The 57,671-nt window shown below is 61.0% G+C and carries 49 protein-coding genes, 2 tRNA genes and 2 pseudogenes (1 of these 53 running past the window's edge); 16 read left to right on the top strand and 37 right to left on the bottom strand.

Annotation, left to right across the window (positions count from 1 at the left end; genetic code table 11):
- From K349_RS0110820 to K349_RS0110765, 12 genes are all read right to left on the bottom strand, one after another.
- Nucleotides 1-222, bottom strand: partial view of a murein hydrolase activator EnvC family protein gene (locus K349_RS0110820; protein WP_029165809.1) — the beginning only. The gene continues 1,089 nt to the left of window position 1, outside the view; the window shows 222 of its 1,311 coding nt (coding positions 1-222); it begins with the start codon at nucleotides 220-222; its stop codon lies off the left edge, out of view.
- Between the two features lie 51 nt (nucleotides 223-273).
- Complete coding sequence (locus K349_RS0110815; RefSeq protein ID WP_029165808.1) at nucleotides 274-1,158, bottom strand: cell division protein FtsX; 885 nt, start codon at nucleotides 1,156-1,158, stop codon at nucleotides 274-276.
- On the bottom strand, nucleotides 1,145-1,840 hold the full coding sequence (locus tag K349_RS0110810; protein WP_029165807.1) for a cell division ATP-binding protein FtsE: 696 nt from the start codon (nucleotides 1,838-1,840) through the stop codon (nucleotides 1,145-1,147). Before K349_RS0110810 ends, K349_RS0110815 begins: the two co-directional genes overlap by 14 nt.
- Complete coding sequence (locus K349_RS0110805) at nucleotides 1,840-2,814, bottom strand: transketolase family protein (protein ID WP_029165806.1); 975 nt, start codon at nucleotides 2,812-2,814, stop codon at nucleotides 1,840-1,842. The genes K349_RS0110810 and K349_RS0110805 overlap by 1 nt, the downstream gene beginning before the upstream one ends.
- On the bottom strand, nucleotides 2,811-3,839 hold the full coding sequence (locus K349_RS0110800; protein WP_029165805.1) for a thiamine pyrophosphate-dependent enzyme: 1,029 nt from the start codon (nucleotides 3,837-3,839) through the stop codon (nucleotides 2,811-2,813). The genes K349_RS0110805 and K349_RS0110800 overlap by 4 nt, the downstream gene beginning before the upstream one ends.
- The gene (gene csaB, locus K349_RS17080; RefSeq protein ID WP_169731346.1) at nucleotides 3,823-4,884 is read right to left on the bottom strand and encodes a polysaccharide pyruvyl transferase CsaB; all 1,062 of its coding nucleotides are present in this window, start codon (nucleotides 4,882-4,884) and stop codon (nucleotides 3,823-3,825) included. Before csaB ends, K349_RS0110800 begins: the two co-directional genes overlap by 17 nt.
- A gap of 23 nt (nucleotides 4,885-4,907) precedes the next feature.
- The gene (locus K349_RS17075) at nucleotides 4,908-6,887 is read right to left on the bottom strand and encodes a DUF5693 family protein (RefSeq protein ID WP_029165803.1); all 1,980 of its coding nucleotides are present in this window, start codon (nucleotides 6,885-6,887) and stop codon (nucleotides 4,908-4,910) included.
- Nucleotides 6,884-7,510, bottom strand: a complete 627-nt coding sequence (locus K349_RS0110785; RefSeq protein ID WP_211240364.1) for a Maf family protein — start codon at nucleotides 7,508-7,510, stop codon at nucleotides 6,884-6,886. Before K349_RS0110785 ends, K349_RS17075 begins: the two co-directional genes overlap by 4 nt.
- On the bottom strand, nucleotides 7,495-7,734 hold the full coding sequence (locus tag K349_RS0110780; protein WP_029165801.1) for a hypothetical protein: 240 nt from the start codon (nucleotides 7,732-7,734) through the stop codon (nucleotides 7,495-7,497). The genes K349_RS0110785 and K349_RS0110780 overlap by 16 nt, the downstream gene beginning before the upstream one ends.
- A gap of 6 nt (nucleotides 7,735-7,740) precedes the next feature.
- Complete coding sequence (locus K349_RS0110775; protein WP_034265679.1) at nucleotides 7,741-8,574, bottom strand: undecaprenyl-diphosphate phosphatase; 834 nt, start codon at nucleotides 8,572-8,574, stop codon at nucleotides 7,741-7,743.
- A complete protein-coding gene (locus tag K349_RS0110770) occupies nucleotides 8,574-10,196 on the bottom strand; it encodes a Na/Pi cotransporter family protein (RefSeq protein ID WP_029165799.1) in 1,623 nt (540 codons plus the stop codon). Before K349_RS0110770 ends, K349_RS0110775 begins: the two co-directional genes overlap by 1 nt.
- A gap of 68 nt (nucleotides 10,197-10,264) precedes the next feature.
- Nucleotides 10,265-11,977 (bottom strand): ribonuclease J, encoded by a 1,713-nt coding sequence (locus K349_RS0110765; protein WP_029165798.1) that lies wholly within the window; start codon nucleotides 11,975-11,977, stop codon nucleotides 10,265-10,267.
- 637 nt (nucleotides 11,978-12,614) lie between these two features.
- On the opposite strand from K349_RS0110765, the gene K349_RS0110760 reads away from it, so the two are divergent.
- Both K349_RS0110760 and K349_RS19205 read left to right on the top strand, forming a co-directional pair.
- Nucleotides 12,615-13,073 (top strand): helix-turn-helix domain-containing protein, encoded by a 459-nt coding sequence (locus K349_RS0110760; protein WP_029165797.1) that lies wholly within the window; start codon nucleotides 12,615-12,617, stop codon nucleotides 13,071-13,073.
- Between the two features lie 98 nt (nucleotides 13,074-13,171).
- Nucleotides 13,172-13,639 (top strand): hypothetical protein, encoded by a 468-nt coding sequence (locus tag K349_RS19205; protein ID WP_157367374.1) that lies wholly within the window; start codon nucleotides 13,172-13,174, stop codon nucleotides 13,637-13,639.
- Between the two features lie 408 nt (nucleotides 13,640-14,047).
- Here K349_RS19205 and K349_RS0110750 read toward each other — a convergent pair.
- The 6 genes from K349_RS0110750 to K349_RS0110720 all read right to left on the bottom strand — a co-directional run bounded on the left by K349_RS0110750 (nucleotide 14,048) and on the right by K349_RS0110720 (nucleotide 18,305).
- Nucleotides 14,048-14,123, bottom strand: a tRNA-Glu gene (locus K349_RS0110750).
- A gap of 11 nt (nucleotides 14,124-14,134) precedes the next feature.
- Nucleotides 14,135-14,209: transfer RNA gene (locus K349_RS0110745), tRNA-Gln, on the bottom strand.
- Nucleotides 14,210-14,598: 389 nt separating this feature from the next.
- The gene (locus tag K349_RS0110740) at nucleotides 14,599-15,681 is read right to left on the bottom strand and encodes a hypothetical protein (RefSeq protein WP_029165795.1); all 1,083 of its coding nucleotides are present in this window, start codon (nucleotides 15,679-15,681) and stop codon (nucleotides 14,599-14,601) included.
- A gap of 211 nt (nucleotides 15,682-15,892) precedes the next feature.
- A complete protein-coding gene (locus K349_RS0110730; RefSeq protein WP_211240363.1) occupies nucleotides 15,893-16,921 on the bottom strand; it encodes a Nif3-like dinuclear metal center hexameric protein in 1,029 nt (342 codons plus the stop codon).
- Between the two features lie 131 nt (nucleotides 16,922-17,052).
- The gene (locus K349_RS0110725) at nucleotides 17,053-17,412 is read right to left on the bottom strand and encodes a Na-translocating system protein MpsC family protein (protein WP_029165792.1); all 360 of its coding nucleotides are present in this window, start codon (nucleotides 17,410-17,412) and stop codon (nucleotides 17,053-17,055) included.
- A 71-nt stretch (nucleotides 17,413-17,483) separates the two neighbouring features.
- Nucleotides 17,484-18,305 (bottom strand): FadR/GntR family transcriptional regulator, encoded by an 822-nt coding sequence (locus K349_RS0110720; protein ID WP_169731345.1) that lies wholly within the window; start codon nucleotides 18,303-18,305, stop codon nucleotides 17,484-17,486.
- Between the two features lie 334 nt (nucleotides 18,306-18,639).
- Here K349_RS0110720 and K349_RS0110715 point away from each other — a divergent pair, with 334 nt between their 5' ends.
- From K349_RS0110715 to K349_RS0110695, 5 genes are all read left to right on the top strand, one after another.
- Entirely contained in the window at nucleotides 18,640-19,965 is a 1,326-nt protein-coding gene (locus tag K349_RS0110715; protein WP_029165790.1) for an FAD-dependent oxidoreductase, read from the top strand.
- Between the two features lie 244 nt (nucleotides 19,966-20,209).
- Nucleotides 20,210-21,445, top strand: coding sequence for a CobW family GTP-binding protein (locus tag K349_RS0110710; RefSeq protein WP_029165789.1), 1,236 nt, complete (start codon nucleotides 20,210-20,212; stop codon nucleotides 21,443-21,445).
- Nucleotides 21,435-23,543 (top strand): ASKHA domain-containing protein, encoded by a 2,109-nt coding sequence (locus tag K349_RS0110705; RefSeq protein WP_029165788.1) that lies wholly within the window; start codon nucleotides 21,435-21,437, stop codon nucleotides 23,541-23,543. The genes K349_RS0110710 and K349_RS0110705 overlap by 11 nt, the downstream gene beginning before the upstream one ends.
- Nucleotides 23,544-23,630: 87 nt before the next feature.
- Nucleotides 23,631-24,554 (top strand): hypothetical protein, encoded by a 924-nt coding sequence (locus K349_RS0110700; RefSeq protein ID WP_029165787.1) that lies wholly within the window; start codon nucleotides 23,631-23,633, stop codon nucleotides 24,552-24,554.
- On the top strand, nucleotides 24,551-25,945 hold the full coding sequence (locus tag K349_RS0110695; RefSeq protein ID WP_084460361.1) for a uroporphyrinogen decarboxylase family protein: 1,395 nt from the start codon (nucleotides 24,551-24,553) through the stop codon (nucleotides 25,943-25,945). Before K349_RS0110700 ends, K349_RS0110695 begins: the two co-directional genes overlap by 4 nt.
- Nucleotides 25,946-25,970: 25 nt before the next feature.
- On the opposite strand, the gene K349_RS0110690 is transcribed toward K349_RS0110695, so the two are convergent.
- The 5 genes from K349_RS0110690 to deoC all read right to left on the bottom strand — a co-directional run bounded on the left by K349_RS0110690 (nucleotide 25,971) and on the right by deoC (nucleotide 32,157).
- Nucleotides 25,971-26,918, bottom strand: a complete 948-nt coding sequence (locus tag K349_RS0110690) for an ABC transporter permease (RefSeq protein ID WP_029165785.1) — start codon at nucleotides 26,916-26,918, stop codon at nucleotides 25,971-25,973.
- Entirely contained in the window at nucleotides 26,908-28,170 is a 1,263-nt protein-coding gene (locus K349_RS0110685) for an ABC transporter permease (RefSeq protein ID WP_029165784.1), read from the bottom strand. The genes K349_RS0110690 and K349_RS0110685 overlap by 11 nt, the downstream gene beginning before the upstream one ends.
- Nucleotides 28,171-28,317: 147 nt before the next feature.
- The gene (locus K349_RS0110675) at nucleotides 28,318-29,934 is read right to left on the bottom strand and encodes an ABC transporter ATP-binding protein (RefSeq protein WP_029165783.1); all 1,617 of its coding nucleotides are present in this window, start codon (nucleotides 29,932-29,934) and stop codon (nucleotides 28,318-28,320) included.
- Between the two features lie 127 nt (nucleotides 29,935-30,061).
- Nucleotides 30,062-31,129 (bottom strand): BMP family lipoprotein, encoded by a 1,068-nt coding sequence (locus K349_RS0110670; protein WP_084460359.1) that lies wholly within the window; start codon nucleotides 31,127-31,129, stop codon nucleotides 30,062-30,064.
- Nucleotides 31,130-31,452: 323 nt separating this feature from the next.
- On the bottom strand, nucleotides 31,453-32,157 hold the full coding sequence (gene deoC / locus K349_RS0110665) for a deoxyribose-phosphate aldolase (RefSeq protein ID WP_029165781.1): 705 nt from the start codon (nucleotides 32,155-32,157) through the stop codon (nucleotides 31,453-31,455).
- A 308-nt stretch (nucleotides 32,158-32,465) separates the two neighbouring features.
- Between deoC and K349_RS0110655 the strand changes: the two genes are divergently transcribed.
- A complete protein-coding gene (locus K349_RS0110655) occupies nucleotides 32,466-33,269 on the top strand; it encodes a tetratricopeptide repeat protein (RefSeq protein ID WP_169731344.1) in 804 nt (267 codons plus the stop codon).
- Between the two features lie 42 nt (nucleotides 33,270-33,311).
- Complete coding sequence (gene ybaK / locus K349_RS0110650; RefSeq protein WP_029165778.1) at nucleotides 33,312-33,830, top strand: Cys-tRNA(Pro) deacylase; 519 nt, start codon at nucleotides 33,312-33,314, stop codon at nucleotides 33,828-33,830.
- A 25-nt stretch (nucleotides 33,831-33,855) separates the two neighbouring features.
- On the opposite strand, the gene K349_RS18125 is transcribed toward ybaK, so the two are convergent.
- From K349_RS18125 to K349_RS0110630, 4 genes are all read right to left on the bottom strand, one after another.
- Nucleotides 33,856-34,785: an ROK family protein gene (locus K349_RS18125; RefSeq protein WP_051464351.1), complete on the bottom strand. Its 930-nt coding sequence runs from the start codon at nucleotides 34,783-34,785 to the stop codon at nucleotides 33,856-33,858.
- Nucleotides 34,786-35,025: 240 nt separating this feature from the next.
- Nucleotides 35,026-36,672 (bottom strand): hydroxylamine reductase, encoded by a 1,647-nt coding sequence (gene hcp, locus K349_RS0110640; protein ID WP_029165776.1) that lies wholly within the window; start codon nucleotides 36,670-36,672, stop codon nucleotides 35,026-35,028.
- Nucleotides 36,673-36,705: 33 nt separating this feature from the next.
- Nucleotides 36,706-37,581, bottom strand: coding sequence for an ATP-binding protein (locus tag K349_RS0110635; protein WP_029165775.1), 876 nt, complete (start codon nucleotides 37,579-37,581; stop codon nucleotides 36,706-36,708).
- 3 nt (nucleotides 37,582-37,584) lie between these two features.
- The gene (locus K349_RS0110630; protein WP_029165774.1) at nucleotides 37,585-37,992 is read right to left on the bottom strand and encodes an RrF2 family transcriptional regulator; all 408 of its coding nucleotides are present in this window, start codon (nucleotides 37,990-37,992) and stop codon (nucleotides 37,585-37,587) included.
- Nucleotides 37,993-38,191: 199 nt separating this feature from the next.
- Here K349_RS0110630 and K349_RS19200 point away from each other — a divergent pair, with 199 nt between their 5' ends.
- The gene (locus K349_RS19200) at nucleotides 38,192-38,362 is read left to right on the top strand and encodes a hypothetical protein (protein ID WP_157367373.1); all 171 of its coding nucleotides are present in this window, start codon (nucleotides 38,192-38,194) and stop codon (nucleotides 38,360-38,362) included.
- Nucleotides 38,363-38,485: 123 nt separating this feature from the next.
- Here the strand turns inward: K349_RS19200 and K349_RS0110620 are convergent, their stop codons facing one another.
- From K349_RS0110620 to K349_RS0110605, 4 genes are all read right to left on the bottom strand, one after another.
- Complete coding sequence (locus K349_RS0110620; RefSeq protein WP_157367372.1) at nucleotides 38,486-39,613, bottom strand: hypothetical protein; 1,128 nt, start codon at nucleotides 39,611-39,613, stop codon at nucleotides 38,486-38,488.
- 138 nt (nucleotides 39,614-39,751) lie between these two features.
- The gene (gene hypD / locus K349_RS0110615; RefSeq protein ID WP_029165772.1) at nucleotides 39,752-42,112 is read right to left on the bottom strand and encodes a trans-4-hydroxy-L-proline dehydratase; all 2,361 of its coding nucleotides are present in this window, start codon (nucleotides 42,110-42,112) and stop codon (nucleotides 39,752-39,754) included.
- 5 nt (nucleotides 42,113-42,117) lie between these two features.
- Nucleotides 42,118-43,035, bottom strand: a complete 918-nt coding sequence (locus tag K349_RS0110610; protein ID WP_029165771.1) for a glycyl-radical enzyme activating protein — start codon at nucleotides 43,033-43,035, stop codon at nucleotides 42,118-42,120.
- 3 nt (nucleotides 43,036-43,038) lie between these two features.
- Nucleotides 43,039-43,740: a GntR family transcriptional regulator gene (locus K349_RS0110605; RefSeq protein ID WP_029165770.1), complete on the bottom strand. Its 702-nt coding sequence runs from the start codon at nucleotides 43,738-43,740 to the stop codon at nucleotides 43,039-43,041.
- Between the two features lie 1,003 nt (nucleotides 43,741-44,743).
- Here K349_RS0110605 and K349_RS0110595 point away from each other — a divergent pair.
- From K349_RS0110595 to K349_RS0110580, 4 genes are all read left to right on the top strand, one after another.
- The gene (locus K349_RS0110595) at nucleotides 44,744-45,250 is read left to right on the top strand and encodes a helix-turn-helix domain-containing protein (RefSeq protein ID WP_029165768.1); all 507 of its coding nucleotides are present in this window, start codon (nucleotides 44,744-44,746) and stop codon (nucleotides 45,248-45,250) included.
- A gap of 190 nt (nucleotides 45,251-45,440) precedes the next feature.
- Nucleotides 45,441-46,700 carry a hypothetical protein gene (locus tag K349_RS0110590; protein ID WP_029165767.1) on the top strand — a complete coding sequence of 420 codons (1,260 nt, stop codon included), beginning with the start codon at nucleotides 45,441-45,443 and terminating at the stop codon, nucleotides 46,698-46,700.
- 331 nt (nucleotides 46,701-47,031) lie between these two features.
- Nucleotides 47,032-48,075, top strand: coding sequence for an AI-2E family transporter (locus K349_RS0110585; RefSeq protein WP_029165766.1), 1,044 nt, complete (start codon nucleotides 47,032-47,034; stop codon nucleotides 48,073-48,075).
- A gap of 30 nt (nucleotides 48,076-48,105) precedes the next feature.
- Nucleotides 48,106-49,539 (top strand): B12-binding domain-containing radical SAM protein, encoded by a 1,434-nt coding sequence (locus K349_RS0110580; RefSeq protein WP_029165765.1) that lies wholly within the window; start codon nucleotides 48,106-48,108, stop codon nucleotides 49,537-49,539.
- Between the two features lie 70 nt (nucleotides 49,540-49,609).
- On the opposite strand, the gene K349_RS0110575 is transcribed toward K349_RS0110580, so the two are convergent.
- From K349_RS0110575 to K349_RS0110560, 4 genes are read right to left on the bottom strand one after another with little or no spacing between them, the layout of a single operon-like run.
- Nucleotides 49,610-50,371 (bottom strand): acyltransferase, encoded by a 762-nt coding sequence (locus K349_RS0110575; RefSeq protein ID WP_029165764.1) that lies wholly within the window; start codon nucleotides 50,369-50,371, stop codon nucleotides 49,610-49,612.
- Between the two features lie 26 nt (nucleotides 50,372-50,397).
- Nucleotides 50,398-52,380, bottom strand: coding sequence for an asparagine synthase (glutamine-hydrolyzing) (gene asnB / locus K349_RS0110570; RefSeq protein WP_029165763.1), 1,983 nt, complete (start codon nucleotides 52,378-52,380; stop codon nucleotides 50,398-50,400).
- Nucleotides 52,381-52,396: 16 nt separating this feature from the next.
- Nucleotides 52,397-53,482: a glycosyltransferase family protein gene (locus K349_RS0110565; protein ID WP_029165762.1), complete on the bottom strand. Its 1,086-nt coding sequence runs from the start codon at nucleotides 53,480-53,482 to the stop codon at nucleotides 52,397-52,399.
- Complete coding sequence (locus K349_RS0110560; protein ID WP_034265675.1) at nucleotides 53,482-54,345, bottom strand: NAD-dependent epimerase/dehydratase family protein; 864 nt, start codon at nucleotides 54,343-54,345, stop codon at nucleotides 53,482-53,484. Before K349_RS0110560 ends, K349_RS0110565 begins: the two co-directional genes overlap by 1 nt.
- A gap of 531 nt (nucleotides 54,346-54,876) precedes the next feature.
- Here K349_RS0110560 and K349_RS17065 point away from each other — a divergent pair.
- A complete protein-coding gene (locus K349_RS17065; protein ID WP_034265673.1) occupies nucleotides 54,877-55,155 on the top strand; it encodes a transposase in 279 nt (92 codons plus the stop codon).
- Nucleotides 55,156-55,273: 118 nt separating this feature from the next.
- On the opposite strand, the pseudogene K349_RS17060 reads toward K349_RS17065, so the two are convergent.
- Nucleotides 55,274-56,259: pseudogene (locus tag K349_RS17060) on the bottom strand (IS5 family transposase).
- Nucleotides 56,260-56,375: 116 nt separating this feature from the next.
- On the opposite strand from K349_RS17060, the pseudogene K349_RS18830 reads away from it, so the two are divergent.
- Nucleotides 56,376-56,873: pseudogene (locus tag K349_RS18830) on the top strand (IS3 family transposase); the annotation flags it as partial.
- 306 nt (nucleotides 56,874-57,179) lie between these two features.
- Here K349_RS18830 and K349_RS17055 read toward each other — a convergent pair.
- A partial coding sequence (locus K349_RS17055) for an MATE family efflux transporter (protein WP_034265669.1) occupies nucleotides 57,180-57,671 on the bottom strand: 492 nt, incomplete at its 5' end.

Raw genomic sequence — 57,671 nt, 5'->3', positions numbered from 1 at the left:
GCGCTTCTCCTCAACGCCGATGCGCCGTTCCAGTTCGGCGAGGGACTCCGTCTCGGCAAAGCAAAAATTTCCAGGCAGGGACAGACAGAGAAGCAGAAACGCCAGGAAAGCCACCACACAACGGATGCCGCAGGCCGTCTCTCCGGGACCGCGCAAATTTCCCGCGAAACATCTCTGGGGGTTCGTCGTCCTTCCATCGGAAGGGATCAGGGGTTTCCGCACGCCCTCACCATCCTCCCGCCTCGAATCTTCATCTCCGCCGCTCCTACTCTACTACATCGGCCGAAGCGCCCGGCGGATGAAGCGCTCCACGGCCATCCAACTGCTGATCCATCCCACCGTGATACCTCCTCCGAGGAGGATGAGTCCCAGCCGGAGGAGCATGGAGGAGTCCCGAAAGAGCTGCACGAAGGGAAGCGTGGCCTCTACTCCCTGCACGAGGGCCTCGTAGCCTCCTCCGATGAGGAGCGACGCGCCGAGAGCTCCCCCCATGCCGAGGAGCATGCCCTGGAGGACGAAGGGCAGCGCCACGAAGGTGGGAGTGGCCCCCACGAGGAGCATGACCCCGATCTCGTCCCGCCTGGAGTAGATGGAGATGCGGATGGTGTTGAAGAGCACCAGGGCGCTTGCCGTGACGGCAATGACGAGGACGAACATGGAGAATCGCGTGGCAAATCGGGAGACCCGGGCAAGCTTGTCCGCCAGACCTCCCGCGTAGATCACGTCATCCACTTCGGGCATGGCGAGGAGTTCCCGAGCCACGGAAGGTGCCGCGACCGCCCGGACGAGCCCGATCTCCAGGCTTGGCGGAAGGGGATTCTCCCCCAGGATGGTAAGGGCCTGGGCATGTCCCTTGAGACGTGCCTTGAGTCGCTCCATGGCTTCCGCCGTGGTGACCCACCGGACAGAGGCGACTCCGGGAATCTTGTGGGCCTTGTCGGCCACGGTCTGGAGCTGCGCCTCGCTCTTGACATAGGCCTGCACGAGGAGTTCGCTCTCCACTCTCGCCACGAGATAGCGGGTGTTCAGCATGAACAGTGCGCTGCTGCCGACGAGAAAGAACACCGCCACGGCGGTGAAGAGCGTGAGCAGCGAGAGTCCCCAGTGACGGAAGAGCAGTCTGTTCGTGTCGCGAAGAATGTACCTAAAAGTCCCCATCCAGCTCGTACCTCCCCCGCTTCTCATCCCGGACCACCCGTCCCATGTGCAGTTCCAACACCCGCTGTCGGTAGGCATCGACAAGAAACTGGTTGTGCGTCGCCATGAGGACCGTCGTTCCCGAGGCATTGATGGAGAGCAGGAGTCGCATGATCTCTTCCGCGGTGTGCGTATCGAGGTTTCCCGTGGGCTCGTCCGCCACGAGAAGGCTCGGAGCGTTCACGACAGCCCTTGCAATGGCGATGCGCTGCTGTTCGCCCCCGGAGAGCTGCGGAGGACGAAGGAAACGGCGGCGCCACATGCCGACTCGCTCCAGCACCTCTCCCGTCCGTTCCTTCACCTCTGCGGGAGGAACGCCGATCACATCGAGCACGAAGGCCACGTTTTCCATGGCTGTGAGATGCGGCAGGAGCTTGAAGTCCTGGAAGACCACCCCCAGATCCCGCCGGTAGAGGGCCAGATCGAAGGCGCTCATCTTCCTGAGGTTATATTCCCCCACCGCGATCTGTCCTTTGGTGGGCATGACTTCCCGCGTGATGAGACGAAGGAGTGTCGTCTTTCCCGATCCCGTCTGTCCCACAAGGTAGAGGAACTCCCCCTTCGGGACCGTGAGATACACGCCATCCAGGGCCAGAATGTCGGGCTCGTACAGTTTCGTCACTCCCGAAATGCGAACATCCATCAGCTTCTCCTCCGCAGAGCCCACACCTGCGCCGCGGCACCGACGATCTGCTGATGGGTCAATGCGTAATATTCGTGCAACTCCCGAGCGCTTCCGCTCTGGCCGAAAACATCGTCCATCCCGACCCGGCGGAGCGGAACGGGGTATTTCTCGCAGAGCACCTCCGCCACGGCGCTGGCGAGGCCTCCGTGTCGGCTGTGCTCCTCCGCGACCACACAGGCTCCGGTGCGACGCACCGAGGCGAGGAGGATCTGTTCGGGAAGGGGCTTGACGCTGTAGCACTCCACCACTTCCGCCTGGACTCCCTGCTTGGCGAGCACCTCCGCCGCTTCGAGAGCCTCGAAGACCATCATACCACAGCAACAGACCGTCACATCCGTCCCCTCTCGGAGAAGCCGTCCGCCCCCGATCGGGAGAGGACGGGAGGAACGGTGTTCCTCCCGGTCCGTCACGTTCCGGGAGGAAACGTCGCACCGCAGGTAGACGGGGCCGGGCATGCGGAGCGCCTCTGCGAGCAGATCTCCGAAGAGGCGCTCGTCCGAGGGAACAAGAACGGTCATGCCGGGAATGCTTCTCGCGAGGGCAAGGTCCTCCACCAGTTGGAAGACCGCGCCGCACTCCCCCCGAAAAAGCCCCGGCGCCGTTCCGAGAAGCACCACCGGCAGGAACGGAACGGCCAGGGCGTTGCGGATCTGATCGTAGGCCCGGGAGAGGAGCAGGGGCATGCCAGGTCCCAGAAGAACCCGAAACCCCTCCAGGGCGAAGCCCGCAGCGGCGAGCACCACCGTCGCCTCCGAGGCGTCCAGAGAAACGTAGGCCTCGGGATGGGCTTCCGCGAAGGCCGCAAGAGTACCGTTCCAGGGGGAGAGCAGCGGAAACGTTCCGTCCACAACAAGCAGACGCTCCACCTGCTCCGCGAGCCCGTCGAGGAGGCCTCCGGGATCTTCCGGGCCTTTCATTTCGGGATACTTCACAAAAATTCCTCCTTCCCGGAGGAGTTGAAAATGTCCCTGCGGAACGACGCATCTTCCGGGGCGCTCTCCTCCGGCGAGGCAGGGGTACCTCCGCCGCCTCTTCTCTCCAGCTCCCGCAGGGCACTGTCGAGACGGGGGCGAGAGAAGAACGGACGCTCCTCCGAAGCGGCATTCCGGTTTTCTTCGGTGGAGACGCCCTTCCCGTAACGGGTCCGGAGAAACAGCACTCCCGGAACGCCGCAGGGTTCGCCTTGTTCGGAAGAAACGGCCGTCCCGTCTTTTCGTTCCGGAGCGGAAAGCGCCGCAAATCCCTCTTCAAGAGAGGCGAAGTCGTGCCCGTCTCCGACAGTTGCTTTCCAGCCCAGGTCGCGAAAACGCGACGCAAACCGCTCCATCTCTTCATCCCTGCACGTTTCGGTCTTTCCGTTCCAGCCGGGGGAGTTCACGAGCACCCGGAAACCACCCAGAGCATCGTCTCTGACGGCGACGCGGGCCGCATCCCAAACACATCCTTCCCGCAGCTCCTCCAGATTCATGCAGCAGAACACCGCCGGCACACACGAAGCGGTCTCCTCTCCGGACATCCCGGAGGCGGAAAAAGCGCCACCGCGCCGCCGCTTCCCGAGGGCCATGACCATGCCGAGGGCGATTCCCAACCCTTGGCCGGGAGGACCGCCGGGGGCGTCCACCCCGGGAGTCCTTCCCGGGGAAGGCATTCCCTGGAGCACTGCTCCCAGGCGGGAGAAACTCCACAGTTCGTCCCGGGAGAAAAATCCCTTTGCCGCAAGCACCGCGTAGAGAGCGGGCCCGCCGAGACCATCGCTCAGGACGAACCGGTCTCGAAGTGGATTTCCGGGATCCGCCGGAAACGTGCGGAGCACCTTCCAATAGAGGTACACCAGAATGTCCACAAGAGAGAGGGCCAAAGCAGACCGCTCGCTTCTCGCAAGGGAAACCATGCGCACCACATCCTTGCGGATCTCCAGGGCCGTTTCCTCCAGGAAATGTCTACATCTGTCGTCCATCGCCGGACCCCACCCCCAACAGGTTCCACGCTTCTTCAAGGCGTTCCGCCACTTCCTCGGCTCCGCTCTTTGTACCACAACGGCAGGGCTCTGGAAACGGTATTTTTCCTTCCCCGTACCAGCAGGCCATGTCCCGGCTCCGGGCAAAGGCCTCCACCTTGGGGTCGTAGGGGATGGCCGTGACGGCCCGGCAGAACATGACCGAAAGCATCACGAAATGCAGGCGCATCCCCACGGCAAAACGCCCGGCGCACCAGGCTCCGGAGGCGTCGCCCAGGGAGCGCACCCGCAGGATGTGGCGACAGGGAAGGATCCCCTGGGTCGTGAAGGAGGTGAGCAGTTCCTCGTCTTCCCTGGCGAGGGCCACACCCACCACGGGAAGCGAATAGGCCCGGGCCAGTTCGGCGCAGGCCAAAGCAGCGCGCAGGGGAAGTTCGTCCTTCCAGGGACGGAGATTCACCAGAAGGGCCTCCTCGCCAGGACATTTCTGCACGTCGAGAGAAAGCACCGGATCGGGAACGAGCGTTCCATCGAGGTTCCACGCACGGAGCAACTCCAGGGAGGGCTCGTCCCGAACGCCTCGGTAGACGCAGAGACGGAGCGCGTTTTCAGTCAGTCTCGCCGCGGCGGACCTCCTGAAGGGACCGACGGACTGCCCGAATGCCCACGGGCGGCACCCCGCCCGTGCGGCCAGGCGCACCACCGCCCAGTAATAGAGACAGGAGCGCAAGCTCGTGGCATCCTGAAACAGCCCCCCACCACCCAAAAGAAGGGTCTCACTCTCCCGGAAGGTCTTCCACAGGGAGGCGAAACTCCAGCGCCGCGCACAGGCCACACCGAACTCTTCCGTGCTCCGGGAGGGATCCGCGGAGAGAAGCACCATCCGCTCCCGGGGGATGCCGAGAAGCTCCAGACGACGGATCAACGCCGCCGCGAGCAGCTCGTCTCCGAGATTTCCGAAGCCATAGTAGCCCGCCAGAGCCACGTCGAACCGACGGCGCGGCCTCGTCTCCTTCCGCGAAGCGTGCTCCCCACCGTCCATCATGGAACTCTGTTTCTCCGGCGTGGTCACTCGAAGAAGGCCCCTCGGGCGTGCCGCCATAGGGGGAAGGCAACCCAGCGGAACAGCGCCGCCAGAACCGCGCCGAGGAGAAGTCCTGCCCAGAGACCGTTCCCCACCCGCAGAAGAGTGAAGAAGATCGGCGTGTGGAAATGGCAGAAACTGTTCAGCGCCGAGGAGAAAGCGAACACCGAGGCAAGACGCAGCGCCTCGCGGTAGTCGGGCCAGATATCCATGCGCCGCACCACGTACCAGAGAACCAGCGCGGGATAACCGATAAAGAGTTCCTTGTTCCTGGGACGGGCCACCAGAAGTCGCTCCAGGGTGTCCCGGAGCGTCACTTCCCAGCCGGGAACGAGGTTCACGTTGTCGCTCCGGAGAGCCAGAAACGCAGCGCCCAGGAGCATAACGCCGATGAGCGCCAGCTCGCCCCACCGGGAGGGGCGCCTCAGGACCTCTCCCAGTGACTCCGGATGCTCGCGCCGCTTCAGATCGTGAAAGAGAATCAGCGCGGGCGGAAGCAGCAGGGTGGCCTTGACCCCCGAGAAGGTGAGGAGGCGGAGCATGTAGAGCGGAACGCCGTAGAAGGCCGCGATGGACAGCCCTCCCGAGACGAGCACGAAGACAGCCTGGACGATCCCCAGATGAGGCTTCCGCCAGCCGTCCAGCGCGAAGAGGGTGGCATCGGTAACCACTGCGACGGCACAGAGTGCGCCGAGCATTTTCGTCAGAAGGGGCACCTTCCACGCCGCCGCGCCGAGGCCGAAGGCGAGCAGGAGAAGCACCACGAAGCCGAAGGGGCTGAGCACGCTCTCCTCGGAGCGGCGCAGGCGCCAGAGATAGTTCATGCCGCAGAAGACAAGGAGAAGCGCGCAGGCGACGGCGGCGAGGAGGGACTGTCCCCACCGGCCGTAGGTGACGGGCCACCCCGTCTCGTATCCGCCGTTCCTGAGCCCCTCGCCGATGCAGCGCACATCGTCCTCGAACTTGAGGAAGCGCTCCCCCGATTCGAGGAGATAGGGACGCAGCAGGAGAAGGCGCACCGACCGCTCCTTCGCGGCACGGAGCATGCGCTCCACCATGACGCCCCGGGACACGCGCTTGCTCAGCACCTCGTCCTGGGTAACGCTGTGCAGCGGCAGGAGATCCGGAAAGACATGCCAGTCCAGCGCCGCACCACCGAGCTGCCGGGAAAACTCCACCTGGGCGGCGGCGAGTTCTTTCTCCTTCAGCAGCGCCGCCAGAGGCAGCAGGTCCGGATAGCCCGCGACGACGGCCCCCGAAGGAGCGATGCAGCGGATCTGGGCGTTCGCCTCCACCACGCCCCGGACTAGGGCGGCCACGTGCTCGGCAAGAACACCCGGCGCCATGGCGGGACGATAGACCACCGGCACGGCCAGGCGGCGTGTTCTTGCGAGCCCCTCCAGGTCGGGGAGAACCCCCGCGGCGAAGAGATCCGCGAAGGACTGGGGCAGCACGAGGATGTGCCCCGCCGCGTTCCGCACCGAGACGAGCTCCGGGAACTTCAGGCGGGCGAACTGTTCGGCCTCCTCGGCCAGATCCTCCTCGCCCGAAGGAATCCAGAGCGTTCCCCTGTCGGAGGGCAGGGATTCCAGAGAAACCGGAGCGGGCACCTCGGCACCCCCCGGCGCCGCGTCCTCAGAAAGCCCTGAAGCAAGTGCCGCTTTACGGACTTCGAGTGGAAGCTGGGCCAGAGGGCCGTACCAAAGAGGAAGCGGCCCCTGGGCGAGTTCCTCGCCGGTGAACTCTCCCACGAGAAATCCCGTGAACCCCACCACCTGGAGCCGGGACAGCGCCGCTTCAAAGGGGAGGTGCTGTTCGAGGCTCATGGCCTTCACGTCGCGATATTCCGCGAGAATGCCCACTTTCCGGCGCCCCATCTCCGCGCTCCACCGGGGAATGAGCCCCTGGAAGGCGAGGGAGAAGGCCAGACCGACGGCGAGAAAGAAGAGTATGCGTCGATTCACGGCATTGCCTCCATTCTCCATTGCTGGGACAGGTTCCATCCGCACTCGTCAAGAAGGACACTGAGGCGATGGAGCGGAAGACCCACCACATTGAAATAACATCCCGAAATGCGCTCCACGAGCAACGCGCCATGTCCCTGGATCGCATAGGCGCCGGCCTTGTCGTCCCCTTCGCCGGTGGCCGCGTAGGCATCCACCGCCGCGTCATCCAGGGGGCGGAAAGTCACCTGCGTGGACTCCAAAGCGGAACGTTCGCACTCCTCTCCGACGAGCGTGATGGCGGTGAGGACCGTGTGCTCCCTTCCCGAAAGCGTCCGCAGCATACGCCGTGCGTCGTCCCGATCCCGAGGCTTGCCGAGCACCGCCTCTCCGAGCACAACCACCGTGTCGGCCCCGAGAAACACCACCCCGGCACACTCCCCTTCCCGACGCATTCGGTCGGCCACGTCCCTCGCCTTGGCCGACGCCAGCCGGAGCGCCATGGCTCCCGGCGTCTCACCATTCCGGGGCGTCTCATCCACCTCGGCGACCCGAACCTCGAAGCTCCAGCCGAGTTCCCCGAGCAACGCCCTCCGGCGGGGGCTCGCCGAGGCCAGCACCAATTTTCTCACCGGACCAGCCACAATCCAACCACCCCTCCCAGAAGCGTTCCCAGATTGATCTGAAGAAAAAACTTGAACCCGAAGACGGCAAAGATCAGATCCACCGTCTCCACATGCAGCCCCGGAGCGGCAAGAGTTCGGAAATACGGGGCCAGGAGGGGAATCCGTTGACAGAAGATTCCGAGCACCGTTCCGAGAATGGCCGTCAGAAGCAACAGGCCCCAGGTACGCCGCGTCGCCGCCATGGCACTTCACAGCCTCCCCGTGAGAGAAAGCACCATCGCACCGCTTCCGAGAAGCGCGCAGTAGAGCGCGAACCAGCGAAGTCGCCCCTCCAGAACCACCCGCCGGAGCACCACGAGCGCCGCGTAGCCCGAGAGGAAGGCCACGAGAACTCCCGGCAGCCACCCCTCGGGAAGATCCGCCAGGAAAGCCGTCATTCCGCCCAGATCGCGCACCTGCAGCAGTGCCGCTCCGGCGATGGCCGGCAGAGAAAGCAGAAAGGAGAAGCGGAACGCCTCCTCCCGGGAGAGCCCCAGAGCCTGCCCCGCCACGATGGTGGAACCCGATCTGGAAATTCCCGGCACGGCGGCCAGCCCCTGCACGAGCCCGACCCAAAGCCCGACACCGACGGAGGTCCTCCGGGTCGTCGCGCCCCCAGGGCCGGTCTCCCCGGAGGGCCTCCGCCCCGTGCCAAATTCCAGGAGCGACGCAGTGACCAGAAGGGCGCACCCCACGGCAAGGGGTGAGGCGAAAAGACGCTCCACCGTGCTTTTGAGGGGAAGCGCCACGGCCACCGTGACCAGCGTTCCCGCAAGCACCGCCCATCCATAGTGCCAGCCGGGACGCTCCCGCCGGGGCGGAGAGAACCACCCTCCAAACCAGTCCGCCGCAACGACGCAAAGCTCTCTCCGAAAGAAGAGGAGCGTCGCCGCCATGGTCGCCACGTGCAGCAGCAGATCGAAGGCGAGCGAAGGCTCCCGCCAGCCGAGGGCGGCCTGGGCGAGCACCAGGTGGGCGGAGCTGCTCACGGGAAGGAATTCCGTCATACCCTGGAGCAGACCAAGAAGGATCTCGTGCCACATCAGGACGCAGCCTCCTTCTGGCGGATCTTCGCCATGTCGAGGGAGATGAAAGCCAGGTTGTGGGCGTGATCGCCGATGCGCTCCAGATTGCTCAGGATGTCGATGAAGACCACTCCCGCGTCGGGAGAACAGGCCCCTTCGTTGAGGCGCTGGATGTGGCGTTTCCGCAGGCGCTTTTCCATGGCGTCGATTTCGGGCTCCAGAGCCTGGGCCGCCTTGGCAAGGCGTGGGTCCTCGTCGGCGATGGCTTCGAGACTCGCCTCGAAGGCACGGATCGCCGTGTCGATCATCTCTTGGAACTCCTGGATTCCCATCGCGGAGAACTTAACACCGTGCTCGATCTTGTACTCGAAGAGCTCGATGAGATTCTCCGCGTGGTCTCCCACGCGCTCCACATCCCCCACGCCGTTCACGTAGGAGGAAAGCAGCATGGAGAGATCCTCCGGAAGAGTCCGCCAGACGCCTGCGGCGTAACGGGCGATCTCGCGGTTGAGTTCGTTCACGACCTTCTCCGTCTGGTACACCTCCTGAACCATCTGGACGTTTTCCTCCAGGAAGGCCCGCCGTACATTCATGAGCATCTCCTTGGCGAGATGTCCCATGCGGACCAGCTCCTTGCGCACCGCGTCAACCGCCGCCGCGGGCGAGGCATCGATGAGCTTGGGGTCCAGATAGCGGGGCCCCATGTCGAGAACGCTGTCGTCCCCGGGGATGAGGCGCTGCACGAGGCGTACGAAGGGCGAGACGAAGGGAAGAAAGAGACAGGTGTTGAGAGAATTGAAAAGGGTGTGGGCGTTGGCAATCTCCCGGCTCGGATCGGCGGAGGTGAGAAGAACCAGGTGTTTGAAGGGTGTCAGGAACACGAGGAAGACCATCACGCCGATGAGATTGAACAGCACATGGGCCGCCGCAGCCTGTTTGGCCGCCCGTTTGGACCCCAGAGAGGCAAGGACGGCGGTGATGGTGGTCCCGATGTTGTCCCCCAGCAGAATGGGAATCGCCGCGTCCAGGCCGAGCAGGCCCTGGGAGGTCATGGCGATGGTCAGTCCCACCGTGGCCGAACTGGATTGGACAACCATCGTGAGAAGCGTTCCCGCGAGGACCCCCAGAACGGGGTGGTGGCTGAAGGTGAGAAAAAAATCCTTTCTGTCCCGGAGAAAGGACATGGCCGCCTCCATGTTCTGCATGCCCAGAAAGAGCAGGCCGAACCCCACCATGCCGTTCCCCGCGTAGCGCTGATGCTTGGTGCGTCCGAAAACCGCGAGGATCATGCCGATTCCCACGATGGGCAGCGCGAAGTCCTTGATCTTGAAGGCGATGAGCTGGGCGGTCACCGTGGTGCCGATGTTGGCCCCCATGATAACCCCCACGGCCTGTTTGAGCGTCATGAGTCCCGCGTGGACGAAGCTCACGGTCATCACCGTGGTGCCGCTGCTGCTCTGAATGAGCACCGTCACGAGGGTCCCCACGATGACCCCCCGGACGGGCGTACTCGTCAGCGAGGCGATGAGACGCCTCAACCGATCTCCCGCAAGATCCTGAAGAGATTCCCCCATGAGCTTGATGCCGAAGAGAAAAAGCCCCACTCCTCCGAGAATCTGGAACCAGCCTGCCGTCGTCACGGAATTCCCTCCAGATCTGAAAAACCTCTACGTGCGCGCCCGGGCGCGGGCGCGCACGGCGGGCACGCCTATTCCTCCAGAACGGTCACGAGAGGAACCACCACCGGTGCGGAGCGGGCATAGCCCTTCATGACGCCCCGCACGCGAGACCGGATGCCCTGGGCGACGTCTTCGAGAGAGCGTTCCTTCTTCTTCGCCGCAGCCTCCGTCGCGGCGAGAACCGCCCCCTCGATCTGCCGGTACAGCTCCCGGGCATCCCTGAAATGGACGCATCCCTGGCTCTCCACGGTGGGGCCGGCCTTGACGCGGAAGGCCCGATCCACTACCAGGGAGACCGCGAGCACTCCCTCCTCGGCAAGTTCCCGGCGTTCCTTGAGGAGACTTCCCTCCATCTCCCCCAGCGCAATGCCGTCCACGAGAATCGACCCGGAGGGAACGGAATCCCGGACCTGGGCCTTGTCCGGAGCAATACGGAGGACCTCTCCCACATGGAGGACGAACACGTTCTTGCCGAGGACACCCATCTCCTCCGCGAGTTGGGCGTGACGCACCTGGTGCCGGAACTCGCCGTGCACGGGCACGAAGTACTTGGGACGCACCATGCTGAGCACGAGCTTCAGCTCCTCCCGCGCGGCATGTCCCGAGACATGGACTTCCTTGTCCTGTTCGTAGATCACCTCGCAGCCGCAGGCGAAAAGACGGTTAATAGTGCTGCTCACCAGCTTTTCGTTGCCTGGAATGGGCGTGGCGTTCACCACCACGAGGTCCTTCGCGCCCAGGTTGAGAAAACGGTGTTCCCCCTTGCTCATGAGCACCAGGCCCGAGAAGGGCTCGCCCTGGCTTCCCGTGGTGAGCACCGCCACACGGTTCGCGGGATGGCTGTCCACCTCCTGGAGCGGCAGGAACACCTCGTCCGGAGCCGTGATGTATCCCAGTTTCCGGGCCAGTTCCACGTTGTTGATCATGCTCCGCCCCAGCAGTGCAATGCGCCTGTTGAAGCGGATCGCCGTGTCGATTGACTGCTGCACCCGGTGCAGATTGCTCGCGAAGGAAGCCATGATGATCCGCCGCGTCTTGTGGAGCCGGAAGATATTGTCCAGGGTCTTCCCCACGACCCGCTCCGACGGCGTGAATCCGGCGCGCTCCACGTTCGTCGAGTCCGAGAGCAGGAGGAGCACACCCTTTTTACCCAGTTCCGCAAAGGCGTTGTAGTCGGTGAGCCTTCCGTCGATGGGGGTGGGGTCCAGTTTGAAATCTCCCGTGTGCACCACCGTTCCCAGGGGCGTCTCCACCGCGAGTCCCACGCCGTCGGGAATGGAATGACACACGGAGATGAAACGCACGGTGAAACATCCCAGCGCGAGTTCATCCTCGGCCCTCACCTCACGAAGATCCGCGTCGAAAGCGGGCAGTGCCTCCTCCAGCTTGTGCTCCACCATGCCCAGGGTCAGTTTCGTCCCGTACACGGGACACTCCAACTTGGGAAGCACGAAGGGAAGCGCCCCGATGTGGTCCTCGTGGCCGTGGGTGAGAATGAGTCCCCGAATGCGGTGCTTGTTGTTCTCCAGATACGTGATGTCGGGAATCACGAAATCGATGCCCAGCATCTCCTCGTCGGGGAACTTGAGTCCCGCATCGATGACGAGCAGATCCTCCCCGTACTCCAGGACATGCATGTTCTTGCCGATCTCCCCGAGACCCCCCAGAGCGAAATAGCGCAGTTCCTCTCCCGCGGCGGATTTTCTTCGAGGCCGTCGCCGCCTCGTGCGTGCATTACCCATAGACCCTCCTGTATTCCCGGTGTGTTCGTCCTGCGGTTCTCGAAAAAAACACCGCTCTCGTCCGTTTCTCTACGTTCCGAAGGGCGATGCGGCTCCGGCAAGGGAGCCCTGCTCCGCCCCGATCGTTCCTCGTCGTTTTCTCTTCCGTGCCGGGCACCATCCGTAACGCGGGATGCCCCCGACGGTTGACTCGGACACACCAAAAGGGGAGGGTGACCCCAGGTCACCCTCTCCACATTGTGTCCCGACGAAGTGATTGTACCACAGAAGCCTCTTCCAAAAAGCCCGAAACCGTCCGGTCCGGATTTCTCCGCCGAAACACCGCACCGGCGCGGTGAAATGCCGCATTCCCCCGGATGCCGCACCTTTTCGAGAAACACCTTTCGGGCGTCGTTCGTCGTTCAACTGTATGTTTCCCGAAGATGGAACACGACCACCTCGCCTCACCAGCTCTGTCCTGGCATGATTCATGAGTACAAATGCTCCTCATTGGCCCCTTCATGTGATATTATTCTCTTGCTTGTAGGCAACAGCGATTTTATAAATCAAAATTTTATATATTTTAAATTTATTTCCAATGTAAACTTTCTCCCAGGAGGAAATCACGCACGAGAGTCTTTTGGAGGTGATGCCACAGATGTCGGTTGAGAAGAGACTGAAAGAGCTTCGGATCGCGAACGATCTCTCTCAAAAGGAAATGGCCGAGATACTCGGGGTCTCCTTGAGCGGGTATCAGAATTACGAGCACGGAGGAAGGGATATTCCCACTTCCGTTCTCGCTCGTGCAATGAAAAAGTTCGGGGTTGATGCAAACTGGCTTTTCGGGGAAGTCCCGAGGGAACAGGGGGGAAAGGGAACGGGCGAAACCGCCACGCCCACAGAACAATCTCTTTCCGCAATGGATTTCGAGACGTTCATTCGGTGGGTTGCGGCGACGCATCCGGACATAGTGCTTCACCTTCGCAGCATTCTACAGAACCGCGACAAGCTGACCGAAAGGGACAAACGCTTCCTCATGGACAGCATCGCCATCGCGGTGGGAAGAACGGACGACACGATCAGAGAACGCATGAATTTTGCCGAAAGGAGTGTTTGAACAACAAATATTGTGGCCGGAAGAGGAGATCGAACTGGAAAAGGCCGCGAGGGTTTCAAGGGATTTGGGGCTTTAGCCAATAAAAGGAGAGTGCGTCCATGTCAAAAAAAATAAAAAGCAAAAGATTATTCCAAACAAATCTTCAAAGCATTGCAACGTCTTTCTGCGAAACAATACCCTCAATAATTTATTTATTAAAAATTAAAGAAGTGAGGAATTTATTTTATATATTTGTCGTGGTATCTGTTTATTTTTTAGCGCTTATTTCATTAGAACACGAGAGCACATTGATATTTGCCATAAATTATTTCAGAGAACCAGAAAATTTATATTTGTTTATTGCACATGGCATGTTATTTACATCCTTTTTTGCTAGTATTCATGCTACAATGACTCAAAAAAACAATATTGATGGACACACATTTCATCAAATAGCTTCAATTATTTTACTCGTATTTTATAATATTTTTACTACTGAACAAATTCCAGTTATTGGTAAATTTATTGTAATATTTGGTATTATTTATTCAATAATATATATGAATATATCTGCATCACGGAAATAATTGGCAAGCTTTAATGCTTTATTGGGAAGACCTTCCAAGAAGCCTACGCGAGAGTGCCGGAATGAGTCTTACCAAAGCGCTTGCCTACGCCCGCGTTTCCACCACGAAACAGAAACTCCGGGGGCTCAGCATTCCAAGGAAGGACAAACGTTATTCCCGGGTGTTGTCCAAACCCATTCTTCGGGGAATGGTAGACAACGCCAAGAAGGGCTTCTTCAGAAGGACAGGGAAGAGGCGGCGGAGTTCATTCAAGGACTCGTGCGGGAATCGGAACCGGAAGCGCTGTGTCGGTTCCTGAAGCGCCTTGACTTCCAGATACGAATAAAGCCGGACAAGTCTGTGACGATCACAGCTAATCCGGCTTATCTCGTTTCTGAAACGGTTTCTCGGTTCGCAGCAAGGAAAATTTGGCAGTCCCTAGGGGATTCGAACCCCTGTTACCGGGCTGAGAACCCGGCGTCCTAGGCCTCTAGACGAAGGGACCGTTTGCCGTGCTGGCTGGGGAACGTGGACTCGAACCACGACTGCCTGATCCAGAGTCAGGTGTCCTGCCAATTAGACGATTCCCCACCATTCCCCCCTGTGCGGAACGCCTCCGAAGAGACAGCGCCGCACTACGCGAGGCATTCTAGCAGGGATTTCGGGATGTCGCAAGGGGGCGATATAAATTTTCAAAAGTCGGAAAAGTCAGACTATCTATAAACCTCCCTGCGGCGCATCGAACGGGTCGCGCTCTCCCGAAAAGCTGCATCTTTCGAACAAGTCCGGACGCAACGTGACGCTTCCAGCGCGGTGAATTCGTTTTTCCCGGTGCTCTTGCGGAAAAACAACAAGCACAATAACGTGGATCGCCGTAACGGTCCCATGCCTTTTCATCAGACGAACGCCCCAAAACACACCAGCGCACCCCGAAAAGACCGGAGCGCGCTGGTGAGGCCGGAGGAACGAGGACTCCGTTCTTACACCAACAGCGGTGTGAGCAGCGACGCCACAGCCCCCGCGGTGATAACGCGCATGACCGCACCGAGGACGGCGGCCCCCATGGCCTCTTTCTCGGTGAGGTCCGTGCACTCGGACCAGATGGTGGGAATCTGGCCGAAGATGACCGAGAAGGGGAAACCCGAGGCGCTCAGCACGAAAGAGCCGATGACGAGATTCGGAGGGAGCGTGGCCGCCACGTCCTTGAGCTGGGCCATGGCCAGCGTGGGCGATGCGAGAAGAGCCACGGTCCCCGTGGCGGGGTCGATGTTGAGGAAGGTGAGCATCGCCGTGAGCCCCTTTTCGATGTACGCCCAGGCTCCCACGAAATCGAGGGCGCCGATGAGCGCAAAGACCGCCGCCGCCGCGGGAATGATGAGGAGGAAGAGCAGCGACGCCCCCTCCTTCGCCGCGCCGAAAATGGTCTGCAGAGGATCCGTCGTGGGGGTGAACCGGGGCAGGTCGTCGAAGGGGACAGATTTGGTGTTCCGCCAGAGGGTGAGCCGCAGGAGCCAGGGGACCACCACGAGAGGAGCGAAGACCGCGATGAGCACCACGAGATAGGCCTTGACACCCACGGCCGTGAGCGCGACGAGCCCGAACATGAACGTGGAAAAAGACTGTTGAGATTGAACCATGGTGGCGATGGCGATCTTCTGCTCGTCCTTCGTCGCGCCGGCCTTGACGAGGATGGGTCCGGCGATGCGTCCCGCCGCGTTGATGTCACCCAGGATGTTGTACACCGAGGGAATGATCACCGCGCCGTTGACGCCGAGAATCTTTGCCAGGGGAACGAAAATATGCATGAGTGCGTCGGTGAAGCCGCAACGTTCGAGAATGCGCCCCATCATCACGCTGCAGAGAATTGCCGTCCCCACGCTTCCCGTGAGGTAGACCTTCACCACGATGGGCATGGTCTTGTCCACCATGGCGTTGAAGAGCCCCGCAATGCTCTTGGGGTTGACCACCAGGAGCACCAGGGAGATGCCCACGAGGGCGAGCCCCAGTATCTCGATGCCGCCCAGGTTTTTCTTGCTTCGGATCTCCTCCTGCATGTCGGTCATGCTCCTTTCCTTCCGCGCTGCGCCCTCTCCGCGAAGCGTTCCTTCTCCGTCCGCCGACGCGGCGGTATCGAGATGTCCGCGAAGCTTTCGCCGTCTTTTCGGCGTCTCTCTTCCGCTCCGCCTCCGACGTGTCGCACGCTCTTCCTCTCACCCCCCGAAACCGTTCCCTCGCAGAGGGGCATTCCGCCCACCCCCGTCTACCGCCGGCACGTCAGCGCCCCGGCGCGGCGTTCCGTCTTTCCAGATGCTCCCGGGCCATGCGCTCTCCATAGCGCCGCATTTCCTCCGAGCCGAATCCGAACACGGGAATGCTGGTGGTCCGCTCCCGGAAGATGCGGATGTCCAGGTCGGGGAGCAGATCCTGCAGCGCCACCGCCAGGGGAAGTCCGTTTTCGTAGATCTCCATGGCGTGGGTATTGCCGCACACCACGTTCAGTCCCAGCTCCCTCGCCACGGCGAGCAGGGGGCTTCCGGGAAGAATCCGGCTGATGGAGGCGATCACCGTGTTGACCTCGGGGTGTTCCTCCCGGGCCTTCTGGAGGTGTTCCGGCGAAAATCCCGTGTGGGGAAAAATGTGGAGAACCTTTCCGAGGGACGTCTCGGGAGTTCCGAGGAGAATCTGTCCTTTCGCGCAGGAACAAACGTCCCCCATGTCGTCGCAGTGCCGGAGGGTTCGTTCGTAGTCGGCGAGTTCGCAGTAGAGGTTCACCCCCATGAGATGGTCCAGGCGCTGCACCACATCGCCGAGAGTCCGCACCTCCGGCAACGGATCCCCCACGAAAAGCACGTTGCCCGGCACGCCGCCGTAGGCGATCTCCGTCCGGAAGGGGCGATGCCCGTGGAGCCAGGGAATCCCCGGATGCAGCCCGTGAAAGACCTCGTGCACCTCGATGAGGGAGAGGCCGTAGAGGTCGAAATAGTTCCGGATGGTCACGCCCCCCGCGTTGGCGCCGTCCGCGACGGGATGGTGCGCCACGAGACAGTCCGCGTTCGTGGCGGCAGCCAGCTCGATGGCGTTCTCCGTGAGCGTCATGAGCACCGCCACCCTCCGCACTGGCCGGTCCGGGCTTCCCCAGACCAGGCCTGGCAACTCCGTCACCGCCTTGCCTGGAATGTCCGACGTCTTGGTCACCACGAAATGGTTGTTTCCGGACAGGTCCTCCGCGCCGCGCACGAGACGGCCCCCCGTGATGACCTGAAGCGCGTCGAGGACATCCCGCACGATTCTGCACCGCTCCACAATGAAACACCTCCCCGATTTCGGCAGACAAAAAAAAGACCGCAGGACCGCTGCCGGAAGGGTTTCCCCCCCGACGGCGGGCCAGCGGTCGTCAGGCTATCCTCGTCGGATCTCCCTCTGCCTGCTGCCCCTTACAACGACACGATCACATCCAGAACGGGCTCCGCAAAGACGATGAGCATGCACGCCAGTTCGAGATCCGGATCGTAGTCCTTCAGAACGGCGGTGACGCGGATCTTCAGATCCTTTTCCACGGCGGAACGGATACGACTTTTGTACTCGTCGAGCAGTGCGTTGTCGATGAGTTTCGTCGCCCCGCGGTCCTTGACGAAGAGCGTGGCCAGCGCCTTCACCCTCTGGTTGCTCGCCAGCACGAGCACCTTGTCGTCGATGACATGTACCTTCTGCCAGCGGAGTCCCAGGCCGAACATCTCCTGGTTCACCGCATTGTTGATGCGCATGATCTCTTGTTTGAACTCACCGGGCTGCATACGATGCCCCCTGTAACTCCTCAGAAAGAGTTGTGCAAACCACAACAACACTCATCAATGATGATGATACTTTACGAAATGGTCTCTTCTTTGTCAAGAGTGCAAACCGGTTGAATTTTCTCGACATCGCCCTCGTGCTCCGAAAAAGCACCCCGGTCTTCGTCGCCTCTTTCCTCCGCAAGGGCCTCCACCGCGCCGATGATGTAGCCGAGGTGGCGCAGCAGCGCCTTCTCCGCCTCATCCGGGTCCCGGCGGGCGATGGCCTCGGCAATGGCCCGATGGCCGTTCTCCTGGAGCAGCGCGTCCCGTCGTTTCCGAAAGGACATGGTCATGGCGAGGAGATCCTTGTCTCGGAAGATCAGGTCCAGCGCCGCAGCGAGCACGCGATTTCCTCCGGCCCTTGCGATGGCCTGGTGGAATTTCCGGTCCACCACCGCCACATGCTCTCTCGACACATGCTGTGACGTGTCGAGGATGGCCGCGAAGGTGGCGATTTCCTCCATCTCCTGCTCTTTCGCCCGTTCCGCCGCGAGGCGGCAGGTCTCCCGCTCGATGGCACGCCTCGCCACGAGCACTTCGATGATCTTCTCCGGCGCATCGCAGGAAAGCTCGTCCAGAAAGCGCCTCGCCGCCACCTCGCGCCCCTCCCGTTGCTGTCGCTCCTGCACCAGGAGCCTTCCACGCTCGGAAAGAACGCGCCCCTTGTTGCTCTCCTGCTCCAGAAAGCCCTCTCCCTCCAGTTCGGCCAGAAGACGCCCCGCCGAGGCGGGACTCATGGACACTCCTTCCGCGGCAAGGCGCTCCGCAAAGGCCGCCGCGCCGATGGGACGTCGGTGCGCGGCGATCACGGAAAGGCCGAGTTCCCGGAGAGAATTTCTTTCCAAACCTCTCACGACCCTCTCCTCCTCTTCCGGACAGGCTTCCACCATCCCCGGCGTCGAAGCTGCACCCGGTCCGGAGTCTTTTTCCGCAGGCATGCCTGCGAGCGACGGGGAATACGTTTTTTCGGACATTTTTCACGGTTTGTCACGATCCATTGTAGCCTCCACTCCTCAAACTTGACAAGATTTGCGTTTTATATGAAGATCTACACAAATCAAAATTGATGAGTGAGTTCCTCGCCAACGCCGCCCGAAAAGACGAACCGATGCGGCAACGTCCGCAGCCCCAAACAGCCCGGTCGACGCGAGAGGGACACAACACTCCACGAAAGGGGATTCGCACATCATGAAAACAGGTCGCATCGTCGTCGTCGGTGGAGGCTGGGGTGGCTGTGCCGCCGCCTTGGCAGCGGCAAGAGCGGGAGCGGAGGTAACCCTCTGCGAGCGCACGGACATGCTCCTCGGAACGGGTCTGGTGGGGGGGATCTTCCGCAACAACGGACGCTTCACCGCCGCGGAGGAGATGACCGCCCTGGGAAGCGATGTCTTCCTCCTCATGGATGCCTGCGCACGCCACACGAACGTGGCGTTCCCCGGACACGCCCACGCAAGTCTCTACGACGTGTACCGCATGGAACCGGAGATACGGAGAGCGCTGGAGAAGGCCGGCGTGAACGTGCGCTGCCGCGCCTCCGTGTCGGACATCCGCATGGAGGAAACGTCCGGCGACGGAAGCGCCGCCCCCCGGAAACATATCTCCGCCGTGCGCCTGCGGAGCGGCGAATCCATCGAAGGAGATGCCTTCGTGGACGCCACGGGGACCTCCGCCACGCCCGCCAACTGCAACCGCTACGGCAGCGGCTGCGCCATGTGCATTCTGCGGTGCCACACCTTCCTCCCCCGGGTAAGCCTCACCACCAAAGCAGGCGTGGAGGAGTGGGACGGTTGCCGGGAAGACGGCACACCCGGGGCGATGAGCGGCTCCTGCAAACTGATGAAGGATTCCCTCGCTCCGGAGATCCGGAAGGAGCTGGAGGAACGGGGCGTCTGCATCGTTCCCATTCCCGCCTCTCCGGACACACGCGAGAAAAAACTCTCCCTCAAGGCCTGCCAGCAGTACGCTCTGAAGGAATTCGCGGAGAACGTGGTCCTGCTTGACACGGGTCCCGCCAAGCTCATGAGCCCCTACTACCCCCTCGACCTGCTCCGGACAATTCCCGGGTTCGAAAACGCCCGTTTCGAGGACCCCATCGCGGGAGGACAGGGAAACTCCATGCGCTACTTCGGCTTCGCCCGCTGCACCGTCGCCATGCAGGCCCGGGGACAGGTGGACAATCTCTTCTGCGCGGGGGAGCGCGGAGGCGCCATGGTGGGACACACCGAGGCAGTGGTGACGGGAGAACTGGCGGGACACAACAGCGTCCGCAGAGCCCTAGACATGCCGCTTCTCACGTTCCCCACCTCCCTTACCGTAGGAGACTACATCGAATCCGTAACGGCCATGATGGAGACCGAGGAGGGACGGCGAACGAAATTCACCTTCTCCGGCTCGGTCTACTTCGAGCGTATGCGGCGCCTGGGCCTGTACTGTACGGACCCGGAGGCGATCCGGCGCCGGGTGGTATCCTCCTCGTTCGCGGGAGTGCTGGCGCAACCTCTGCTGCCGCGCTAGGCGCATTCCGGCGGAGGTCTATCGGGAGCTGGCTCCACCTCCGTTGCGTTTGGCTTGACAATCCAAGGCCGGAAAAACCGGAGGCGGTTTTTAGAGTGCACAAAAAAAAGTCCCTTTGGCGCTATGATGGTGTTCGGAAACGCCGTTTCGGGAACGCGGTCCGGAGGTACCGCCGCGTTCCCGTCATCCCGCCGCGCAGGATCGGCCCGGCGGAAACCGCACAGAACATGCGGGAGGAATGGCCATGTCCGCACCATGCAGCGTTTTTCTCCTCACGGGATTTCTCGGTAGCGGCAAGACTACGGTGCTGCGGCACCTCCTTGAGACCCTTCCCGGAAAAACCGAAAGGGAGGGGCCTCTGCGCTGCGGCGTGCTCGTCAACGAATTCGGCAAAGTGAGCATCGACGGCCCTCTGCTCCGGAAGGGACGAGCGCAGGTCCCCCTCTGGGAGATCAATCGGGGGTCCATCTTCTGCTACTGCGCCAAGGGGGATTTCTTGCGCACGCTGCTCACGGACGTGCGACACAGCGCACCGACCCTTCTCCTGGTCGAGGCCAGCGGTGTCGCGGACCCCACCGACCTAGAGCGGGACTTCGCCCGGCCCATCCTCTCCCCTCTCTACCGGCTGGTGCGGAACATTTGTGTCGTGGACGCCCCTCGCTTCGAGGAGACGCAGGACCTGTTCCCCCTGGTGAGCAAACAGGTCCTGACCGCACATCTTTTGCTGGTCAACAAATGCGACCTCCTCTCCCCAAACGAACGGGAGCGCCTGGGGCAACGTCTTCGGAAACTTAATCCCGCGGCGGCGCTCCGCTTCACCAGCTTCGCCGCGGCGACGCCCGGCTGCGACCTCGTTTCCTGGGACGACCTCTTCCCCGCTGCCGATGAGGCTCCGCACGCCACCGGAAAGCGCCTGCCCTTCCGGGACGAGCCGAAAAACGGCGGAGAGAACGACAACGCGCTTCCGCCCCTTCCCTCGGAGGAGGAACTCGAAATCCTTCTCGACCGCATTCTCCAAGACCCGGAGGGCTCCCTTGGCCCCTCGGAGTTCTTCTCCCAAACCGTGTACTGGAAAAGCGACGAGAGCGGCGACAACGACGCCGCCGAACCGGAGGGATCCGTCCGCTCCGGAAAGGACCTCTTCGAAAAAGAGCACTCCGGCAGCGATGCGCCGGACGCAGAACAGAAAACACCGCTCCCCGAGGGACCCGGAAAACTCCCGCTGCGTTTCGAGCGGCTTCTCCGGTCCCTGCCCGCCGACCTGGTGCGGGGAAAGGGGTTTCTCCGGGATTCGGCGGGACGCCTTCTCCATTACGACCAGACCGGAAGCACCTGGAGCGTGAAACCCTATGACGGCCCCCTTCCTCCGGGGCTGGGGGAGCGAAACTGTGCCGTCTTCATCCGCCGCCGGAGGGACCACCGGGAAATTCCCCGGCTCTTCGCCGACGTCGGCCTGGAGGTGACGGATCATGTGCTCTGACGACGCGAGCACGGGAGCAAAGACTGGACGAAGCGAAGGAGAGGGACGGATCGCACGTCTGGAGATTCGCCTGACCGGGGAAACCTTTGTCGCGGAGGTGGCCGTACCGCAACTTCTCGGGAATGCCCTCGCCTGTGCGGGCTTTTCCCTCGAAATGCCCTGCGGCGGGCAGGGGCGGTGCGGCAAATGCCGGGTTCGTGCGGCGGGCGCCCTTTCGCCCCTGGAGACCGCTTCCGCCGCGTCTCTCGGAGAGGACTCCGGCATCCCCGCCATTGTCGCATCCCCTTCCGTCGAAGAAGCGAATTCCGGTGAGACGCCCTCCCCGGTCCCCCGGATCGCGCACACCCTCGGCGAAACCGCCGCATACCCAGACCCTCCGGTCACACACACCCTCGGCGAAACAGAGCCCCCGGGCTCTTCAGACGCCCCGGGCGAACTCCGGCTCGCCTGCCGAACCGTGATGGAGGGGGACTGCACGGTCTTTCTTCACGCAGAGGAAAGCACCGGGCATCTTTCCGGACATCCCGCCCGCCTGTGCAGCGCCATCGCGGAACGGAACAAAAACTCCCCGGACCTTCTTCCCCTTCCCGAAGGACTTCTCGCGGAGTGCGCCACCACGGCGCTTTCCCTCTCCTGGAAGGCGACGGAACAGGAGGAGGACGTCCGTGCGGCGCTTGCCCGCACGCTCGCCAATGCGGGATTTTCCCTCTCCGACGCAGAGCGCCGCAGCGCGCTCCAGAACGCCCTGCGGGCCTGGGCACCCGGAAAAGATCTCGCCGTCTCGGTCCATCGCCGCCGGGGACGGACCTGGCTCACCTCCGGCGGTGAGGAGCTCTGCGGCGCCGCCTGCGACCTGGGGACCACCACCGTGGCGTGCCGCCTCTTTCGCCTTCGGGACGGAGCGCTTCTGGCCACCCGGTCCGGAAGAAACCTCCAGAGCCACTTCGGCGGCGACGTCATCGCCCGCATCGCCGCCGCGACGGCGCACGACCCGGACGACCCCGGAAAAGACACCCCTTTTTCCCGGCTCCAGCGCCTCGCCGCGGAAACGCTGGAGACCCTCCTGCTTCAGGCCGCCCGGGACGCGGGAATCGCTCCCTCCGCAGTGAGCGAGATCGTCTGCTGCGGCAATTCCGCCATGCATGCTCTGCTCTACGGTTACCGACCGGTCTTTCTCTCGCGTCTTCCCTTTCTTCCGGCGGAGAAAATCTCCTCCGAACTGCCCGGAGCGGACCTCGGACTCCACGCCTTCGGCCGGGCGTCGGTGCGCTTTCTGCCCCTCGTCGGCGGCTTCGTGGGGGGCGACACGACGGGGCTGCTCCTGGCGACCCGAACCCTCCTGCCTCCGAAAAGACGGCGACTCCTCCTGGACCTCGGCACGAACGGGGAGATCGTCCTCCAGTGGGAAGAGCGCCTCCTCGCCTGCTCCACCGCGGCGGGGCCGGCCTTCGAGGGTGGCAACATCTCCTGCGGCATGCCCGCCACGGAAGGCGCCGTCATCGGGGTGGAACGCACCGACGAGGGATGGTGCTGTACCGTCGCGGGCGGCGGAGCACCTGCGGGACTCTGCGGCTCGGGACTTCTCGATGCCCTGGCGGTGCTCCGGGGCTGGAATCTGGTCGCGCCGGACGGACGTCTCGTTTCCCCCGGTGAGGCTTCCCCCCAGTTTCGCCCTCTTCTCTCCGGGGACACAGGCGGAAACAACCGGGGCATCGAGCTGGCGAAGGGAGTGCGGCTCACCCAAAAGGACATCCGGGAGTTTCAGCTCGCCAAGGGCGCTGTCCGGGCCGGAGCGGAGCTGCTCCTGGAAAAAGTGGGGGGCGCATGGAGCGACCTGGAGGAGTGCATCGCTGCGGGAGCCTTCGGCAGCTCCCTGAAGCCCGAATCCCTGGTCGCCACGGGACTCCTTCCTCCCGAGACGGCGGAGCGCATCACGCCCCTCGGCGGCGGCGCGGGGGAGGGGTGCCGCCTGGTCCTCCTCGGCGGAGATCCTCTTTGGAACGAGGCGTGCCGCCTCGCCGCGGCGACGGACCACGTGGACCTGGGGGGACATCCCCGCTTCCAGGATACCTTCGTGCGCTTTCTCCCCCTCGCCTGAATTCCGCTGCGATACCGCGGCGAGGGACTGCGACCCGTTCGTTTTTTGGAGAAGTCCTCACCTCTTTTCGGGAAAGGAGGCGTTTTCATGCCGGTTCTGCGGCACATTCCCCTGACCTTCACCGCCGAGGCGATCCTCCGCATCGCCGGGGGAGCGCGCAACGCATCACGCGGCGCATCGTTCTCAGGAGCCGGAGAGCCCTCTTCCGGAAGCCTCCGACGGTTCTCTCCGGAGCGACAGGAGAAGTTCCGCCCGCTCGCGGAGGAGATGCGCGCCCTCGCTCTCACCTGCGCCGCTCCTGCCGCAGCCTGGGAGCGCTACGCCCTGGAGGACGTGGCAAACGACACGGGAACGGTGACGCTCTGTGCGCGCCCCCTTGCGGACCTCCGCGACGACAAAAGCGATGCCGCTCCTCCGAAATGCGGAGAACCTCCCTTTCCGGAACGGACGGAAGAATCTGCGGACAACGACGGGGCACCCCGCCTCTCCCTCGTTCTCGGGGAGAGCGCCACCTATCTTGACGGAGCGGCCTATGTCTTCGCCGCCGTCACCACCATCGGGCCGGAACTGGAGAGGCGGCTCGCCGCCTTCCAGGCCGAGGGCGATCTCCTCCGGGCCTACTTTCTCGACGCCGCGGGAGTGCTCGCCCTGGAGAGCGTCGCCGCAGCGCTGCGGCGCCTCGCCAAGGACCGCGCCGCCGGAGAGGGCCGCACTCTCTCTCCAACCATCCTCCCTGGCTCGGCGCCGGGGTGGTCCGTGGAAGGACAAGAGGCGCTGCTCCGTCTCGCGGGGGGCGACCGCCTGGGCATCACCATTACCGAGGGAGCCATGCTCCGCCCCCTCATGTCGGGGTCGTTCCTCCTCGGCGTGGGGGACTTCGCGGGCAAAAAACATCCCGCCACGCTCTGCCGGAGATGCGCACGCTACGAAACCTGCCTTTGGCGCCAGGTGGAGGGTGAAACATCCGAACCGGAGGAACCCTGTGACAACACCAGAGAGGAGAAGACATGATGACGACGGGAAAAGAACTCGTGTTGCGGGCATTGCACTTCGAACCGGTGGAACGCACCCCCTGGGTCCCTTTCACGGGGGTCCATTCGGCTCGGCTTCTCGAACAGGACGCGACGACCTATCTTCAAGACGCCTCCTCCATCGTTCGGGGAGTGACCCTTGCGGCGGAGCGCACCCTCGCCGACGGCGTCTGCTCCGTCTTCGATCTCCAGGTGGAGGCGGAAGTGCTGGGATGCCGCCTCAAGTGGTCTCCGAACAATCCTCCCGCCGTGGCCTCCCACATCCTGGAGGAGGGGAAGGCCCTGGCGGACCTGCCCGCCCTCGCCAAGGACCAGGGACGTATTCCCCTGTGTCTTGAGGCAACCCGGGAACTCGTCCGCACCATCGGAGACCAGCTCGCGGTCTTCTCCCTTCTCTGCGGTCCCTTCACGCTGGCGCTCCATCTGGCGGGACAGTCCTTTCTCACGGATCTCATCGAAAACCCCGAGTACGCCCAGGAAGTCCTCCGCTTCTGCAGCGACACATCCTGCCGCCTCGCAGCGTGGTATCTCGAGACGGGATCACCCGTGGTGGCCATCGTGGACCCCATGACGAGCCAGATCTCTCCCCGCCACTTCCGGAAGTTCGTCGCCCCCTGCCTGGAGCCGGTTATCGCCACCATCCGGGAGAAAGGCGGCATCGCCTCGCTCTTCTGTTGCGGCGACGCGACAAAGAACATCGAACTCATGATGCAGTGCGGTCCCCATGCCGTCGCCTTCGATGAACAGGTTGACCTGGCGCTGGTGCGGAACCTGGCGAAAAAGCACCACGTGAGCTTCGAGGGAAACATGCCCCTCACCACGACGCTGCTCTTCGGCTCGCCCCTCGAATGCGCCCGGGATGCGGCGACGCGGCTCGACATCGGCGGCAAGGAAGGCTACATTCTCTCCCCCGGCTGCGACCTTCCCTTTCACACGCCCCTGTACAATCTGGAGGCGGTGGGACGGTTCGTCCGCTTCGGCGAACTCCCCCAGGAAACGGCGGGATTCGTCTCCCTCGAACAGGCCCTGAGCGCCGCGGACGAGAGCGGAGAGGAGCTACAGCCGGTGGAGATCGTCCCCGGAAGAGTTTTCATCGAGATCGTCACCCTCGATTCCGAGGGGTGCGCTCCCTGCCAGTACATGTGCGAGGCCGTGCGGAGCGTGGAAAAACACTACGGAAAGCGGCTTCTCTGGCGGGAGACGCTCATCAAGAGCCTCGCGGGAATCCGCCGCACCCAGAAACTGGGGGTCTCCACCCTCCCCACGCTGCTCATCAACAACGAAATCGTCTTCGACAACCTCGTTCCCACCCGGGAGGAACTGATCCGGGAGATCGACCGCCGTCTTTCGGGACCACAGGAAGAGCGCTGAACGAATCCGGCTGCGCACCCCCGCCTCAGGCGGCGTCCTTCTCGTAGGGAATGCCATCCGCGGCGGGGGCTACCGCCTTGCCCACAAACCCCACGAGGATCGCAAGGGTGAGGATGAAGGGAATCATGGCCAGGAGCTGGGAGGGGACGGGCAAGAGACGCTGCATGTCCGCCCGTCCCATGAAGACTACCAGTCCCTGGGCCGCGCCGAAGAGCAGACACGCCGCCGCCGCTCCCTGGGGTTTCCATTTGCCGAAGATCATCGCCGCCAACGCGATGAATCCCTGTCCGCAGATGAGGGTGGCGCTGAAGCGGGAGACCACGGCGACGCTCATGGCGGCCCCGCCGAATCCCGCCAGCACGCCGCCGGAGACGACCGCGAGGTACTTGAGGCGGTCCACGTCGATACCCAGGGTGTCCGCCGCCCTCGGATGCTCCCCCACGGCGCGGAGCCGCAGCCCAAGACGGGTGCGATAGAGCACGAACCAGAGCACTCCCGCCAGGAAAAATCCCACGTAGACCGTGGCATACTGATTGAGGACCATGTCCCAGAAGCCGTTCTGGGGAAAAACGCCGTTCAGCGGGCGTGAAATCTTGGCGTCCAGCGGAAGGGCAAGCGTCTGGGTGGCCCCGTCGAAGAGAAGCCGCGAGCAGAACAAGGAGATGCCGGGGCCGATGAAGTTCAGAGCGATGCCCGAGACCACCTGGTTCGCCTTGAAGGTCACACAGGCCACGGCATGAAGCAGGGCCAAAAGTCCCCCCGCGACCCCCGCGGCGACGAAACCCAGCCACGCGTCCTGAAGGAAATAGCCCACCGCGGCCCCCACGAAGGCACCGAAGGTCATCATCCCCTCCAGGCCGATGTTCACCACCCCCGCGTTTTCCGAGACGGTGCCCCCGAGCGCCGCGTAGAGAAGCGGCGTGGCGTACATGAGGGTCGTTCCCAGGATGAAGGCGACGCTCTCAAGAAACATGCCCGCGTTCCTCCTCTCCGGTGCTCGTCGTCTCCGCTTCTGTCGCCCCCACGTCTGTCGTCGCCTCCGAGATCGCGTCGTCCGTGCTTTCTTTTCGTTCCTTTTCCTGGCCGCCGGAAGCGCTCCCTCCTTCGCCGCCTTTCCTCCGCCTCCACCGCTCCGCGAGGAGAGGAGCGAGCCGCGGCATGGCCACGAAGAAGACAATGGCCCCCATGACGATGTTCACCACTTCCGTCGGAGCGCGCAGAGCGAACTGCAGTTTCGAGCCGCCGTACTTGAGAGCCCCGAAGAGCAACCCGCTGAGGACGCACCCCAGAGGCGTGTTGTTGCCGATGAGCGCCACGGCGATGCCGTCGAAGCCGAAGCCCTCCATGGCGGCGAGTTCCGCCGCCTGCCTCGTCCATCCCAGGACGTGAAACGCCCCGGCGGCACCCGCAAGGGCTCCCGCAATCGCCATGGAGCGGACGACGTTCCGTTTCACGTCGATTCCGCCGTACTCCGCGCAGGCGGGGTTAAATCCAACAGCGCGCAGTTCGTATCCGAGGACCGTCCGATTCAGGATCCACCAACACAGAAAGGCCAGCCCAAGGGCCAGAAAAATGCCCGCGTTGAAGGGCGTTCGGAGCACATCGCTCCAGAGGGGATTTGCCGCCCGCCAGGCAAGCCCTGCCTCGCCGGTCTTCCAGAGGGGGAAAAACTCGATGCGGGCCGAGTCCCGGACGAACTCCGTGGCGGTGGCGGCGGCACGGGTGATCCCCGGGCGCGTGACCATAAAGTTGTTGGAGTAAAGAGCGATCCAGTTGAGCATGATCGTGCCGATCACCTCGTTCACGCCCCAGCGGGCCTTGAGGAATCCCGCGAGGGCGCCCCAGAGCGCCGCCGCGGTCATTCCGGCCACGGCGGCGACAACGGCGTGCACCAGCGGCGGCAGCTCCACAAAGGCCCCCGTGAGCGCCGCCGCCAGGGCACCGAGGATGAACTGCCCCTCCGCCCCGATGTTGAAAAGCCCTGTGCGGAAGGCGAAGGCCACGGAGAGCCCCGTGAGAATCAGCGGCGTCGCGTAGATGACCGTGTAGGCCATGTAGCTCGGCCTCGAAAAGATTCCCTTGAGGACCACCGAAAAGGCCCGGAAGGGATCGTACCCCGCGGCGGCGAGAAAGAGCCCTCCCACGACAAATCCCATCATCACCGAGAGCAGCGTCACCACCAGCGGCGACACCCGACGGCGCTCCTTTCCCGGGGACGTCACCATGCGCATCGCACCTCCCCTCGCACGAGCATGCCACGCCACTCCGCTTCGGCGCCGGCAATTGCCGGGAGAAGCGACGGTCGCCGTTTCGAAGCGGCCTCCGGAACACCCTCTCGCACAGCCGAACCTTTCAGGCCATACCGGGAGGATTCAGGACGCGCACGCATCCGCATTCCTCCCGCCCGCCATGAGGAGCCCCAGGGTGCTCTCCTCCGCCTCGTCCCGGTCCAGCACTCCCGTGATGCGCCCTCCGCAGATCACGGCAATGCGGTCCGCCAGAGCGAGGATCTCCTCCAGCTCCAGAGAGACCAAAAGCACCGCCTTTCCCCGGTCCCGTTGCGCCGTAAGCACGCGGTGCACGTATTCGATGGCTCCCACGTCGAGCCCCCGGGTCGGCTGGGCAGCGATGAGCAGCTCCGGATCGGACGACACTTCCCGGGCGATGATCACCTTCTGCTGGTTCCCCCCGGAGAGCGCTTTCGCCGGGTGCTCCGCCGCAGGAGGCCGCACGTCGAAACGCCGGATCAACTCCTCCGCGAAGGCCCGAATGGCTTTTCGGTCCAGAATGCCCCGCTTCGAGAAAGGTTTCCGGCGCACCCGTTCGAGCACCAGGTTCTCCGCCACGGAGAAGTCCGCCACGAGCCCACGGCGCTGCCGGTCCTCCGGAATCGTGGCGATCCCCCTGTCCAGGATCTCCCGGGGAGAACGGTTCGTGATCTCCTCCCCCCGGAAGAACACTCCTCCCGACTCGACGCGCCGCAATCCCGTCAGGGCCTCCACCAGCTCGCTCTGGCCGTTGCCGTCCACGCCGGCGAGCCCGAGGATCTCCCCGGCCCGCACCTCCAGGGAGAGCCCTTTCAGGCGCGGAAGTCCCCGGTTGCACCGCACCCGAAGATCCTTCACGGCAAGGACGATCTCCCCGGGCCGGAACGGTCCCTTCGCCACCGCGAAGCTCACAGGACGCCCCACCATCTTCTCCGCCAGATCACCCTCCGACACGGCGGCCACCTCCACCGTATCGATCCGCTTGCCTCTGCGGATGATGGTGCAGCGGTCCGCCATGGCCTTGATCTCCCGGAGCTTGTGGGTAATCAACAGCACCGACCGTCCCTCGGCGGTGAGATTGCGCAGGATCTCCCCGAGAAAGAGCACCTCCTGGGGCGTGAGCACCGCCGTGGGCTCGTCGAGGATCAGAAGTTCCGCGCCCCGGTAGAGCGCCTTCAGAATCTCCACGCGCTGCTGCATCCCCACGGAGATGTCCGCGATCTTCGCCTCCGGGTCCACCTCCAGACCGTATTGCTCCGAGAGGCGGCGCACCTCCTCCCGGGCCCGCCGCATGTCCAGAATGCCCAGACATCCCTTCGCCGGCTCCCTTCCGAGCACGATGTTCTCCGCCACCGAAAAGGGATTCACGAGCATGAAGTGCTGGTGTACCATGCCGATCCCCCTGGAGATGGCCACGTTCGGATCGGTCATGCGGACCAGCTCGCCCCGGATGCGGATCTCTCCGGACGTGGGCTGGTACAGGCCGTAGAGCTGATTCACGAGGGTGGTCTTGCCCGCACCGTTCTCCCCCAGAAGAGCATGCACCTCTCCGCGGCGCACCGCAAGATCGATGGCGTCGTTGGCGGTGAAGGATCCGAAGCGTTTGGTGATGCGCCGCATCTCCACCATCTCCGCCGCGGTCCCACCATGCGCCGGGCCAGGCCCGCCGGACGTGCGTCCCATTCTCTCCCTCAGATCCGCTCCCCTTCCGGAACCGGCCACGAGGCAACCTCCTTCGACATGCGGCACACCGCACACATCCGTTTCTCCTGTCGCAAAAGGGCGGCCTGTGCAGGGCCGCCCTTTTGCGACGAAAGGAAGAAAAGACGCTTCTTCCGAGGTGTGCTTCCTACTTCACTTCGAAGGTCGCGAAGGTCTCCTTGGAGAAAGGCACCACGATCTCTCCGGCGATGATGCGCGCCTTGAGTGCCTCCACATCGGCCAGAAGCGCCGCGTCCACGTGCTTCGACGTGGTGGGGGCGATGTCCACGCCGCCCTCGGCGAGACCGTAGGAGATGGTGCTTCCTCCCTGCCATTTCCCCTCGACGAGATCCTTCGCCACGTTGAAGATCGCGTTGTCCACCCGCTTCATGGCGCTGGTGAGCACATTGTCCGGCGCGAGATAGTTCTGGTCGCGGTCCACGCCGATGGCCCACTTGCCCTGTTCTCTCGCCGCCTCGATGACGCCGTCACCCGCGCCGCCGGCGGCATGAAACACGATGTCCGCCCCCTGCTGATACATGCTGTTGGCGATGCTCTTGCCCTTCGCCGCGTCGGTGAAGGACTCCGCGTACTGACCGAGTACCTCCACGTTTTTGTTCGCCTGCATCACCCCGGCCCGGTAGCCGTATTCGAAGCCCCAAATCACCGGGAAGGACATGCCTCCCACAAAGCCGACCTTGCCGGTCTTCGTCATCTTACCAGCGATGTACCCCACCAGGAAGGACGCCTGCTCCGCCTTGAAAACCACACCGACGAGGTTCTTCGGCGTCTCGTCCCAGGCGAAGTCGATGATGGCGTACTTCTGGTCGGGATTCTGCTTCGCCGCGTCCAGCACCACGTCGGCCATCTTGAAGCCGATTCCCCAGATCAGATCCGTTCCCGCGTCGAGGAGTGTCTCCAGGTTCGGCCCGTAGTCCGCGTCCTGCTTCGATTCGATGTAGGCGACCTTCACGTCCAACTCCTTCTCCGCCCGCTGCAATCCCTCCCAGGCGGACTGGTTGAACGACTGGTCGTTCACGCCCCCCACGTCGGTGATCATGGCGATGGAGACTTCCGCCGAGGCGACTCCCGGCGCGAGGGCGACCGACACCGCAAGAACGAACATACCCAGAACAGCGACGATACCGCCCATCCTCCGGAAGAAACGCCCTCCCGCTTCTGTTCCTTTTCCGTTACCGCAGATGTGCATTTGCATGACTTTCCATCGTCCTTTCGTTCTTCCGTCGCCATCGCTCCGGGGCGGGAAAAAGCTCCCGCTCTCCGAAGCCGCCCACCGGTTCGTTCCATACCGCTTGCCACGATGCTACCGCCTCAACGGCGAACATGCAAGACAAAGAGTCAGCTTCTCGATGCTCTCCCATGCTCCGTTGCGCTTCCGCACCGGGAGTGACCGTCTCTGCGACGTTTCCACCGGGGAAGCGCGCTTTCGGAGCTCGCCCCGCATCCGTCCGTCAACGTCGGGCGAGATCCAAAGCCTTCTTCTCCGCAGCGCGCTTCCTGCCGAATCCCTCCCGACGGTCAGGCCGAAAGATGTCCCCTCCGTGGAAGCGCCTCGATGATGGCAGCCCCGGAAGACGTTCCAAGGCGGCTCGCCCCCGCGTCGAGCATCCGGAGGGCATCCTCCAGGATACGGATGCCCCCCGACGCCTTCACCCCCATGCGGTTGCCCACCGTGCGCCGCAGGAGCCGCACATCCTCCACCGTGGCGCCGCCCTTGCCGAACCCCGTTGAGGTCTTCACGAACAGCGCTCCGGCCCGTTCCACCGCGCCACAGGCGGCCACCTTCTCACCGTCGTCGAGAAGACAGGCCTCGATGATCACCTTCACAAGCGCTCCCTCTCCCCGGGCGCATTCCGTGACGGCCCGGATGTCCTCCTCCACGCCGGAGAGGTCACCCGCCTTGAGAAGTCCCACGTTGAGCACCATATCGAGTTCCCGAGCGCCATCCCGGAGGGCGAAGAGCGCCTCCTGAGCCTTGACGTCGGAAAGGTTCGCGCCCAGCGGGAAGCCGACCACCGTGCACACCGCCACATCGCTCCCGGAAAGATGCTCCGCCGCAAACGCCACGTAGCAGGGGTTGACACAGACCGACGCGAAGTGATACTCCATCGCCTCCTCACAGAGCCGACGAATATCCTCCGGCATGGCCCCCGGGTGCAACAACGTCGAATCGATGGTGCCCGCCAGCGTCTCCCTGGTCCAGCCGTTTCCGCTTGCCTCCATGCGCTCTCGCACCTCCTTATTGCCGTGTTCCGGCGTCCTCCAACATATCCAGGCCTCTCCGCGCACCGCATGTTCTCCCACCCTTCACCGCCCTCACGGCAAAGGGTTTTCTCCCGGGAAATCCCTCGCTCCTGACGCATTCCAGCGGCAGATAGGGACTTCCGGCATATTGACTTTTCTTTCATCCCAAAGAAGAATCTGTCGTCGGCCTTCAACGCCGTGACCCGCATCACGATATCACGCTTTTCCGGGTTTTGTATCACATGTTGTCGCACAGATCCATACGAGACGAAAGGGGCTTCTTTTCCATGGAAACGTCTCTTCCCTCGCACTGGGGAAAACCGGCCAGCCTCGCGTCGGAACGGACAAGGAACGGCATTTCCTGTCCGATGTGGCAGCGATGCGTTCTCGTCTTCGCCATTCTAGCATTGACCGATCCTCTTTGCCGCATCTCTTGGGCACAGAGTCCTTCTTCCTCCACTTCTCCCGCGCAGCACATGACGGCACGCCAGGCCTACAGCGAGGGCATCGACCTCCTGCGGCGTCGGCGCATCGACGACGCCGTCGCGGCCTTTCGCCGAGCAGTGGAAGCCGACGCGGGTTTCGCCGCAGCCTGGGCGGAACTCGGGCTCGCGCTCGAAGGGCTGGAGCGTCACGAACAAGCCGCGGAAGCCCTGGAGCGAGCACTGGCCCTTCGTCCGGACTACTCCATCGCCCGGTACATCCTCGGCACCGCCTGCAACGCCCTGGGAAGGTGGGACAACGCCCTGGGATGCTTCGAGGAGATTCTCTCCAAACACCCCTCCTTCGTCGCCTATCCGGAATTCCACTACCAGCGGGGACGGGCCCTCATGGGGTTGCACCGGTGGAACGACGCGGCGGAAAGCATGTGCGAGGCCGTTCGCATCAATCCGAACTACAGCCAGGCCCATTGGGAGCTGGCGCGCATCTACGACATGCTCGGCTTCGCCCCCCTGGGCGAGGAAGCCCGTCGCACCGCCCTGCACCTCGATCCCTCCCTGCGGCACTTGGCGGATCTTCCCGGGCTGGAGGAAACACCGACGCTCCCCGCCGCCGCGACAGCGACGGGAATGACGGTTCTGGGCAAGTGACACGGCACATCGCGTGCCATTGATCGTTTCCGGAGGAATCCCATGAAAAAGACGAACGCCGTGCGGCTTCTGGACAAGCTGGGTATACCCTACGAACTGATGGAATATCCCGTGGACGAAGAGGACGTGAGCGCCGAGAACGTCGCCTCCAAGGTGGGCATGCCGCTGGAGCGGGTCTTCAAGACGCTCGTGGCCAGAGGCGACCGCACGGGTGTGCTCGTGGCGTCCATTCCCGGCGGCGCGGAGCTGGATCTGAAGAAACTCGCCGCCTTGAGCGGCAACAAGCGGGTGGAACTGGTAGCCCTCAAGGAAGTGCAGCCCCTCACGGGATACATCCGCGGGGGTGTCTCCCCTCTGGGCATGAAGAAGACCTACCCCTACTTTCTCGATGAAAGCGCGTTCCATGCGGACCCCGGAAGCTGGAGCACCGTTCCCGCCTTTCCCCTCGGCGGGCGCATTTCCGTGAGCGCCGGAGTCCGGGGCTGCCAGATCGTCCTGGAGCCCGAGGACCTGCGCCGTGCCACCGGCGCCGTTACGGGAGACCTGATCCACTCATCCTGACGGAGCATACTCTCCGGAGGCGCGTTCACGCCCCCGCGCCGCCTCTCTCCGCCCGTACCCACAGAGCCTGGGCCGCCGCACCCACCGCCGCGGCGAGGCTCCCCAGCTCACTCACCCGCAGCTCCACCTTCCCCTTGAAGGGCAGTGCGAGATAGGGCTCCACCCGGAGCCGCAGTGCATCGAGGAATCCCTCGCCCCGGCTCAGCCCTCCGCCGAGGATGATCGCCTGGGGATCGAAGATGTGCGCCACCGAGGCGACGGACCGCGCATAGGAGTCAAGCAGGCGTTCCCAAACGGGGGCTGCCCGTCCGTTCCTCTCGCCCCAGAGCATCCGGAGATCCGGAACGAGGCCGAGTTCCCTGGCGTGGCGCTCTCCGGGATCCGCGCCGCCCACCGCCTCCAGGTGCCCCACACCGCCGCACCCACACTGCTCGAAGGTACCGACCACCATGTGCCCGATCTCACCCCCCATGCCGCTGCTTCCCAAAAACAGGCGTCCTCCCAGGACGATGCCGCCGCCGATGCCCGTCCCCAACGTGAACACCACATAATCCGAAAGCCCCCGGGCCGCGCCGCCCCACCCCTCGCCCAAAGCGTAGCAGTTGGCGTCGTTCTCCAGAACGACAAAGCGCTCGAGCTTCTCCGCCAGAAGACGCCGCAGAGGGACCCCAGCCCACCCGGGAAAGTTCGGCGGCTTGAGTGCGTGCTCCCGCTCCAGGTCGAGCATGCTCGGGACCCCTACCCCCACGGGAACATTCCTCGGGGCAAGGCGATCCGAAAGATCCCTAATCTGGTCCGTCACATCCTCCAGCGCCCTGCCCGGCGCCGTCGCCTCCTCCAGGGACTCCTCCACCACGCCGTCCACCACACGGGCGGCAAAGATCTTGTGTCCCCCCAGGTCCACCCCCACCGCGCATCCAGAAATGTCGGGCAGTCCGCCTTCATGCCGTATCATCCTCCCGCCTCCCTTCCCGTCCAGTATACCCAAAGAGCACCGTTTCAACGGTTCCTGATGCAAAGAAGCAAATGCGAAACGGCCCCGTTCCAGGAACGGGGCCGTTTCGGGCTCAAAAATCCGTATCGCGGCACTCCGATCGCCCGCACCTTTTGATGGGAATCCCTCCAGCGAGGGCGACCTTTGTAAGCAAGATCATTGTTTCCGCCGCTGCACTCCTGTGCTTGCCTTCCGGCCCAATCAGCCGAGGATAGCCTTCAGGTCCTCCTCGGGGGTGGTGATGGGCATGAGGTTGAACTTCTCCTGGAGCACCGCCAGTACAGGGGGCTTGACAAAAGCGGGCAGGGAAGGGCCGATGCGCATGTTCTTCACTCCCAAGTGCAGCAGAGAGAGGAGGATGCACACGGCTTTCTGCTCGTACCAGGAGAGCACCAGTGACAGGGGCAAGCCGTTTACGTCGGTCTGGAATGCCTCGGCAAGGGCCATGGCGATGCGCACCGCCGAATAGGCGTCGTTGCACTGCCCCACGTCGAGAAGACGGGGAATGCCCTCGATATCGCCGAAATCGAGCTTGTTGAAGCGGTATTTGCCGCAGGCGAGGGTAAGGATGACGCAGTCCGACGGTATCTGCTTCGCCAGATCCGTGTAGTAACTGCGCCCCGGCTTCGCTCCGTCGCATCCGCCCACGAGAAAGAAGTGGCGGATCTTGCCCGCCTTCACCAGGTCGATGACCTTTCCGGCGGCACCCATCACGGCGTTCCGTCCGAATCCGACCAGAATGCGATGCTCCGGCTCGTCCTCGGCGAACCCCGGAGCGGCGAGGGCAGCCTCGATAACCGGAGAGAAGTCCTTCTCCGGGCCGATATGGACGGCTCCCGGCCAGGCCACGAGCCCGGTGGTGAAGATTCTGCCCAGATAACTGTCCTTGGGCTTCTGAATGCAGTTGGTGGTCATGAGGATGGGCCCGGGAAACGCGTCGAACTCCTCGCGCTGATTCTGCCAGGCACTTCCGTAGTTTCCCGCGAGGTGGGAATATTTCTTCAGCCCCGGATAAGCCAGACAGGGAAGCATCTCCCCGTGAGTGTAGATCTTGATCCCTTTCCCTTCGGTCTGCCGGAGGAGCAGCTCCAGATCGCGGAGGTCGTGCCCCGAGACGAGGATAGCCTTACCCTTCACGGGGGTCACCCGAACGCTCGTCGGCTCGGGATGGCCGTAGGTTTCCGTGTTGGCCCCGTCGAGAAGTTCCATGACCCGGATGTTCCACTTGCCCGCTTCGAGGGCCTTTCCGGTGAGTTCCTCCACCGAAAACGTCTCGGCGCTGAGGAAGTCGAGAAAATCGTGGAAGAATCCCATCACATCGTCGTCCACATGGCCGAGCACGGCGGCGTGGTCCGCATAGGCGGCGCTTCCCTTGAGCCCAAGAAGCACCAGGTCGTGCAATCCCTGTACCACCTCACCCCGCTTCTCGGCAAACGCCTCGGGGTTGACCTCGCCACCCTGGCGGATCAGGCCGTTCCGGTCCGGCGCGAGGGCAAAAGCAGCGGGACCGCCGAGAACTTCAGGGATCTTCCCCGCTTTGGCGCAGGCATCCTCGTAGAGCTTCTTCGCCTCGGAACGCACCGCCCCGGCCCTGCGGATCATGGTCTCCATGCGCTCTTCGTCGAAGTTGACGTTGGTGATGGTGGTAAACAGCGCCTCCACGACGAACCGGTCGATTCCGGCATCCTTGGCCCCGAGCTGCCGCGCCCGGGCGGCATACATGGAAATCCCCTTGGTTACGTAGAGCAGCACATCCTGAAGATCCGCCACCTCCGGGCTCTTGCCGCATACGCCCCAGGCCGTGCATCCCGTTCCCTTTGCCGTCTGCTCGCACTGGTAACAGAACATGAAATTCTTCCCCCTTCGCTCTCGAAAAATATGCTACCCCTGTCTGCGAAAACGATATCGCGTCGTTCCGTCCTCCAGAATGTCCCCGCGAATGCCCACACGCACCAGACGCAGGTCCAGAGCACGTCCCACCTGCTCCACCGCGTTCTCCACCAATCGCTTCAACCCGCCGCAACAGGGAACTTCCATATAGATGACCGAAATCGACGGTGTCGCGTTAGCTTCTATGATAGCAGCGATCTTTTCTTGGTAAAAGGCGGCATCGTCCAGTTTGGGACATCCCACGAGGCATACCCGGTTCGGACCCCGCAGAAAAGCCGCGTGGAAATCGGGGTGGGCGAAGGCGGTGCAGTCCGCGGCCATCACCAGATGCGCACCCTGCAGGTAGGGGGCGTTCACGGGAACGAGCTTGAGCTGCACGGGCCAGTTGGCGAGTTCGGACATCGCACTTCGAGGCGCTTCGTCGGCGGCCCGCTGCTCCTCCCGGAGCGGTTCTCCCCTCTGCTCCAGAGATCGTGCGGCCGTGCCGGGACACCCTTTTCCGCGCTCTCCGGGGGCACCCCGCAGATCCCGCACCGCTGTTCCGGGGCAACCGCAAGGCAATGTCCCCTCCGAAACAGCCGGTCCGGAGAGAGGCTCCGCCTCTTCCCCGCCCGAAGCCCTAGCCGCCAGATGGCGCTTCACCGCCTCTTCGTCATAGGGAGCGGCCTCGCGCTCCACAAAGGTAATGGCGCCGCGGGGGCACTCGCCGATGCAGTCCCCAAGTCCGTCGCAGTAGGAATCACTCACGAGCTTCGCCTTGCCGTCCACGATGCGGATCGCTCCCTCGTGGCAGGCTTCGGCGCACTGACCGCACCCGTCACATTTGCTCTCGTCGATCTCGATGATCCGCCGCACGTTCTTTCCCATTGTTCATGTCCTCCCTCTCAGGTCCGCAAGGGTTTTCTCCCGCAGATACCCCACGAATTGCCGGGTCAGGTCCGCGAGAAGCCCGCCGAAGAGACAACTTCCGAAGGGGCACTCCGCCCGACGGAGCAGGCAGGCGTTCTCCCGGGGAACTCCTTCCATGGCCAGGTAGATCTGAAACAGCGTGATCTCCTCGGGAGCCCTGGCGAGGGCGAAGCCTCCCCGGGGGCCTCGGGTGGAAACCACGAGGCCTTCCTTGACAAGGCGCTGAAAAACCTTTGCCAGGTGCGCTTCGGAGGCACCTGTCGCGGCGGCCATGTCCTTCACGCTCATGCGCTCTTCCGGCCCAGCGAGCAACCCCATGCCGTGGAACGCCAAAGACACCGCTTCCGAAATCTGAACCACCGTACTCATGGTTGCCTCCTCTCTATTTTGGAAAAACAATACCTGAATACCTATTTTTTGTCAAGGGCATTCGATATGGCCGAAGATCCGTTTTCCGACAAGGATCTCTTTCCAGAAGAGCGTTTGCAAGGGGGGGTTTCCAGTTTTCGGGGAACATAGCCGAAACTGAGGATGTGGTATCCTAAGGGGAGCAAAGGAGGTGATGCCCATGGATGCGATCGATGCGATCCACTCCGCGAATGCCGCGGGAACGGCCGTGCAGATTCAGATGGCCGTAACGAACAAGATCATGGACACGACTACGGCACTGCAGCAAGATATGATTTCGCAGCTCTTTGCCAGTGTGGGCATCGGCAGAAACCTCGACGTGATGGGTTGAGGCTCCCCCATCCCAAGGCGGGGTCCCCCAGGGGACCCCGCCTTCGTCGTCAACGTGTCTTCTCCAAACGTGTTCTCCTGTTCCTCCATACGTCTCGCTCCGGCCTTTCTTCGCACTTCCTCTTCAGGGGCCGCAGGTCCGCCGCACCAAGGCAAGCGTCTCCGGAGCGATCACAAGGAGCACATGAGTCTCCTCAGGGGGAACATCGGTCCGGGCAAGCTCCACGAAAGATCCGTCCCCGCATCGCAGCATCGCAGACAGGGACTCCGTCTCCTTCCGGTTGTCCATGCCGATCACGAAGGAACCGTCCTCGCGCAGCAAAAAATCCCGTTCCTCGAAGGCATCCTCCGCCGCATCGTCTCCGACGACAAGAGCGATTCGCGAAGTCTCCGCAACCTCCCCCTCCGGAAAGGCGAGAAGTCCCGCAACCTTCCGAGGGAAGCGCACGAACAGAGAATTGGAGACCTCCCCCGAAGTGAATTCCACGGAGAGAGGGCCGGCATCCATTCCGTAGACGTAGGGAACACGGAGCGTGAAGGGGGATGTGTTGTCCACGGTCTGTCGCGTACCGTCGGGGAAGCGCACCGTGCACTGTCCTTTCAGGTTCTGCCCCCGGATGTGAAGGAAATTTGTCACGGGGTCAGCGTTCACGCGCAGAAGCAAAGGGGTTTCTTTTCCCGCGTTGAGCACCCCTGCGGGAATGAAGTGCCTTGGAAAGGCGCCGATGTTCTTCACCGCGTCCGCCGACGCGGGCGAGGGATCGCCCGCGACCTTCCGGGTGATCCAGTTCTTGACCATGGTGTAGCGCGCCTCCAGGCTGAGGCTTCCCTCCAGGCTCACCAGGACCCGTTCCCCCGGAGCGAATCCGGAGGGCCACACGAAGCGAACCGCATCGGCGCTCACCGCCCGGGGGACCACGGCAACCCTGGAACGCTCTCCGTGGAGCACCACCTTCACGGTGCCGATGCGCTTTTCGTCCAGGCGAAAGACACTCGCCCCCCGGGAGGCGGGATTCTCCAGAAGGAGCATTTCATCGCCGGGATGGGCCGCACAGGTCCAGTACCAGTCTCCCGGGTCCTCCGGATCGGCGATCCGCGTGCTGCCGAGTCCGAGGGTTTCGTTTTTCAGATACACCGCAAAGGGCTCTTCTCCCGTTTCCCCGAAAGCTGCACCGGCACCTCCTCCGGGCACGGACACCCCTACCAGCAGGAAAATACACAGAGTGAGCAAACGCAACGACATTCGTGCCACGGGCAATCCCCTCCTTCGCCTCCGAAAAACGAACGCTCTTTCTCCTAGACTTCTCCCGGGAAACAGACGTTCTGTGGCAACGACAAAGGGGCACGGGCAGCATCGAGGGAGCGAGCCGCCCCCTCGATGCCACAAACCCTAGAAGCCCTCCTGGGCAGTCCGGGCGATGATCTCCTCCTGATGATGAATGTCCAGGTCCACGAAATAGTCGCTGTATCCGGCGACGCGCACCAACAGGTCCCGGTATTCCATGGGAGTCTTCTGGGCGGCACGGAGCGTCTCCGTGTCCACCACGTTGAACTGGATGTGGTGCCCGCCGAGGCGGAAATAGCTCCGCACGAGCTGCGTGAGCTTTTCGAGCCCCTCCTCCCCGGCGAGGACCGAGGGAAGGAAGCGCTGGTTCAAGAGCGTTCCGCCGGACTTGATCTGGTCCATCTTGCCCAGGGACTTGATCACCGCCGTGGGACCCTTGCGGTCCGCTCCATGGGAGGGCGACGTGCCGTCCGACTCGGGAAGGTGAGCGAAGCGTCCGTTGGGCGTGGCGCCGAGCTTCTTGCCGAAGTAGATGTGGCAGGTGGTGGAGAGCATGTTCAGATGGTAGGTGTTTCCCTTGGTACTCGGTTTGCCGTCGATGGTGCGGAAGAGCGAGTCGTAGACTCGGCGCATGATGTCGTCCGCGTAGTCGTCGTCGTTGCCGTAGAAGGGAGTGCGGTTGAAGACGAAGAGCCGGAGCTGCTCCTCCCCCTCCCAGTTCTTCGCCAGGGCACCGAGCAATCTCTCCATCGGAACGGTCTTCTCCTCGAAGACATGCTTCTTCAGAACGGACATGCTGTCCGTCACGGTACCGATGCCGCAGCACTGGATATAGGTCGTGTTGTACCTGGGACCGCTGTTGTAATAGTCCTTCCCCTTTTTGATGCAGTCGGCGATGACCACCGAGAGGAACGGCGCGGGGGCGTACTGGGCGTACATGCGCTCCAGGTAGTTGTTCACCCGGATCTTCGTGTCCACCACGAAGGCGAGCTGTTTCTCGAAGGCCGCATAGAGGTCGTCGAAGGAGGTGAAGGAGCGGGGATCCCCCGTCTCCATGCCGATTTTCTTTCCCGACAGGGGGTCTGTGCCGTTGTTGAGCACGAGTTCGAGTACCTTGGGCACGTTGAGATATCCCGTGAGAAGATAGGCCTCCTTGCCGAAGGCTCCGGTCTCGACACAGCCGCTGGTGCCGCCTTCGCGGGCATCCTCCGGTGTCTTGCCGACCCGGATCTGTTCCATGACCACCGCGTCGGCGTTGAAGAGCGAGGGATAGCCCAGACCGTTCCGGATGACCCGCCCCGCCGCCTTGAGGAGACGGTCCGGAGTCTTGGCACTCACCTGCACGTTTCCCTGGGGCTGGAGAAGACGCAACTCGTCCATGACCTCCAGGATGATATAGGAAACTTCACTGGATCCATCGGAACCGTCGGGACGCAATCCGCCCAGGTTGATGTTCGTGAAGTCGTTGTAGGTACCGCTCTCGGCGGCGGTGACGCCCACCTTGGGAGGCGCGGGGGTATTGTTCACCTTGATCCAGAAGCAGGAGAGCAGCTCCTTGGCACGGTCCCGGTCGAGCGTTCCCGAGGCGGTCTCCGCCTCGTAGAAGGGGGCGAGATGCTGGTCCAGGTGCCCGGGGCTCATGGCATCCCAGCCGTTCAGCTCCGTGATGGTCCCGAGATGGACGAACCAGTACATCTGCAACGCCTCCCAAAAGGTTCGCGGCGCGTGAGCGGGCACGCGGCGGCAGACCCGGGCGATCTGGAGCAGTTCCTCCCTTCGGGCGGGATTCTTTTCCGAAGCGGCCATCTCCTCCGCGAGGGCGGCATGGCGCTCGGCGAAGAGAATCGCCGCGTCGCAGGAGATGTCCATCGCCTTGAGTTCCTCGTCCTTCTCCGTCGCCTCGGGGTCATTCAGGAAGTCCAGCGCTGCCCTTGTCTCGGCGATCTCCTTCTTGAAGTCCAGCATGCCCTTGCGGTAAATGGTCCCGTCGAGCGAGGTGTGGCCGGGGGCCCGCTGCTCCATGAACTCCGTAAAGAGCCCCGCCTCGTAGAGGTCCTTCCACCCCTGGGGGATCTCCGCGAAGGCGCGGTCGCGCATGCTCCGCCCCTTCCAGTAGGGGATCACCACGTTCCGGTAAAGTTCCACGTCCTTGGGATCGACCAGGTAGCGCTGCATCGGTCTGGTGTGGAGCACCTCCAGATCCTCCACGGAATGACAGGTCAGCTCTGGAAAGGTGGAGACCGCCTTGGGAGCCGGGCCGCGCTCTCCCACGATCAGTTCGTCCTCGCCGATGTAGATGGTCTTCTTCTCGCAGAGATTCTTGAAATTCAGCGCCCGAAGCACGGGAACGGAATACCGTCCCGCGTTCTCCCGGTAGAACTCCGTCACGAGCACCGCCCTTTCGGCGGAAAAACTCGGAGCGGTCTCGAAGCTCAGGTGCCGCAGCCGCTTCACTCGTTCGTTCATGATCCTCATCCTCCGATCGTCACACTCAGGCCGTTTCGGGACAACAGTTCCGCCGCCCGCTCCATCTCCTCCGAAGACGGCGTTGCAAGGCTGGAAAGCGCGTAGGTCCTGCCGAGCTTCCGGTATTTGTCCCGTCCGCTCGGATGGTAGGGAAGCAACGAAACCTTCCGGACGCTCTGCAGCGTCGCCACAAAGGCTCCGGTATCGTGCAGATTTCTCTCGTCGTCGTTGATGCCCGGAACGAGCGGAATGCGTATCCAGAGAGGGACATTCCGGTCGCTCAACAGGCGTGCGTTTTCGAGGATCAGGTCGTTGGGAACTCCCGCAACCTCCTCGTGGCGCCTTGAATCCATGTGTTTGAGATCGTAAAGAAAGAGGTCCGCCAGCTCCGCCACGGCGAGAAGTGTCTCGGAGGGGGCGTAGCCCGAGGTATCCACGGCGGTGGCAATCTCCTCGTCGCGGCACGCCCGGAGCAGGGCCGCAAGAAACGCGGGCTGACTCAGGGGCTCGCCGCCGGAGAAGGTAACCCCTCCGCCGGACTGATCGTAGAAGAGCACGTCCTGCCGCACCGTGGCCATCACCTCCGCCACGGAGAGGGACTTCCCGGCCATCTCCAGCGCATCCGCCACACAGGCGCGACAACAGGCACCGCAGAGAATGCAGCGCTTCCGGTCCAGAATCACGCCGCCGTCGGGCGAGGGAGTAAGGGCCTTCTCAGGGCAGGCAGCGATGCAGGCGCCGCAGCCGATGCAGGCGCTCGACCGATGCAGTAGCTCCGGCCAGAAGGACTGGCTCTCCGGATTGTGGCACCACAGGCAGGATAGGGGGCATCCCTTCAAGAACACGGTGGTTCGAATACCCGGTCCGTCGTGGACGGAATATTTGCGCAGATCGAACACGATGCCCCGGACATCCCGCTCCATGGTTCAGACTCCTCTCTTGCGATCCAGCTCGGCGCTCCGTGCGAAATAGTACTTGCGGATGAACCGCTCCTGCACGGCAAAGCTCCAATGCACATCCCGCACATACTCGGCGGCACCGTTGTAGTCCTCCTTGCGGAGCAACCGCAAAATCTCCGCGTGCTCTCCCGTGGAGATAACCTCCCAATCCTTCACGAACCCCTTGCTCCGGGGAAAATCGTAAAGGCGCTCCTTGAGAATGCGCACCGAATGCAGCAGATCCTCGTTGTCCGAATAGTCGAGGAACACGTTGTGAAAAGCCAGATTCTTCGCATAGAAAAGGTCGAAATCATCCACCTCGAGAGCGGCGCGCATTTCCTCGTTGTAGGTCTCCATCCGGTCCAGATCCTCACTCCGAAGCCGAAGCGCCACCGAGGAGAGAACCGCGCTCTCCAAAGCCCCCACGATCTGGTAGATGTTTCGGATCTTCTCCAGGGTGAGCACGTTCACCATGGCGCCCCTTCGGGGAAAGATCGTGATGAATCCTTCCGATTCGAGCTGAAAAAGCGCATCCCGGAGCGGCGTCTTGCTAATCCCCAGCTCCTTGCTGATCTCGTTCAGGTTGAGAAAGGACCCCTGCTCGAGATGCCCCTCGTTGAGCTGCCTCTTCAGATATTCGTAGACCATCTCCCGAAGCGACTTGAGCACGAAACGCGCCGGCTTCTCCATCCCATTTCCCCTCCACCCATGCATAGATTCGCTGAAGCTGCGGTATGCGCGACCAAAACACGGCACATTCAAGAAATCTCTTCGTCTCAACACAGCCTCGATGGAAGGAGGAACAAATAGGATGCAATGTATCACAAGCATATTTCCACTCCTCTTTCCTGTCAAGTGGAAACATGTCACTCCTTCCAAAAACGAGTTTCATGCACTCAAAACAAGATCCGGTTTGATATATTGCACACTATATTTATTTTGTTTTCTTGTTTCTTCTCCACGAGGAAGGATCGCCGCGGGGCCCGCAAAGAGCTGCGAGACGCACCATGAAAAAACAGCCCTGCCGCTCTCCGCAGAACCGAGAACCATGTCTGAGCAAAATACAAGGAAGTTCTGAATAAAGACCTTTCGCTTTCGGAAACCCTGATCAAGTAGGAATCGCTCTCTCGATTTTCGATTGCATCGCGTTTTTTCGAGATCGGCGCGGCATTTTTCAGAGGTTCCTTTCCCTTGACTCGGGTCGCATCAGGCTCTGCGAGGTGCCTTTGCGGGGCTGACGCAGCCTTATTCAGAGATTCCACAAAAAGGAACGGAACCGCTTGCGTCATCTCCGATGTCTTTTTACATGCATACATTGTACCCCACTGCTCTTCAAAGACAACTCTTTCCATATTTCCAGGGGAACCGCCTTCTCCACCCGCCTCGCTTCATGTCAAAAAAACACTCTTAGCAGAAGAATGGCGGTTCCTTTAGGTCCCCTTCGTACCACCTATTCCGCAAACAGCCAATGTTTCTATCGCACATTGAAACAAAAATCAGAGAATGCAGAAGCCGTCACTAATTACACTATCCATTGCGCATCTTTTCTCCTATCCAGTCCCATCAAAATTCCATCGATCATCTTCAAAAAAAATCGAGCTGTTCTTTACAAAATCTTTCCGAATATATATAATCACAGATAAACAAACTCCGCGAGATGGAGGTTTTGAATTTCAATCAGGAGGTGTCCTTCATGGCAAGACCCAGCAAGAATCCCCATTCCACCATCGCACAACTCCGTTCCGCCCTCGGTATCGGTCAGGCCGATCTGGCGCGGATCCTCGGCGTGTCGAACATCACCATCAGCAATTGGGAAACAGGCGACATCGTCTCCAAACGCGGCAGTGGGGGCGACACGTTGGCGGCACTCATGGCACTGCTGAAGCAGAGTGTCAAGGAACCGGAATTTCTGGAGCCGGAAGTGCTCCGAAAATACCTCAAACTGGCCGCAAAGGGCGAGTTACTCCCCTACTACGCCCCCTACGGCGATCAGATGGATGGCCAATACGCGGAAGCCATCGGTTCGGGACTCCTTGTGGGCGTCCTGCTGGCGCTGCTTTTCGACGCCCATCTCGAAAAGAGCGGAAAGCCCTCTCCCCGGCAACACATCATGGGATCCGAGAAAATTCCCGTCACCACACTGAAAAGCATGTCCGACGAGGACCTCTTCCAGAAATTGACTCCTGGTTCATCCTTCTGAGCGTGGGGGCGCTACCCGGGCCCCTTTCCGTTGAGGATTCCGGAGCGCAACGCTCTCACCGAAGAACGCCGAAGACGTGACGAACGAAAGCACAAGCGGTATCATAGAACCCCGCCCCGAGGAGAAACCCGGAGGACTCCCTCTTCGGAGCATGTATGGTCATCCTGAGATGGTCGAAAGGAGGAGTACCATGTTCAACAATCCGTTTCGCATGGAGCATCATGTCTTCGAGGAACTGAACGACGTGCTCGCCGATCCCTCGAACCCCCTCGTGGCGGACTTTCTTCGGGTGGTAGCGAAATACGGCACACCCGAGGAGATCAATGCCAAGGCGGACGAGGCGAGAAAAATTCCCAATATCCTTGAAAGACTCCGCGCCGCAGGGTCACCCTATGTGCAGGATCTGGAATGGCTCGTTCGGGAGCGCGACCGGGGCTCCTTTGTCTCCGTCGGCGAGTTCCGGAGCAACGTACTGGGCGACGCCACGCCCTGCGCATCCTTCGACGCGTCCCGGGCCGTAACGCTGGAGGTGAGCGCCCTTCAGTACTTTCCCTGGCTCATCACGGAGGCGAAAAAGGCCCTCGACGAGCGGGAGCTGATGCCCGGCCGCATTATTCGGGTCCGGAAAATGCGCGAGCAGGAGCAGGACGGCGATCTGTTGGCCGTCACGGCAGCGGCGCAGATTCTCGGGGCGAGCCTTGTGGAAACCCTCGACACCAAGGGCACCGACGGCTCGAACGTCCACCTGGGCGGGCCAGACACCATCACAGGGTATTTCGGCGGTATCGGCCAGCCCAATGCGCATCCTCTCGAATGGGTCGATGAAGTCCTCTACTATTACACCACCTACGGCGTCCGGGAAGTGTTGAATACCAATTCCGGAACGGTCTTTCTCGGATATCTTCTGTATCGACTCGGCGTGAACGTGAAGTTCAAGATCTCCGTGTTCATGGGGAACGACAACCCCTACTCGGTGTTTTGGACCCTGTTCATGGCCAAACTCCTCGCACGAGCGGACGGCAGCACCCCCCTGATAGGCTTCAACCTCTCCAATTCCATCGACGCCCGCCACCTGGAACTGGCGGGCGACATCCGCCGCACCCTGGGACTGGAGGACAAGGTCCGCATCGAGCACCACATCACCGAGTGCTACCGGCACATCGTCCGGCAGCCTTACTGCCGCAGGGACGACCTGCTCGACGTGGCGGAACGCATTCCCAACATCTCCGCCAAGCACGAAGGGGGCGACCCGGAGAAGGAAATGGAGATGGAACGCCCCTCGGACATCCTGGACTACTTCCGGGACAAGCAGGAAATTCTCGCGAGCGGCGAAATGCCCGTTCTGGAGAAGCACTACCTTGCAAAGCATGACGCGATGAACCGCACCGCCGCGGCCCTGACCCGAAAGGGACTTTCCTTCATCGCCGCTCCCCTGCTGCACCGGAGGTAGCACGGAACGCACCGGCGCCGGAAGGAAGGCGAAAACGCTTTTGCACCGAAGCGAGGCCGCAGCTACCCGGATGAGAGGTGTTGCGGCCTCTGCGCTTCGCCCACGCCACCGCACCTCCGTGTTATGATCTTCGGAAGGGCTCGAACACACAAGGTGCAAGCGAGCAAGCAAGCAGCCCGGAAGAGAACGCCCCCGGACAAAACACACCGGGCGGCACCAAAGAACGGAAGCTCGCGACACAGCGCGCGAACGCAAGAAAAGAGCATCACCAGCACCGACACAAGGAGCACCGGCGGAAGAACATGCGTAAAAAGACAAGGGAGGATGTGCGATGGACAAAAACCGTGCGGCGACGGTTTTTCTCGGAATTCTCGCCCTCGTGGCCCTGGGGGCTGTTTTCAAGGCCGCAAAGGGCGTCGTCCTGCCCCTGGTCGTGGCGTGGCTCCTTTCCTATCTCTTCAGTCCTCTGGTGCGCTTTCTCGAGCGGAAGCGCATTCCTCCCGCCCTTTCCATCGCAGCGATCATCGTGACCTTCCTGGGGGTCTGTTTCCAGAGCGTCGCGTTCATGTACGACAAGATCATGCTCTTCGCCAACGCCTTTCCCCGGTATTACAGCCGCCTCATGGGGCTTGTGAACGCCTCGGGAGAAAATTTCGGCATCCCTCCCGGCTTCTGGCAGAATTTCGACCTGGGGCCGAAAATCGCCTCCTACCTTCTCGGGCTTCCCGCATCGGTGGCCACGCTACTGATGAATCTCTTTCTGGTCATGATCTTTCTCGTCTTCATCCTCCTTGGCGCGCCCTATCTGGAATACAAGCTGCGCTACGCCCTTTCGCCCGATGCGGCGAAAAAGGTCCAGAAAGCCATTGATTCCGTCTCTCATCAGATCGGGCGCTATCTGAGCACGCTCTTCTTCATCAGTCTCTCCACGGGAATCTGCGTCTGGCTCGCCCTGGCATTTCTCCGGGTGGATTTCGCCGTCACCTGGGGCGTTCTGGCCTTCGTGCTCAACTTCATCCCCACTCTCGGCTCCATCGCGGCCTCCATCCCGCCCGTTCTCGTCGCCCTGGTGAAATCCTATCCCTCCCTGGGGCATCCTCTCGTCGTGGCGGCGGCACTCCTCGTCATCCAGGTCACCATCGGCAACATCATCACGCCGAAGCTCATGGGCGACCGGCTGAACCTGAGCCCCGTGGGCGTGCTCGTGTTCCTTCTCTTCTGGGGGTGGCTCTGGGGAATTCCCGGGGCGCTCCTCGCGGTGCCCATCGCGGCGACAACGCGCATTATCTGCGAAAACGTGGACTCCCTGGCCTTCATCGGCGTCATGATGGGATCGGGGAAAAACTTCAAGAAGAACCTCACCGCCGCTTCCTAGAGAGCTCCGGAGTCGCTGCGGAGGTTTTTCGTGACACAGGAACAGAAGCTCTCCTCCTTTTCGGTGACTCCGGCAAACACCGCGACGGAGACGACTTCGCGAGAAAGGCAACGCGACGCAATGTGCTGCGAAAGCGTGCGCGGCGACGCCTCCGGGGGGCTCCTCTCCCTGCGGGGGGCCCGCGTGCTCGGGGTGAATCCCCCTGTCTTCGATTTCGCCTATTTCGATCTCTGGGCCAAGCCGCTGGGACTTCTCTATCTTCTGGAAACGCTTCGGCGAAACGGAAACGACGTGACCCTCCTGGACTGCATCGCCGAGGCAGGGGAAAAGAAGCGGAGCTTCGGACGCCGGGTCCCCCACAGGCAGCCCCTGCCCAAACCCGCCCCCTACCGGGACATTCCCCGCACCTACTCCCATTTCGGCCTTCCGGAGGAACGCTTCCTCGAACGCCTCCGCTCCCTGCCCGAGCCGGACGTGATCCTCGTCACCTCCGGCATGACCTACTGGTATCCCGGGGTCTTCTGGTGCATCGAACGCCTCCGGCACGTTTTTCCCAAAACACCTCTCCACCTCGGAGGAATCTACGCCAGGCTCTGCCCGGATCACGCCGCCCGCTCCGGCGCGGACTTCGTGCAGAGCGAGCCCTTTCCCGTCGCCGCACCTTTTCCGGCCCTGGATCTCTACGAAAACCCGGAATACGGCGTGGCCCTCACCTCCTTCGGCTGCCCGTTCCGGTGCGACTACTGCGCCTCCTCGCGGCTCTGGCCCGCCTACCGGCGAAAAAGCGTGGACGAGGCCGCAGCGGAGATCGCCGCCCAGCTCGCACTCCCCTCCGTGCGGTCAATTGCCTTCTACGACGACGCGCTGCTTTTGGACAAGGAGCACTTCTTCTACCCCCTCTGCGAGGAACTGGCGCGGCGCTTTCCCCGAACCGAAGAGGACAAGCCCCGCGTCTCGTTCCACACACCCAACGGCCTGCACGTGCGGGAGATCGACCGTACCTGCGCCGCCGTGCTTCGCCGCACGGGATTTGCCACCCTCCGCCTCAGCCTGGAAAGCACCGACCCCGCCATCCTTCTGGCGGGGTCGGAAAAAGTCGTGCCTTCCCATTATGAAGAGGCTCTGCAAAACCTGCGCCTCGCCGGATACGACGACGGAGCACTCGAGACCTATCTCCTCCTCGGCCTTCCCGGACAGAGCCGCGAGAGCGTGGAAGCCTCCATCCGCTTCGCCCGGGGCCTTGGCGCCAGGGTGAAACTCGCCGAATTCTCCCCCATTCCCGGAACGCCCCTGTTCGACGCGGCTTGCCGGATCGTGCCCGAACTCGCCACGGAACCGCTTCTGGCCAACAACTCCGTCTACGCCACCTACATCTCCGGCTCACTTTCACCGGAGGAGCTGCAAGCGCTCAAGGATCTCGCCGCAGGGAGGGAAAGAAGCGGCGACGAGCCCGCGCGTTCTTGAAAACGGCGCCGCGCTGCGGATGCAGCTTCAAACCCGTGCCTGTTCGGCTGATTGTCACTTCAATCGCCAATCAGCCGTCGAAGAAGACCTGCTTTTCGAGAAGCTGCTCCTCCGGAACAGGGCGCAGCACCCGGGCGGGAACCCCCGCCACCACCATCCGGGGAGGGACATGTCGCACCACCACCGCTCCCGCCGCGACGAGGGCGTCCTCGCCGATCTCGACGCCGGGCAAGAGCGTGGCGTTGGCGCCGATCCGGGCTCCCCTCCGAAGCGTGGGACCACCGAAGTGTTTCTTCCGCTCCTCCGTGCGCCCCAGAAAGTTGTCGTTCGTGAAGGTCACCTCGGGAGCGAGGAAACAGTAGTCCTCCACAACGCTCATGGCGGTCACGTAGGCCTCGGTCTCGATCTTCACCTTTCGCCCGATGCGCACCTTGTTCTCGACGGTCACTCCTCGCCCCACGATGGTGAGTTCCCCGATGGTCACATCCTCCCGAATGCTCGCCAGATCCGCCACGAAGACACCCCGCCCAAGGAAGGCCCCCCGGTAGAGAACGGCGCAGACCCCCACGGTGACCGCCTCGCCCAGTTCGAGGAACGGCAGCTCCCGGGGCTCTCCCGTCGTGGCGGAAAGAGAGGCCTTGGCGGGAAGCTTTCCCAGCACGGCGTTGTCGAAAATGCGACATCCGGCGCCGATCCGCACACCCCGGTGGATCACCACGTTGTGTCCGACCTCCACGCCGTCCCCGAGCACCACCTCGTCCTCGATGACCACGTTGTATCCCAAAGAGACATTCTTCCCCAGAATCGCTCCCGGAGCGACGCACTGTGCCATGGCGTTTCCTCCCTTGCCCCGAAGATTTATTGCCGCATCCACATCGCCAGGTTGATAATTCTCCAGAGCGGCATGGTTCCTTTTCGCGGCTGCTTTGCAAAAAGAGTATCCCACTCAGCCTGGATCTTACGAATATCAAGAAACGGGGCCAAGGATTCGTCAATCAATGTTTTAAAATAGGCACGCTTTGGCTGGAGCCATGAATACTCCGGTGTTGCAAACCCGATTTTATCGCAGCGCCGGTAGACCTTTTCCGGCAGAAGTGGCTTCATCGCCTCGCGCAACAGCCACTTGCTGAAGCCGTTATGAATTTTGTAAGAAGATGGAATGGAAAAGACTTCCTCTATCATCTTTCGATCATCCGCGAACGGCGTCCGCGACTCTATTTGAAAGCGCATGGAGTTTCTGTCCTCATAGCGCAACAGTGCCGGGAGCGAAGCTGAGGAAATGAGAGAAAAAAGCATCTCGTTCAAAGAATTCCAATCATACATGCGTCCCGCCATGCGCTCCAAGCCAGAGGAGAGGTATTTTTCTTTCAAGCTTGGAGATATGTATTCCAACAAGAGGTTACGCCTGGCATATCCCACCCTCTTGATGCTTTGAGGAAGCGATTTCTTGAAAACGCTAATAAACATTCCCACAGCAAGGCTCTTTTTCCCCATCGGGGCATTGCCCAGCGCTCGCCACTCCCTCGCCAGATCGCCCCAGGCATTCTTTTTAAGCATCTCCCGGAAAAACGCCGTATAGTAGGGAGCGTAACCGGTGAAAAGCTCGTCTCCACCCTGGCCATCCAACAGAACCGTCACGCCCCGATCCTTCGCCAGTTTCATCACGCGGTACTGAGCATAGATGCTGGTACTCCCGAACGGAAAGTCCTGCGTGTAAACCAAGTCCTCTAGATCTTTGATCAACTCATCTCCCCGAGGATAGACAGCGTACCATTCTCCTCCGGTATGCTCTGCAACCAAACGCGCCCAAGCACTCTCGTCAATGGAGACATCCTCGTAGCAAGCCGTGAAAGCGCGCGGCCTGTCGCCCACCTCGGTGATGCGCTCGCCCTTGAGAATCGCCCCGATGACGCCAAAAATCGACGAGCTGTCGATCCCCCCGGAGAGGCAACTCCCCACGGGAACATCCGACGAAAGATGACAGCGCACAGAGGCAAAGAGCAGCTCCCGAACCCGCTCCACGTACTCAGTCGCCTTTTTCGCGGAGAAAGGCTCCCAGGCAGCACCGTCGTCATAAGGCAGTTCGTAGTATCGGCGCACGTGCAGCCTTTTGTCAGCCAGATCAAAGCGGAAGGCGTGCGCAGGCGGAAGCTCCAGCACCTCTTCAAGGAATGTTGCACCGTCATCCCAGCGCTCGACTCCGAAAACAAGATAGTCGAAGATGGCCTCGGAACGCACGGTCCGCCGAAAGCCTGGAAGAACGGCAAAAGCCTTCACCTCCGATGCAAAGGCGAAAAAACCATCGTTCTTCACGTAGTAGAGTGGCTTCACTCCGAAACGGTCACGGGAACCAAAGAGCAGATTGCGCCGCCTGTCGTAGAGCACGAAGGCCCACATGCCGTCGAAGCGGTCGAGGCACTTCTCTCCCCACTCCCTGTACGCCGCCAGCAACACCTCCGTATCCGTGCGTGTTTTGAAGCGATGTCCCAGTTTCTCAAGGTCCGCACGAAGACTCTGGTAATTGTACAGCTCACCATTGAAAGTAACCCACAGATTGCCGTCATCGTAGCTCATCGGTTGATGCCCCGCGGGAGAGAGATCTATAATCGAAAGACGACGATGGGCTAGATAAAGGTCCGCCTCTCCCTCGAAGCGTGAAACATCGGGGAGGAAAAGCTGCGAGTCTGCCCCTCCCAAGGGTGTCACTGTTCCGTTCCGCATGGAGACAGCGATATACCCCTCGTCATCCGGACCACGATGGCGAAGACGTTGTGCCATGGTGTGAATCGTCAAAGCATTGGCATTTGAGTTAATATTGAGCAGCCCACATATTCCGCACATTTTGCACCTCGAGAAGTTACCTTTTGCCTTCGTAATATTCTTTCACTTGTAAAGCGATTTTTACAGGGTCATGCCATTTTTGAACATAATGATACGCATTCTCCGCTTTTTCACGCAACGCTTGACGATCAGCAACAAAGCGCCCCAAGACCTCATTAATGGTATCTGGCTGAACGCGGATAAAGGCATCATTGAGATCCTTCCGCATATCGGGAGGGATAAAACGAAGATCCTCTTCTCTGATATAGACAGCGACAGGCTTTCCCATCCGCATAACTTCCACCGCTAAGCCTCCGTACCAGCCTACGAGGACTTGATCCACAATCAAATCCGCATCACGATAAATTGCAAGAGCCTCAGAGTACGACTTACCTTCAACAAGAATAGTTTCTATCTCGCCAGGGAAAATGGTCTCAAGGTCGTAGAGAGCTTTCAAGATAATATCCGATCCCTTGCACTCACGATTTGTTGGAGCATGAACAACACGAAGTTTTTTCTTGGTAAGCAATGGAGGCCTATCAGTCTCTTCAAACCAATTTGCCACGGTATATGGTAGAAAAGAAGCCTTTGCTTCAGGCAAAAACCAAAGAAGATCTGGATTCACGGCAAACATGTGGTCTACATACAGGGCGAGCTTCGCTATTTTCCTCCGGCGAATTCGGTCCTGTTCACCGGAATTACACATGCCTTTGTAACACAGCGGATTATGACAAGCTGCTATGGAAGTCCGCTGCATTGTAGGATACTTCTGCCTTGCATCGCATCCGTTATATGTCACAAAAAGCTTAGCTTTAGCTGAATAAAAAGGGAGATCCAACGCATACATTCCGTATTTTGGATAGTCCAAAAGGGATGATCCAAAATTAAAATGAAAAATATCGTATTTGTTTCGATTTTTTAAGAAAGCACTTAAACTTTTTATAAATTTAATCGGTTTTCTCAAAAAGGAACATTCTGGGACATAAATAATTTCGTCGGCCTGATATGCCAGGTAATTAATCCCTATATTTAAAACTCTGCTCTCAAGACCAATTCGACGCTCCCCCTGAGACAAGCCCCATGAATTACCTCCAACGCTGGTTGGAAGATGGAGAACGCGCATCAATCGCCCCTCCTGCACAAAGACTTAACATAACGTTTTACTCCCTCTGCGAAAGAAATCTGTGGCCTCCACAATATCTTGCTCATCTTTTCAATACTGCCTACAATTTTACTTGGTGTACCTACTGTTTGCTCGAAAAGCGTTTCCTTACCAAGCGCTTGTCCGATGTGCTCTCCAATCTGACGCATGGAGAGAATCTCCGGGCCAGCGATGTTCACCTTGCAGCTCATTTCTAAAGTTAACGCTTTTAGGATTGCATGTGCTGCGTCCTCAACATATGTAGGGTTAATATGGAGACCATCCTCCCCGACAAGCTGGATCGGCTGGCCGTTTCGCACCCGCTCCACGAGGCGGGGGATGAGCATATTCTTGCGCTGTCCCGGCCCGTAGACAAAGAAGGGACGCAACACAACCACATTCATGTAGGACGTGTAGTTCTCCACAAGGATCTCACCGCACATCTTGGTTCCCAAATAAAAACCGAGTTCGCCGTGAGGGCAGACGGGAGCGTCTTCGTGGCACACCTCCGCTGAATTCCCATACACGCCACCGGATGAAGTATAGACAAACGTCCGCGCCCCAGCGCGCCGGGCATAATCGAGCGCCTTCAACAAACTCAGTGTATTCACGCGAAAGACACTTTCCGTGAATTCCGGAAATTCCCGAAACTTCTCCGATTGCGCCAAGTAAACGACACTATCAATGCGCCCTGGCAGAGGGTCGCTTGTCCATTCACGTTCCAGATCGGCAGAATACGTATTGGTTTTCCGACGTCCTATGGTAACGACAGTGTAGGTTGCTTGCAAAAGTGGCATCAGGTGCGTTCCGATAAGCCCCGATGCACCAAAAAGCAAACAGTTCATTCTTGATTCTCCTTTATCCACGTCCAAGGAAAACCCTGAACAAGTTTCTCAAAAAATGTTCACAGCGGAAGAAAAGGGTAAATGCCCGTAAAGACCACGTTTCCCGTGCTTCTGGCAGCGGAGAGCGAGGAATTACGTCTTTCGACCTTTTTTAACCCCAGTAGCGATTTTTGGAGACACCCCCCTGTGGACAGAAGAAACCCTCTCGCCATGTAGAGGTTACATAGAGAGAAGAGCACGTACACGACACCGGTATGTTTGGCAAAACCTTTATAGCGCACCTTGGGAATCCGAAGACGCATTTGACAACATGGAAGACATGTTCAACTCGAGAACGGACTCTTCTCTGGATGATCGTGACGGGTGCGTCAGTTCCCTCGGAGCGTTTTTAGCCCCGAGAGGCGAAAAAACGATTTTCCGCCTCGAACAATGGTGGAACGTGCAAATCGCGCATCCGGAACGGATCCGTTTGAGGTAAGTTGAAAATATCGGACACCAAAGTTACTATCCAACCAAAACGGAGGTGTCTGAATGGCAAAGAACGCAACGAACGGTCGCTATTCGAAAGAATTTCGGCATGAAGCCGTCAACATGATCATTGAAGGCGGCTTGACAGCATATGAAGCATCGCGTCAACTCTCCCTGCCCAAGTCGACCCTGGAAAACTGGGTGAGAGCGTACAAGGCCGGAAAACTTTCCGATATTGGCGGCGAGCGGCGGCCTCTCACTCAGGTTGAGGAGGAGCTTGAGCGCGTCAAACGAGAGCTTGCTCAAGTAAAACAGGAGCGCGATATCTTAAGGAAACCCTGAACAAGCTTCTCGAAAAATGTTCACAGCGGGAGGAAAAGAGGAAATGCCCCGTAAAGACCACGTTTCCCGCACCTCTGGCAGCGGAATGTGAGGAATTATCTCCGTCTCCCGACCCTTTTTAACCCCGGTAGCGATTTTTAGAGACACTACCCCCTGTGGACAGGAGAAAACCTCTCGCCATGTAGAGATTGCACAGAGCGAAGAGCACGTACACGACACCGGTATTTTTGGCGAGACCTTTATAGCGCACTTTGGTGAATCCGAAGACGCATTTGACGACGTGGAAGACATGTTCAACCCGCGAACGGACTTTTGAAAGAAGACGGTTTTGCTCTTTCTCTTCTTCGGTGAGCTTTTTGTGCTTCGTGGCTCTTTTTTGGGTATAATCCACGGCGCGCGGGGCTTTCGTCCGGATCTCTTCGGTTTTGCCCATGTAGGCCGAATCTCCCCGGACTTCTTTTTCTTCTCCGTGCAGGAGTTCACCGATTCGGGTGGAGTCGTGCACGTTCGCCGGAGTGGTGACGAGGCTGTGGACCTGTTTGCTTTCCTTGTCCACACCGACATGGACTTTCATACCGAAGTAGTACTGGTTGCCCTTCTTCGTGGAATGCATCTCCGGGTCGCGTTTCTTCTCTCAGGTTTTCGCCTGCGAAGGAGCATGGATGATCGTGGCATCCACGATGGTTCCCGCGGAGAGTTTTAAGCCCCGGGAGGCGAGATGAAGATTCACCGCCTCGAAGAGTTTCTCTGCGAGCTTGTGGGTTTCCAGAAGATGGCGGAACTTGCAAATCGTGCGTCCGGAACGGGTTCGTTGCCGAGATCGATACGGGCGAAGCGCCGCATGGACTCCACGTCATAGAGGGCTTCTTCTACACCGGGATCGCTGAGGTTGAACCAGTTCTGGAGAAAGTGGATCCGGAGCATTCTCTCCAGCCCTATGGGAGGACGTCCCTTTCCCTCTTTCGGATAGAAGGGTTCGAGAAGAGCGCAAAGCTCTTTCCAAGGGACTATCTGTTCCATTTCGGCGAGAAAGAGTTCCCGTTTTGTGGGTTTTCGGTATTTCTCGAACGAAATGGCGCTCGCGAAAGTTTTCTGTCGCTTCATCGTACCTCAGCCCCCTGGAAAGAAGGTCGCACCGGAGGAACATGGTGGCTTTGGGATTCATTTTACGGTCTCAAGGAAAAAACGGCGACATCCGCGCGGAGTTTTTCAGAGATTCCCAAAACTTTGTCACGGAGGCCCCGAATCAAGTCTGGGTAACGGATATCACTTACATCCCCACAATCTCTCCGGTCACAAGGATCTTTTTACCGGAGAGATTGTGGGCTACGCCATGGGAGAACGCATGACAAAGAATCTGGTCACCCAGTCCCTGTTTCGCGCTGTCGCTGCCAAGAGGCCTGCGGCTGGTTTGATTCATCATTCCGACCGCGGCAGTCAGTACTGCGCCGCGGACCTACCGAAAACTCCTTGACCAGTTCAAAATGCGGGCATCGATGAGCCGCCGGAGGAACTGCTATGACAACGCGCCCATTGAGAGTTTTTGGGGTGTGCTGAAAAACGAACTCGTTCATCATCGCCGTTACGAAACCCGGCAGGAAGCTATACGGCAGATCACGACGTACATCGAAATCTTTTACAATCGGCAGCGACGGCAAAAGAGACTTGGTTATCTCTCCCCTGCCGCCTATGAGAAACAATTTTTCAAAGAGCAGTAGCCTGCTTACATGTTTTGGTGTCCGCTATTTGACGACCGACCCCAGACGCCCCTTCCTCTTTCCAGATAGAAGGTTCGAGAAGAGCGCAAAGCTCTTTTTAAGGGACTCTCTGTTCCATTTCGGCGAGAAGAGTTCCCGTTTTGTGGGTTTTTGGTATTTCTTGAACGAAATGGCGCTTGCGAGGATTCGCTGTCGCTTTCTCGCACCTCAGCTTCCGGAAAGGAATGTCGTGCCGCAGAAATACGGCGGCTTTGGAATGCATTTTACAGTCTCAAGGAAAAAACACCGACATCCGCACGGAGTTTTTCAGAGATTCCCAAGCTTTTTACCCCGAATTTGAAGAACGGGGTACCCTAAAAACAGGCAAACGATGGAAAACATCAGCTTTAGTGCAACGATTTTCCCGTCCCACTTCGTGTTGTTAGAGAAAAACGCCGTGCAGAACACCACACCTCCAAGCAAGAGAAGCCATCCCAGCTTTCGCCAGGGAATCGGCAAAGGATGAAGCTTTTGAGTAAAATATAGATAGCCTGATGTGAGTACAAGATACGAAATGCAGGTACCCCAGGCTGCTCCAACAGCGCCAAAACGAGGAATGAGCAGCCAATTGGCAGCAAGGTTCACAAAAGCGGCCACCCATGCCATACGAGCAAGCAGAAATGTTTTTCTCTCCAAAGAAATACCGAGTGCTGAGATTTGCTGCGTAGATTGAAGTACCACTCCTAAACAAAGAATGCTTAAAGGCAACGCGCTTTTGGCGTACTCTGTGGGCATGAGCAAACCGATCACCTCTCCCGA

This window comes from Aminiphilus circumscriptus DSM 16581 (genome assembly GCF_000526375.1).
GTDB lineage: Bacteria > Synergistota > Synergistia > Synergistales > Aminiphilaceae > Aminiphilus > Aminiphilus circumscriptus.
Note: the sequence above shows the minus strand (reverse complement) of the source record. Positions and strands in the feature narration are given on the sequence as shown.

Bases quoted from the DNA above. Each gene is read 5' to 3' on its own strand.
- K349_RS0110815 (WP_029165808.1), bottom strand. From the start codon at position 1,158: ATGGGGACTTTTAGGTACATTCTTCGCGACACGAACAGACTGCTCTTC.
- K349_RS0110810 (WP_029165807.1), bottom strand. From the start codon at position 1,840: ATGGATGTTCGCATTTCGGGAGTGACGAAACTGTACGAGCCCGACATT.
- K349_RS0110800 (WP_029165805.1), bottom strand. From the start codon at position 3,839: ATGGACGACAGATGTAGACATTTCCTGGAGGAAACGGCCCTGGAGATC.
- csaB (WP_169731346.1), bottom strand. From the start codon at position 4,884: ATGATGGACGGTGGGGAGCACGCTTCGCGGAAGGAGACGAGGCCGCGC.
- K349_RS0110780 (WP_029165801.1), bottom strand. From the start codon at position 7,734: ATGGCGGCGACGCGGCGTACCTGGGGCCTGTTGCTTCTGACGGCCATT.
- K349_RS0110775 (WP_034265679.1), bottom strand. From the start codon at position 8,574: ATGTGGCACGAGATCCTTCTTGGTCTGCTCCAGGGTATGACGGAATTC.
- K349_RS0110765 (WP_029165798.1), bottom strand. From the start codon at position 11,977: ATGGGTAATGCACGCACGAGGCGGCGACGGCCTCGAAGAAAATCCGCC.
- K349_RS0110760 (WP_029165797.1), top strand. From the start codon at position 12,615: ATGTCGGTTGAGAAGAGACTGAAAGAGCTTCGGATCGCGAACGATCTC.
- K349_RS19205 (WP_157367374.1), top strand. From the start codon at position 13,172: ATGTCAAAAAAAATAAAAAGCAAAAGATTATTCCAAACAAATCTTCAA.
- K349_RS0110740 (WP_029165795.1), bottom strand. From the start codon at position 15,681: ATGACCGACATGCAGGAGGAGATCCGAAGCAAGAAAAACCTGGGCGGC.
- K349_RS0110725 (WP_029165792.1), bottom strand. From the start codon at position 17,412: ATGCAGCCCGGTGAGTTCAAACAAGAGATCATGCGCATCAACAATGCG.
- K349_RS0110715 (WP_029165790.1), top strand. From the start codon at position 18,640: ATGAAAACAGGTCGCATCGTCGTCGTCGGTGGAGGCTGGGGTGGCTGT.
- K349_RS0110710 (WP_029165789.1), top strand. From the start codon at position 20,210: ATGTCCGCACCATGCAGCGTTTTTCTCCTCACGGGATTTCTCGGTAGC.
- K349_RS0110705 (WP_029165788.1), top strand. From the start codon at position 21,435: ATGTGCTCTGACGACGCGAGCACGGGAGCAAAGACTGGACGAAGCGAA.
- K349_RS0110700 (WP_029165787.1), top strand. From the start codon at position 23,631: ATGCCGGTTCTGCGGCACATTCCCCTGACCTTCACCGCCGAGGCGATC.
- K349_RS0110695 (WP_084460361.1), top strand. From the start codon at position 24,551: ATGATGACGACGGGAAAAGAACTCGTGTTGCGGGCATTGCACTTCGAA.
- K349_RS0110690 (WP_029165785.1), bottom strand. From the start codon at position 26,918: ATGTTTCTTGAGAGCGTCGCCTTCATCCTGGGAACGACCCTCATGTAC.
- K349_RS0110685 (WP_029165784.1), bottom strand. From the start codon at position 28,170: ATGGTGACGTCCCCGGGAAAGGAGCGCCGTCGGGTGTCGCCGCTGGTG.
- K349_RS0110670 (WP_084460359.1), bottom strand. From the start codon at position 31,129: ATGCAAATGCACATCTGCGGTAACGGAAAAGGAACAGAAGCGGGAGGG.
- deoC (WP_029165781.1), bottom strand. From the start codon at position 32,157: ATGGAGGCAAGCGGAAACGGCTGGACCAGGGAGACGCTGGCGGGCACC.
- K349_RS0110655 (WP_169731344.1), top strand. From the start codon at position 32,466: ATGGAAACGTCTCTTCCCTCGCACTGGGGAAAACCGGCCAGCCTCGCG.
- ybaK (WP_029165778.1), top strand. From the start codon at position 33,312: ATGAAAAAGACGAACGCCGTGCGGCTTCTGGACAAGCTGGGTATACCC.
- K349_RS18125 (WP_051464351.1), bottom strand. From the start codon at position 34,785: ATGATACGGCATGAAGGCGGACTGCCCGACATTTCTGGATGCGCGGTG.
- hcp (WP_029165776.1), bottom strand. From the start codon at position 36,672: ATGTTCTGTTACCAGTGCGAGCAGACGGCAAAGGGAACGGGATGCACG.
- K349_RS0110635 (WP_029165775.1), bottom strand. From the start codon at position 37,581: ATGGGAAAGAACGTGCGGCGGATCATCGAGATCGACGAGAGCAAATGT.
- K349_RS0110630 (WP_029165774.1), bottom strand. From the start codon at position 37,992: ATGAGTACGGTGGTTCAGATTTCGGAAGCGGTGTCTTTGGCGTTCCAC.
- K349_RS19200 (WP_157367373.1), top strand. From the start codon at position 38,192: ATGGATGCGATCGATGCGATCCACTCCGCGAATGCCGCGGGAACGGCC.
- hypD (WP_029165772.1), bottom strand. From the start codon at position 42,112: ATGAACGAACGAGTGAAGCGGCTGCGGCACCTGAGCTTCGAGACCGCT.
- K349_RS0110610 (WP_029165771.1), bottom strand. From the start codon at position 43,035: ATGGAGCGGGATGTCCGGGGCATCGTGTTCGATCTGCGCAAATATTCC.
- K349_RS0110605 (WP_029165770.1), bottom strand. From the start codon at position 43,740: ATGGAGAAGCCGGCGCGTTTCGTGCTCAAGTCGCTTCGGGAGATGGTC.
- K349_RS0110595 (WP_029165768.1), top strand. From the start codon at position 44,744: ATGGCAAGACCCAGCAAGAATCCCCATTCCACCATCGCACAACTCCGT.
- K349_RS0110590 (WP_029165767.1), top strand. From the start codon at position 45,441: ATGTTCAACAATCCGTTTCGCATGGAGCATCATGTCTTCGAGGAACTG.
- K349_RS0110585 (WP_029165766.1), top strand. From the start codon at position 47,032: ATGGACAAAAACCGTGCGGCGACGGTTTTTCTCGGAATTCTCGCCCTC.
- K349_RS0110575 (WP_029165764.1), bottom strand. From the start codon at position 50,371: ATGGCACAGTGCGTCGCTCCGGGAGCGATTCTGGGGAAGAATGTCTCT.
- asnB (WP_029165763.1), bottom strand. From the start codon at position 52,380: ATGTGCGGAATATGTGGGCTGCTCAATATTAACTCAAATGCCAATGCT.
- K349_RS0110565 (WP_029165762.1), bottom strand. From the start codon at position 53,482: ATGCGCGTTCTCCATCTTCCAACCAGCGTTGGAGGTAATTCATGGGGC.
- K349_RS0110560 (WP_034265675.1), bottom strand. From the start codon at position 54,345: ATGAACTGTTTGCTTTTTGGTGCATCGGGGCTTATCGGAACGCACCTG.
- K349_RS17065 (WP_034265673.1), top strand. From the start codon at position 54,877: ATGGCAAAGAACGCAACGAACGGTCGCTATTCGAAAGAATTTCGGCAT.